This window comes from Streptomyces griseoflavus, assembly GCF_014649995.1.
In the GTDB taxonomy this organism is placed as follows: Bacteria; Actinomycetota; Actinomycetes; order Streptomycetales; family Streptomycetaceae; genus Streptomyces; species Streptomyces griseoflavus.
This window is the reverse complement of record NZ_BMUC01000004.1, coordinates 42,831-98,885: the sequence shown is the minus strand read 5'-3', so window position 1 is coordinate 98,885 and position 56,055 is coordinate 42,831. Positions and strand designations below refer to the sequence as shown.

Annotated in this window: 55 protein-coding genes, 1 tRNA gene and 1 pseudogene (1 of these 57 cut by a window edge); 38 read left to right on the top strand and 19 right to left on the bottom strand. The window is 70.2% G+C overall.

From position 1 onward, the window contains the following. Positions 1 to 1,420: the 3' portion of a DUF262 domain-containing protein gene (locus IE172_RS11365; protein ID WP_190097049.1), read on the top strand. It extends 437 nt beyond the left edge of the window; 1,420 of the gene's 1,857 nt are visible here — the last part of the coding sequence; its start codon lies off the left edge, out of view; the stop codon is at positions 1,418 to 1,420. 130 nt (positions 1,421 to 1,550) lie between these two features. Beyond that, positions 1,551 to 2,012: a pyridoxamine 5'-phosphate oxidase family protein gene (locus IE172_RS11360; protein ID WP_190097048.1), complete on the top strand. Its 462-nt coding sequence runs from the start codon at positions 1,551 to 1,553 to the stop codon at positions 2,010 to 2,012. A gap of 92 nt (positions 2,013 to 2,104) precedes the next feature. On the opposite strand, the gene IE172_RS11355 is transcribed toward IE172_RS11360, so the two are convergent. The 3 genes from IE172_RS11355 to IE172_RS11345 all read right to left on the bottom strand — a co-directional run bounded on the left by IE172_RS11355 (position 2,105) and on the right by IE172_RS11345 (position 3,580). Then, complete coding sequence (locus IE172_RS11355; protein WP_190097047.1) at positions 2,105 to 2,353, bottom strand: hypothetical protein; 249 nt, start codon at positions 2,351 to 2,353, stop codon at positions 2,105 to 2,107. Positions 2,354 to 2,530: 177 nt separating this feature from the next. Then, positions 2,531 to 2,722, bottom strand: coding sequence for a hypothetical protein (locus tag IE172_RS11350; protein ID WP_190097046.1), 192 nt, complete (start codon positions 2,720 to 2,722; stop codon positions 2,531 to 2,533). 9 nt (positions 2,723 to 2,731) lie between these two features. Continuing rightward, positions 2,732 to 3,580, bottom strand: coding sequence for a helix-turn-helix domain-containing protein (locus IE172_RS11345; RefSeq protein ID WP_190097045.1), 849 nt, complete (start codon positions 3,578 to 3,580; stop codon positions 2,732 to 2,734). Between the two features lie 252 nt (positions 3,581 to 3,832). Here IE172_RS11345 and IE172_RS11340 point away from each other — a divergent pair, with 252 nt between their 5' ends. The 4 genes from IE172_RS11340 (at position 3,833) to IE172_RS11325 (ending at position 6,232) form a co-directional block, all read left to right on the top strand. Beyond that, positions 3,833 to 4,246, top strand: coding sequence for an ATP-binding protein (locus IE172_RS11340; protein ID WP_190097044.1), 414 nt, complete (start codon positions 3,833 to 3,835; stop codon positions 4,244 to 4,246). A 675-nt stretch (positions 4,247 to 4,921) separates the two neighbouring features. Continuing rightward, a complete protein-coding gene (locus IE172_RS11335; protein ID WP_268253471.1) occupies positions 4,922 to 5,269 on the top strand; it encodes a type II toxin-antitoxin system RelE/ParE family toxin in 348 nt (115 codons plus the stop codon). Between the two features lie 14 nt (positions 5,270 to 5,283). Further along, entirely contained in the window at positions 5,284 to 5,742 is a 459-nt protein-coding gene (locus IE172_RS11330; RefSeq protein ID WP_190097042.1) for a helix-turn-helix domain-containing protein, read from the top strand. Between the two features lies 1 nt (position 5,743). Continuing rightward, positions 5,744 to 6,232 (top strand): protein-export chaperone SecB, encoded by a 489-nt coding sequence (locus tag IE172_RS11325; RefSeq protein ID WP_190097041.1) that lies wholly within the window; start codon positions 5,744 to 5,746, stop codon positions 6,230 to 6,232. Positions 6,233 to 6,335: 103 nt separating this feature from the next. Here IE172_RS11325 and IE172_RS11320 read toward each other — a convergent pair whose 3' ends face one another. Continuing rightward, positions 6,336 to 6,614: a hypothetical protein gene (locus IE172_RS11320; protein WP_190097040.1), complete on the bottom strand. Its 279-nt coding sequence runs from the start codon at positions 6,612 to 6,614 to the stop codon at positions 6,336 to 6,338. A 63-nt stretch (positions 6,615 to 6,677) separates the two neighbouring features. After that, entirely contained in the window at positions 6,678 to 7,874 is a 1,197-nt protein-coding gene (locus IE172_RS11315; RefSeq protein WP_190097039.1) for an IS110 family RNA-guided transposase, read from the bottom strand. Between the two features lie 449 nt (positions 7,875 to 8,323). Between IE172_RS11315 and IE172_RS35420 the strand changes: the two are divergent. Then, a pseudogene (locus IE172_RS35420) lies at positions 8,324 to 8,977 on the top strand (site-specific integrase); the annotation flags it as partial. Positions 8,978 to 9,210: 233 nt separating this feature from the next. On the opposite strand, the gene IE172_RS11305 reads toward IE172_RS35420, so the two are convergent. Next, a tRNA-Arg gene (locus IE172_RS11305) sits at positions 9,211 to 9,282 on the bottom strand. Between the two features lie 109 nt (positions 9,283 to 9,391). Between IE172_RS11305 and IE172_RS11300 the strand changes: the two genes are divergently transcribed. The 25 genes from IE172_RS11300 (at position 9,392) to IE172_RS11180 (ending at position 35,869) form a co-directional block, all read left to right on the top strand. Beyond that, a complete protein-coding gene (locus IE172_RS11300) occupies positions 9,392 to 9,880 on the top strand; it encodes a response regulator (protein WP_403382800.1) in 489 nt (162 codons plus the stop codon). An 87-nt stretch (positions 9,881 to 9,967) separates the two neighbouring features. Then, complete coding sequence (gene nrtL, locus IE172_RS11295; protein WP_190097038.1) at positions 9,968 to 11,077, top strand: ArgS-related anticodon-binding protein NrtL; 1,110 nt, start codon at positions 9,968 to 9,970, stop codon at positions 11,075 to 11,077. Between the two features lie 18 nt (positions 11,078 to 11,095). Further along, positions 11,096 to 12,487, top strand: a complete 1,392-nt coding sequence (gene lysA / locus IE172_RS11290; RefSeq protein WP_190097037.1) for a diaminopimelate decarboxylase — start codon at positions 11,096 to 11,098, stop codon at positions 12,485 to 12,487. 206 nt (positions 12,488 to 12,693) lie between these two features. Next, entirely contained in the window at positions 12,694 to 13,986 is a 1,293-nt protein-coding gene (locus tag IE172_RS11285) for a homoserine dehydrogenase (protein WP_190097036.1), read from the top strand. A 6-nt stretch (positions 13,987 to 13,992) separates the two neighbouring features. Then, the gene (gene thrC, locus IE172_RS11280) at positions 13,993 to 15,051 is read left to right on the top strand and encodes a threonine synthase (RefSeq protein ID WP_190097035.1); all 1,059 of its coding nucleotides are present in this window, start codon (positions 13,993 to 13,995) and stop codon (positions 15,049 to 15,051) included. A 590-nt stretch (positions 15,052 to 15,641) separates the two neighbouring features. Further along, a complete protein-coding gene (thrB, locus tag IE172_RS11275) occupies positions 15,642 to 16,559 on the top strand; it encodes a homoserine kinase (RefSeq protein WP_190097034.1) in 918 nt (305 codons plus the stop codon). A 420-nt stretch (positions 16,560 to 16,979) separates the two neighbouring features. Further along, positions 16,980 to 19,055 carry a transcription termination factor Rho gene (gene rho / locus IE172_RS11270; RefSeq protein ID WP_190097033.1) on the top strand — a complete coding sequence of 692 codons (2,076 nt, stop codon included), beginning with the start codon at positions 16,980 to 16,982 and terminating at the stop codon, positions 19,053 to 19,055. A 342-nt stretch (positions 19,056 to 19,397) separates the two neighbouring features. Continuing rightward, positions 19,398 to 20,504 carry an LCP family protein gene (locus IE172_RS11265; protein WP_190097032.1) on the top strand — a complete coding sequence of 369 codons (1,107 nt, stop codon included), beginning with the start codon at positions 19,398 to 19,400 and terminating at the stop codon, positions 20,502 to 20,504. Between the two features lie 196 nt (positions 20,505 to 20,700). Then, positions 20,701 to 20,922, top strand: coding sequence for a 50S ribosomal protein L31 (rpmE, locus tag IE172_RS11260; protein ID WP_190097031.1), 222 nt, complete (start codon positions 20,701 to 20,703; stop codon positions 20,920 to 20,922). A 105-nt stretch (positions 20,923 to 21,027) separates the two neighbouring features. Further along, positions 21,028 to 22,095, top strand: coding sequence for a peptide chain release factor 1 (prfA, locus tag IE172_RS11255; protein WP_190097030.1), 1,068 nt, complete (start codon positions 21,028 to 21,030; stop codon positions 22,093 to 22,095). Between the two features lie 34 nt (positions 22,096 to 22,129). Beyond that, positions 22,130 to 22,975 (top strand): peptide chain release factor N(5)-glutamine methyltransferase, encoded by an 846-nt coding sequence (gene prmC, locus IE172_RS11250; RefSeq protein WP_190097029.1) that lies wholly within the window; start codon positions 22,130 to 22,132, stop codon positions 22,973 to 22,975. Between the two features lie 53 nt (positions 22,976 to 23,028). After that, the gene (locus IE172_RS11245; protein ID WP_190097028.1) at positions 23,029 to 23,676 is read left to right on the top strand and encodes an L-threonylcarbamoyladenylate synthase; all 648 of its coding nucleotides are present in this window, start codon (positions 23,029 to 23,031) and stop codon (positions 23,674 to 23,676) included. Then, the gene (locus tag IE172_RS11240; RefSeq protein WP_190097027.1) at positions 23,673 to 24,350 is read left to right on the top strand and encodes an arsenate reductase/protein-tyrosine-phosphatase family protein; all 678 of its coding nucleotides are present in this window, start codon (positions 23,673 to 23,675) and stop codon (positions 24,348 to 24,350) included. Before IE172_RS11245 ends, IE172_RS11240 begins: the two co-directional genes overlap by 4 nt. 121 nt (positions 24,351 to 24,471) lie before the next feature. Further along, positions 24,472 to 25,707 carry a serine hydroxymethyltransferase gene (gene glyA, locus IE172_RS11235; protein ID WP_190097026.1) on the top strand — a complete coding sequence of 412 codons (1,236 nt, stop codon included), beginning with the start codon at positions 24,472 to 24,474 and terminating at the stop codon, positions 25,705 to 25,707. A gap of 138 nt (positions 25,708 to 25,845) precedes the next feature. Further along, the gene (locus IE172_RS11230; protein ID WP_190097025.1) at positions 25,846 to 27,177 is read left to right on the top strand and encodes an MraY family glycosyltransferase; all 1,332 of its coding nucleotides are present in this window, start codon (positions 25,846 to 25,848) and stop codon (positions 27,175 to 27,177) included. 311 nt (positions 27,178 to 27,488) lie between these two features. Continuing rightward, positions 27,489 to 27,926, top strand: a complete 438-nt coding sequence (locus IE172_RS11225; RefSeq protein WP_190097024.1) for a Cg1360 family ATP-synthase-associated protein — start codon at positions 27,489 to 27,491, stop codon at positions 27,924 to 27,926. Positions 27,927 to 28,151: 225 nt separating this feature from the next. Then, on the top strand, positions 28,152 to 28,970 hold the full coding sequence (atpB, locus tag IE172_RS11220; RefSeq protein ID WP_488187028.1) for a F0F1 ATP synthase subunit A: 819 nt from the start codon (positions 28,152 to 28,154) through the stop codon (positions 28,968 to 28,970). A gap of 74 nt (positions 28,971 to 29,044) precedes the next feature. Further along, a complete protein-coding gene (gene atpE / locus IE172_RS11215) occupies positions 29,045 to 29,281 on the top strand; it encodes an ATP synthase F0 subunit C (RefSeq protein ID WP_184817785.1) in 237 nt (78 codons plus the stop codon). Positions 29,282 to 29,322: 41 nt separating this feature from the next. Then, positions 29,323 to 29,871 carry a F0F1 ATP synthase subunit B gene (locus tag IE172_RS11210; RefSeq protein ID WP_190097023.1) on the top strand — a complete coding sequence of 183 codons (549 nt, stop codon included), beginning with the start codon at positions 29,323 to 29,325 and terminating at the stop codon, positions 29,869 to 29,871. Continuing rightward, positions 29,868 to 30,683, top strand: coding sequence for a F0F1 ATP synthase subunit delta (locus IE172_RS11205; RefSeq protein ID WP_190097022.1), 816 nt, complete (start codon positions 29,868 to 29,870; stop codon positions 30,681 to 30,683). Before IE172_RS11210 ends, IE172_RS11205 begins: the two co-directional genes overlap by 4 nt. A gap of 134 nt (positions 30,684 to 30,817) precedes the next feature. Beyond that, positions 30,818 to 32,407 carry a F0F1 ATP synthase subunit alpha gene (atpA, locus tag IE172_RS11200; RefSeq protein WP_190097021.1) on the top strand — a complete coding sequence of 530 codons (1,590 nt, stop codon included), beginning with the start codon at positions 30,818 to 30,820 and terminating at the stop codon, positions 32,405 to 32,407. A gap of 21 nt (positions 32,408 to 32,428) precedes the next feature. Then, positions 32,429 to 33,346 carry a F0F1 ATP synthase subunit gamma gene (locus IE172_RS11195; RefSeq protein ID WP_190097020.1) on the top strand — a complete coding sequence of 306 codons (918 nt, stop codon included), beginning with the start codon at positions 32,429 to 32,431 and terminating at the stop codon, positions 33,344 to 33,346. After that, positions 33,346 to 34,782 carry a F0F1 ATP synthase subunit beta gene (gene atpD, locus IE172_RS11190; protein ID WP_190097019.1) on the top strand — a complete coding sequence of 479 codons (1,437 nt, stop codon included), beginning with the start codon at positions 33,346 to 33,348 and terminating at the stop codon, positions 34,780 to 34,782. The genes IE172_RS11195 and atpD overlap by 1 nt, the downstream gene beginning before the upstream one ends. Positions 34,783 to 34,913: 131 nt before the next feature. Next, entirely contained in the window at positions 34,914 to 35,291 is a 378-nt protein-coding gene (locus tag IE172_RS11185) for a F0F1 ATP synthase subunit epsilon (protein ID WP_190097018.1), read from the top strand. A 128-nt stretch (positions 35,292 to 35,419) separates the two neighbouring features. Continuing rightward, positions 35,420 to 35,869 (top strand): DUF2550 domain-containing protein, encoded by a 450-nt coding sequence (locus IE172_RS11180; RefSeq protein ID WP_190097017.1) that lies wholly within the window; start codon positions 35,420 to 35,422, stop codon positions 35,867 to 35,869. Positions 35,870 to 36,015: 146 nt separating this feature from the next. On the opposite strand, the gene IE172_RS11175 is transcribed toward IE172_RS11180, so the two are convergent. From IE172_RS11175 to IE172_RS11165, 3 genes are all read right to left on the bottom strand, one after another. Further along, complete coding sequence (locus IE172_RS11175; protein ID WP_190097016.1) at positions 36,016 to 37,839, bottom strand: glycoside hydrolase family 18 chitinase; 1,824 nt, start codon at positions 37,837 to 37,839, stop codon at positions 36,016 to 36,018. Positions 37,840 to 37,976: 137 nt separating this feature from the next. Continuing rightward, the gene (locus IE172_RS11170; protein ID WP_190097015.1) at positions 37,977 to 38,618 is read right to left on the bottom strand and encodes a response regulator; all 642 of its coding nucleotides are present in this window, start codon (positions 38,616 to 38,618) and stop codon (positions 37,977 to 37,979) included. Continuing rightward, the gene (locus IE172_RS11165; protein WP_190097014.1) at positions 38,618 to 39,796 is read right to left on the bottom strand and encodes a sensor histidine kinase; all 1,179 of its coding nucleotides are present in this window, start codon (positions 39,794 to 39,796) and stop codon (positions 38,618 to 38,620) included. Before IE172_RS11165 ends, IE172_RS11170 begins: the two co-directional genes overlap by 1 nt. A 152-nt stretch (positions 39,797 to 39,948) precedes the next feature. Between IE172_RS11165 and IE172_RS11160 the strand changes: the two genes are divergently transcribed. Further along, positions 39,949 to 40,530 carry a hypothetical protein gene (locus IE172_RS11160; protein WP_190097013.1) on the top strand — a complete coding sequence of 194 codons (582 nt, stop codon included), beginning with the start codon at positions 39,949 to 39,951 and terminating at the stop codon, positions 40,528 to 40,530. 87 nt (positions 40,531 to 40,617) lie between these two features. Here the strand turns inward: IE172_RS11160 and IE172_RS11155 are convergent, their stop codons facing one another. Further along, positions 40,618 to 41,190 (bottom strand): cob(I)yrinic acid a,c-diamide adenosyltransferase, encoded by a 573-nt coding sequence (locus IE172_RS11155; protein ID WP_190097012.1) that lies wholly within the window; start codon positions 41,188 to 41,190, stop codon positions 40,618 to 40,620. Positions 41,191 to 41,328: 138 nt separating this feature from the next. After that, on the bottom strand, positions 41,329 to 42,063 hold the full coding sequence (locus IE172_RS11150) for a D-Ala-D-Ala carboxypeptidase family metallohydrolase (RefSeq protein ID WP_190097011.1): 735 nt from the start codon (positions 42,061 to 42,063) through the stop codon (positions 41,329 to 41,331). A gap of 349 nt (positions 42,064 to 42,412) precedes the next feature. Between IE172_RS11150 and IE172_RS11145 the strand changes: the two genes are divergently transcribed. From IE172_RS11145 to IE172_RS11135, 3 genes are all read left to right on the top strand, one after another. Next, complete coding sequence (locus IE172_RS11145; protein ID WP_190097010.1) at positions 42,413 to 43,261, top strand: 3-hydroxyacyl-CoA dehydrogenase family protein; 849 nt, start codon at positions 42,413 to 42,415, stop codon at positions 43,259 to 43,261. Between the two features lie 156 nt (positions 43,262 to 43,417). After that, positions 43,418 to 43,741 carry an STAS domain-containing protein gene (locus tag IE172_RS11140; RefSeq protein WP_149547680.1) on the top strand — a complete coding sequence of 108 codons (324 nt, stop codon included), beginning with the start codon at positions 43,418 to 43,420 and terminating at the stop codon, positions 43,739 to 43,741. Between the two features lie 259 nt (positions 43,742 to 44,000). Further along, on the top strand, positions 44,001 to 46,547 hold the full coding sequence (locus IE172_RS11135; RefSeq protein ID WP_190097009.1) for an ATP-binding protein: 2,547 nt from the start codon (positions 44,001 to 44,003) through the stop codon (positions 46,545 to 46,547). A 72-nt stretch (positions 46,548 to 46,619) separates the two neighbouring features. On the opposite strand, the gene nucS is transcribed toward IE172_RS11135, so the two are convergent. After that, on the bottom strand, positions 46,620 to 47,291 hold the full coding sequence (gene nucS / locus IE172_RS11130; protein WP_189559168.1) for an endonuclease NucS: 672 nt from the start codon (positions 47,289 to 47,291) through the stop codon (positions 46,620 to 46,622). A 288-nt stretch (positions 47,292 to 47,579) separates the two neighbouring features. Between nucS and IE172_RS11125 the strand changes: the two genes are divergently transcribed. Further along, positions 47,580 to 47,972, top strand: a complete 393-nt coding sequence (locus IE172_RS11125; protein WP_189559167.1) for an SCO5389 family protein — start codon at positions 47,580 to 47,582, stop codon at positions 47,970 to 47,972. Between the two features lie 102 nt (positions 47,973 to 48,074). On the opposite strand, the gene IE172_RS11120 is transcribed toward IE172_RS11125, so the two are convergent. Continuing rightward, entirely contained in the window at positions 48,075 to 49,103 is a 1,029-nt protein-coding gene (locus tag IE172_RS11120; protein ID WP_190097008.1) for an LLM class flavin-dependent oxidoreductase, read from the bottom strand. 238 nt (positions 49,104 to 49,341) lie between these two features. Here IE172_RS11120 and IE172_RS11115 point away from each other — a divergent pair, with 238 nt between their 5' ends. Beyond that, positions 49,342 to 49,674 carry an Rv1322 family protein gene (locus IE172_RS11115; protein WP_190097007.1) on the top strand — a complete coding sequence of 111 codons (333 nt, stop codon included), beginning with the start codon at positions 49,342 to 49,344 and terminating at the stop codon, positions 49,672 to 49,674. A 4-nt stretch (positions 49,675 to 49,678) separates the two neighbouring features. Here the strand turns inward: IE172_RS11115 and IE172_RS11110 are convergent, their stop codons facing one another. The 6 genes from IE172_RS11110 to IE172_RS34425 form a co-directional block, all read right to left on the bottom strand. Then, entirely contained in the window at positions 49,679 to 50,551 is an 873-nt protein-coding gene (locus IE172_RS11110) for an ABC-2 transporter permease family protein (protein WP_190097006.1), read from the bottom strand. After that, complete coding sequence (locus IE172_RS11105) at positions 50,548 to 51,783, bottom strand: ABC transporter ATP-binding protein (RefSeq protein WP_190097005.1); 1,236 nt, start codon at positions 51,781 to 51,783, stop codon at positions 50,548 to 50,550. The genes IE172_RS11110 and IE172_RS11105 overlap by 4 nt, the downstream gene beginning before the upstream one ends. A gap of 125 nt (positions 51,784 to 51,908) precedes the next feature. Next, positions 51,909 to 52,682, bottom strand: a complete 774-nt coding sequence (locus IE172_RS11100; RefSeq protein WP_190097004.1) for an ABC transporter permease — start codon at positions 52,680 to 52,682, stop codon at positions 51,909 to 51,911. Positions 52,683 to 52,684: 2 nt separating this feature from the next. Then, positions 52,685 to 53,638 (bottom strand): ABC transporter ATP-binding protein, encoded by a 954-nt coding sequence (locus tag IE172_RS11095; RefSeq protein WP_190097003.1) that lies wholly within the window; start codon positions 53,636 to 53,638, stop codon positions 52,685 to 52,687. 85 nt (positions 53,639 to 53,723) lie between these two features. Next, on the bottom strand, positions 53,724 to 54,662 hold the full coding sequence (locus IE172_RS11090; RefSeq protein WP_190097002.1) for a coiled-coil domain-containing protein: 939 nt from the start codon (positions 54,660 to 54,662) through the stop codon (positions 53,724 to 53,726). Between the two features lie 184 nt (positions 54,663 to 54,846). Further along, positions 54,847 to 56,055, bottom strand: a 1,209-nt coding sequence (locus IE172_RS34425; RefSeq protein WP_229885949.1) for a polarized growth protein Scy-related protein, incomplete at its 5' end; no start/stop codon positions are given.

Below are 56,055 nucleotides of genomic sequence, written 5' to 3'. Positions count from 1 at the left end.
ACGCCAGGTGGTCAACTTCCGTGGCGAGGTTCTGGAGGATTACTCGACACGGGAGTTCGAGTACCAGCACCGTGTCTTTCCGCTGCGGAGCCTCTTCGACAACTCCTGGGGCGACGGCTTCGCCCGCCACTGGGGATTCGCACAGGACGCGATGGAACTCTGGTACCGCTTCCGCGACGGCTTCATCCGCTCCTTCGACCTCTACCACTTCCCGGTCATCGAACTCGGCAAGGGCACCCCACGCCAGGCGGTGTGCCAGGTCTTCGAGAAGGTCAACACGGGCGGCGTCACCCTCACTGTCTTCGAACTGCTGACTGCGACCTACGCCGCCGACGAGTTCGACCTTCGGCGCCACTGGAACGAATGCCGATCCGCCTGGGAGGCGCCCGAATACGCCATCCTGGAGGACGTCTCCAACACCGACTTCCTCCAGGCGGTCACCCTCCTCGCCACCGCCGAACGGCGGCGCCGGGAGGAAGACGCCGGCACGGACGAGGAGCGCCTGCCGCGCATCGGATGCAAACGCAAGGACATGCTCGCGCTCGACCTGGAGGACTACCGGCGCTACGCCCCCGACGTCGTTGCCGGCTTCAAGGCCGCCGCCAAGTTCCTCCGCCAGCAGTTCGTCTTCGACACGCGCTTCCTCCCCTACGGCACGCAACTCATCCCCCTGGCCGCGATCTTCGCCCTCGCCGGCCAGGACGCGGAGACCGCGGGCGCGCAGGAGAAGCTGGCCCGCTGGTACTGGTGCGGCGTCTTCGGCGAGTTGTACGGCGGCACGACCGAGACCCGGTTCAACCTCGACCTCCCCGACGTCGTCGACTGGATCCGCGGATCCACCCAGGAACCCCGCACGGTCACCCAAGCCCAATTCGCGGCCAGCCGCCTGCTGACCCTCCGCACCCGGCAGAGTGCCGCCTACAAGGGCATCTACGCCCTCCTGCTCAAGGCGGGCGCCGCGGACTGGCGGACGGGGGAGAAGGCGGAGGTCAGCGTCTACTTCGACGAGGCGATGGACATCCACCACATCTTCCCCCAGGCCTGGTGCCAGAAGAACGGCTACGAACGCTCCGTCTACAACTCCGTCGTCAACAAGACACCGCTGACCGCCCGCACCAACCGGATCATCGGCGGCCACGCACCGTCCGAGTACCTGCACCGCCTCGCCAAGGCCGCCGAAACCAGCTCCGAGGGCGTCGAACAGCGCGTCATCACGCACCTCGCGAACCCCGCACTGATGCGGGCCGACGACTTCGACGCCTTCTTCGAGGAACGACGCAAGGTGCTCCAGGACCACATCGCCGCCGTGATGGGCAAGCCGGTCGTCGACGACCACATCCCGGGCCAGCGCCCCGAGGCGGCGGTCCGAGCCGCGGAGAACGGCCTGGACACCGGTATCCCGGCCCCGGCAGAGCCGTAACAACCGCACCCGTGACGAGCGGTGCTGGACCTGCTCCCCGAAGAGCCCCTCACTGAGCTGTTCCTCAGTCGCCGGGAGTAGGTCCAGCGCCTCAGGTGCACACCCGCCCACTCGGCTAGGTTCGGTCGTCATGCAGACCACGGAACCGGCCCGTCGCCCCACGGCGGAGCGCAAGCGCGACGCCCTGGCACGCCTCACCACCGAGCGGGACATCTGGCTGTCCACGGCCCACCCCGATCACGGCCCGCACCAGGTCCCGCTGTGGTTCCTCTGGGACGGCCGAGCCGTATGGATGTGTACCAACGCCACCTCCGCGACCGCACGGAACGTCCGCGCCGAACGCCGCGTACGCCTTGCCCTGCCGGACACCTTCGACGTACTCCTCCTCCAGGGCGAAGCCGCATGCTTCCCGGACAAGGAGGTACCCCGAGACGCCGCGGACGCGTTCACCGACAAGTTCGGGTGGGACCCACGCACGGAAGGGCGTGCCCATCTCTACGTACGCGTGACCCCGAGAACCGTACGAGCGTGGCGCGGGGAACCGGAGCTCCGCGGGAGAGTCATCATGCGCGACGGAACCTGGCAGGAGTGAACGCCTCGCCCCAGGTACCTGTTCGCCAGTCGGGACACCGGACGACAGCTGATGGGCCGTCCGCCGGCGCAACCACTTCCATGACCTGGCCCTCAGCCGTCACCACGACCAGCCTTCCGCCGCACGTACGCGGCCATCCACTGGCCGCCCACCGCACTCACCGTCACGGTCAGCGCGAACGACAACGAGTCGTCCCATGACTTGCCCCTCACCCCATGCCAGAACACCGCAGCCAGCCCAGCCACCGCAAGCGTGTAGGCGAGCACCACCAGCCAGCGCCACACCCGGCGTCGACGCCCCGAAGGCGTCCCCTCATTCCCCGGCCATCGCTGCTCCGTCATGCAGAGCGACTACCCCCGATGTTTCGAGCTGGGCCGGCAACCGGCAGAGTGTAAGCGGGAGCGAAGCTCCCTGTGTCCCGGACCATGCCCTTCGTCACCCCGCCCTCGCGACTGCAGACCGAGCCTGTGGGCCGCATCAAGCAGCCACGAGGGACCAGCAGCATGGCGCGTGGCGAGCTACATCAAATGGTCGGCCTTGCCGGCCTTGATGTCGGTGATGAGCGTGCGCAGGGCGTCGATGGAGTCGGTGAGGTAACGCTCCTCCTGGCCGGCAACGGCTATGTACCCGTTGCCGTCGGCGTCGGTGCCCAGGCGGAAGCAGGAGCTGCCCTCGGCGCAGAACGGGGCTTCCCACGTGATGTCGGGCATGGTTACTCCTCATAGTTGGCGCGAGATGTCACGAATGAAATCCCTGGACTGCTCCGGTGACAGAGCCAGACGTTCCAACAGGTCGAGCTGTGCCCGGTATTTCGCCAACTGGCCGTCGGCGTGCAGGAAGGTGGGGCCGTGGGAACTGTCCACCTGCACCGTATCGAGCTGCGGTACGGGCCCTTCGATGTGGACGACCGTCTGCCCGGCGCCCGGGAAGGCGCCGCGGCTGAAGGGCAGGGCGAGCACGGTGACGTTGTCCCGCTCGGAGACCTCCAGGAGATGCTCCAACTGGTCACGGGCCACTTCGGTACCGCCGAACTGCATGCGCAGTGCAGCCTCGTGGATGACCGCGACGTATGGGACCGCCCTGTCGCCGGTGATCACCTGCTGGCGTTCCGAACGCAGCGCCAGTCGCAGAGCGACCTCGTGCTCGGGCAAGGCGGGAACCGCGGCTCGGAAGATGGCCATCGCCTGTTCCGATGTCTGGAGCACGCCGGGTACATGCACGGTGTTGGCGCCTCGCATGCGCACGGCGTTGCTCTCCGTCTCCGCGATGTCCAGAAGGCCTTGGGGCAGGATGCCTCGGTAGCGTTCCCACCAGCCGGTAGTCGCTTGCGCCATCTCGACGAGCGCCTCGATGTACGCCTCATCGGTCACGTCGCAGTTACAGGCCAAGGTACGCAGTCGGTCGGCGCTGATGCCCCTGACTCCGGATTCGATGTTGGAGATCTTCCCTCGGTCCACGCCCAGTAGCCCTGCAGCGAACTCCGCGGACATCCCTGCCCCGGTGCGGATGCGCCGCAGCTCACTACCCAGTCGCCTCTGCCGTTCTGTGGGGGTCGTCCTCGGGGGCATGGGGTTCCTTCCCTTTGGCAGAGGCCGCTCGGTGAGGCTCCGAGGCCGTCGTACCTCTCTATGGTGAATTCTCTTGAGAGCGTGGCAAATTTGCCACCACCTGCTCTACCGTCAGTATCGCGCAAGTTACACAAAGCGATGCCGGAAGCGCACCGCGCGAGCATGCCCGCCTGCCCTGGAGCGGGTGCGCCCGCGCCCAGGGCGGTAGGCCACCGGCGAGCCCAAATCCCACGCACAACCACGGAGTTCGCCATGTCCGAGATTCCCCTCGTACCCGTCCACTGGCACTTCCCCGCCCATCCCACCTCTGTACGGCGAGCCCGTAACGCCGTCGCTGCCTCCCTGCCTCACGTCTTCCGCCCGCGCCTCGGAGACGACCTCGGTCTCCTGACCTCCGAGTTGGTCACCAACGCCATCCGCCACGGCGCCCGCCGGGACGACGAAGACGTCATCGAACTCGTCCTATGGCCGGCCGACGGGCACTACTGGCTCGCCGTCTCCGACCCCGGCACCGGCAAGCCCCTCCTGGCTTGCCCGGACGCGGAAGCCGAGAACGGCCGGGGCCTGCTCCTCGTCAACCACCTCGCCACCACCTGGACTGTCCGCCCCCGCCCGACGTGCGGAACATCCGTCATCGCAGGCATCGCCGTCGGTCAGGCCGGCTGACACGGCTACCACCGCAACGACGACGGTCGAGGGCCGATGCTTTCGGGGATCGTGGTGAACAAGGTCAGCCGGGAGCCGTCCGACCACTCGGGCCTTGCCCGAAGCCTGCCCTTCTCTCGGCCGGCCACCTGGGACGGACGAGCGGCAGCAGGTGTTCGCTCAGCACCGTTCGGAATGACGTAGGTCCCCGACACGCGCTTTTGGAGTTCGTTCTCTACTCGGTCTGGCCGCGGCCTGCCTCATGCACTGGTGCCGCGCGAGGCTGCTGGGTGTCCCTGCTGTTGATGTCACTTGTGAACGTCAGGACGCTGCGGCCACGCGCAGGGCAGCAGGTTGCGCCGTTGCCCACGGCGCTAACAGGAATGAGTGATTCCGACGGTGTCGACGTACCCATGTGAGTCAAGGCACTGCCTCGAGTGCGCAGATCTAGGCCTGTCGGACATCCGTTCTGACCGGCACCCAGCCAGAGGAGCATCACCTTTAGTGAAGGGAAAACAACAGTACGTAGCTTGCGGTCATCGGTCCTAGCCGATACTCTCGAGATAGTCAACCAAGTCCCTTCCGTGGAGGTAACTCACAGCTACACTCCCCTTACGCAGCCAAGGGGCGGGGAGCCGCGTGTGGTGGTACACAGCGCCTCCGTAGTGCTGGAGTGCATCTACGGGAGGGGGCAGTCTGACCAGTCGGCGATGGCGGTTCTACAAGACCCGTAACGACAAAGATGTTGTTCGAGAGGATCTTAAGAGCCTTGGGGTGGGGGCCCGTGCGGCTATCCTTGAAGCGATGAAGCGTGTCGTAAGGCAAGAGCACATGCCGTACGAACAGGAATCGGTCGGCAATGGCATTTTCGCCGTCCGTGTTTTCTTCGGTGACTGCACTTACCGACTTCTATACTCACCGGTCGGCAGTCATGATCAAGTGCTCCTTGCCCTTCATGTCATCAATAAGAAAGACAGGAAGCTTCCCAAGGCAGCAAAAGATCTGGCGATCGAGAGACTGAAGGACTGGACAGTACGCGACTAGACTCAAGGGGTGTCATGAACCGAGACGAGCTGGATGACCTCGATGAGCTGATCGGGGAGGAACTGGCGCATCCCGAGTTCGAGGCTGCCTTCGAGGATGCGCGCAGCCGCAGTTCACTACTTCGCCGAATGGTTGCCCGGCGTAAGGCGCGAAAGATTAGTCAGGCCGCCGTTGCGGAGCGCATGGAAACTACTCAATCTGCAGTTTCTGAGCTTGAATCGGGTGGCACGGATCCGCGTCTGTCGACCATGCAGCGCTATGCCAGAGCAGTAGGTTGCCGACTTGACGTTCGACTAAAGGATGACGGAGGCGACTGGCGTTTCAGTAATGCGTACGCAGTGGGAGCCGTCCGGCGTGAGCGTAGCAGTGTCCATGCCGCGTGGTCTGTGGATGGAGCAGACGCTACGTTCACCGGAAGTTCTTCTTGGTCTTCTGCGGTGTATGCACTGCGCCGTGAGGGTGTGAATCGCTGAAATGCAGACGCAAGCCGAATATGCGGAATCGCTACGCCTTGCTTCGGTGTTGCATGAATCTGCCTATCTGCAGGGAATCCGGCTCAACTCTCTTGAGGCGAAGGTTTTTGACCGGAAACCCGACCCGCCATACAGCGTAGTCGCGGAACTGCGTCCAACCGTGTCGCTCGGAGCTAAATCCATCACTTTCGCAGTGCAGTATGAAGTGAAGGCTCTAGCGGACGAAGACGAAGTTTTCCGTATCGCGTGTGAGTTCCAGGCCGGATATGAGCACGACTTGGACGACGTAACGGAAGACATGGCGTCTACGTACGGGGATGTAATTGTTCTCGCGACACTCCATCCCTATGTGCGCGAACTTGTGCACAGGGTGAGCTCGGATCTTGGCTTTCCAGGCCTTTTCCTTGACAACCTCGACAGTAAGGATCTGTTTCGGCTGTTGAGCGAGGAAAAGATCAAAAAGCGCAGTGATGAACACGGCGCTGTCTGATCCTTCTCGCTATCGGTTACAACCCCGACCCCTCGCCGTGCGAATGCAAGGTCGGTGGAGTCTTAATGGCTGAGTCAAGAGGCTCCGTCGGCCGGTGGCGCTGTCAGAGATCGGTGTTGGCGGCCTCTTCGAGCAGGTCCATGGCTTGGTTGTGGAAGCGGCGCTCGGCGTCCCGGCATGGAGCGTTGAAGAAGACTCGTTGGGCTTCGGCAAGATCGCAGTTCAGCAGGCCCATGGTCACGAACACGGCTTCCACTCCGTGACACCCGTTGTCCTTGAGGAACTGCTGGAGCGCGTCCCTGTCGCCGGTTGCCTCCCAGACGGGCCGGGCGCGTACCTGCATGGCAGCGATGCGCGCTGAGCGTTCTGCGTCGAAGCCCACTGGACCCACCTTCCTGGTTTGGCCCGGAGGCTATCGCCAGGTAGGCGGGGCGCGCTGCCGCGTTTAAGCGGCCTGGGCGACAGGTGGATGGACGGTGAAAAGTCTGCCGTCACGCAGGAGGGCCCATAGGACGTCAACACGTCGGCGGGCGAGGGCGATGACGGCCTGGACGTGCTTGCAGCCCTCGGCCCGCTTCTTCAGGTAGTAGTCGCGGTTGGGGCCTTCGCGGATGATGCTGGTCTGGGCGGACAGATAGAAGACACGGCGCAGGCGTCGGCTGTAGCGCTTGGGGCGGTGGAGCTTGCCGGTGCGGCGGCCGGAGTCACGTGGAACGGTCACGAGGCCGGCGGCGGTGGCGAGGCGGCCTGCGTCGGCGTAGGTGCTCAGGTCACCGGCTGAGACGATGAACTCGGTTCCCAGGATGGGGCCCATGCCCGGCAGAGACTCGATGATGTGGGCCTGGGGGTGGGTGCGGAAGGTCTGCCAAATCTCCTGGTCGATGTGCCTGAGCCGGTCGCCCAGGGCGAGGAGCTGCGTGGCGATGTCAGCGACGATGCTGGCCGCGACATCTTGGCCCGGCAGCGTGGTGTGCTGAGTCCTGGCGGCCTGCAGAGCGGTGGCGGCGACTGCGTCGGCGTTGCGGACGTTGCGTCCCTTGAGCCAGGCGGTGAGGCGGGCTTGACCGTGCCGCCGTATGGCTGCAGGGCTCTGGTGGCGGGTGAGCAGGATGAGCGCGCCTTTGTGATCGGCGTAGTCGAAGGACCGTTCCAGAGCAGGGAAGATTCCGGTGACGTGGAGCCGGTTGAGCATCCGGACGCGGTCAGCAATCAGGTCGGTGCGGTGGGCGGTCAGCAGAGCCAGATCGGCTGCCAACTGGGCGGGGACGTCGATGGAGGCGAAGTCCCGCCGCAGACGGGCGGTGTCGGCGATCACGTAGGCGTCCCGGGCGTCGGTTTTCGCTTCACCGCGGTAGGACCCGGACATCCGTTTGACCGTCCGGCCGGGAACGTAGACGGCCTGTTGGCCATGGGCAGCGAGTAAGGCCAGCAACAGCGCAGATGCCGTGCCGGCGATGTCAACGGCCCAGTGCACCTGCTCGGCGAGGGCGAGGATCTCACCTAGGGCGGTCAGAATCGCGCCCTCGTCGTTGAGGACCTTCTTGCTCCAGATCGTTGCCCCGGTGTCGTCGACCGCGGCGAGCCAGTGATGGGCTTTACCGGCGTCGATCCCGACCCAGAGGCGGGTCAGCTGCTTGGCCATGGGCGTCTCCTCGGTTCAGACAGCATGCCGTTCGGCCCGAGGAACACCCGCCGTCAGCTCCGTAAACAGCGATCAAGAGCGCAGATCTCAATCAGCGGCCAGGCGTCCCGAAGAGCGGGGCGGCCACTCCACCGGAGCCACCGGGGGCAAGGGACTTCAAAGCCACACCCCACTCTTCCGGACCGCCAACCAACTTACGGAGCGACTTTGGCCGGGAGCTGCTTTGGCGCGAGTGATCATGGCCCCGTAAGCTTCCGGCGAGTCGGGCAGTCTGGGACCTGCCCGGTAAAGCACGACGTTGGGGCCGTGATCTTCGAGGCTCGCCCCAAAGTGGCTCCGTAAAGCCACCGTAAAGCCGTGGAGCCGACCCCCAGCCACGACGGACCCCTTCTCTGGCGTAAGCGCTGATTGCTGTGCGCGCGGCACGGGCGCCGGTCGGGCCACCCAACAACTTACGGAGCCGCCTTGACTCGCTCAAGCTCACCCTTTCCGGCGCCCCGGCGGCTGCTGAGACGGTGCGGCGTAAGCGGGCCGTCCTCTTCAACGCCCTGGCGTACGCGGTCGAGCTGGGGGAGGTCTCGGAGAACCCGGTCACGCTCGTGAAATGGAAGCTGCCGAAGGTGTCCAAGGAAGTTGACCGCCGAGTCGTGGTGAACCCTCGGCAGGCAACCGAACTCCTTGGGGCTGTCTCGTACGTCGGTGGGTACCGGCGGGCCCGTGGGCGCCGGCTTGTCGCACTCTTCGCCTGAATGTACTTCGGAGGGCTGCGGCCGGCGGAAGCCGTGGCCCTGCGTCGTCCCGACTGCACACTGCCGGACACGGGGTGGGGCTCGTTGATCCTGCTGAAGAGCCGTCCTACGGTCGGCACGCGGTGGACCGGAACGGGGGAGGTGCACGACAACCGCGGGCTCAAGAACCGGCCCGCGAATGAGACCCGCATCGTTCCGATTCCGCCCCGCCTCGTTTGTATGCTCCGAGTCGAAGTGCTCCTGAGCCGGTATGCCAAGTGCCTCGACGGCCGCCAGGACGTCGCCAGCCGTCGGATCGCTGCACTCCTCGGCGAGGACGACGACCACGGAGACTCGCACGGCGACGGGACCTGATCCCGACGCACCTCCGACACGTGCACCTACGACATGATGGCCCCTGGACCACAGTCCGAGGGCCTCGTCGTTTTTCGGGGCTGACCTGCGGATTTCTGCTCTGCAGCCAGTCCACGCATAGTCCACAGCGTCTGACATACGGCCACTCCGAGTGGCATACGGCTGCACACACGCGAAGACCCCGTCCTCAGCGAAAGCGCTGATGGCGGGGTCTTTGGGCACCTCATGCGAAGTGCCCCCGGCAGGATTCGAACCTGCGCACACGGCTCCGGAGGCCGTTGCTCTATCCCCTGAGCTACGGGGGCGTGTCTCCCGCGTGGTGATCGCGGCGACGGGTAGAACACTACCAGTTCCCGTGGGGTGGTCAGGAACCGTTTTCGCAGGAGGGCGGGGGCGGGGTGTCGCCCGGTGGGGGTGGAAGTGGGGAAACGCGGGACGCGGTGGCTGGTCCCGACCTACTCTCGATGTGTGCCAGGCGCATCGGGCCGGGTTCTTGTTGTGGACGACAACAAGGTCATCCGGCAGTTGATCAGGGTCAACCTCGAGCTGGAGGGCATCGAGGTCGTGACCGCGGCCGATGGTGCCGAGTGTCTGGAAGTCGTCCATCAGGTGCGGCCCGACCTCGTCACCCTGGATGTCGTCATGCCGCGGCTGGACGGGCTGAGGACTGCCGGACGGCTGCGGTCCGATCCGCGTACGCGTGACATTCCGCTCGTCATCGTCAGCGCGTGCAGTCAGTACGAGGTCGACAGCGGGCTCGATGTCGGGGTGGACGCTTTTCTTGCCAAGCCCTTCGATCCTCAGGAACTTGTCCGGCTGGTTCGCGAGTTGATCGTGGATCCTCTCGGGAGGGTCCGTGGGCCGGGGGACGCCGAGGCCGCGGCGGGGCATGCCGGAGGGTGACGGAAGGGGTGTCCACGGGCGTCCACATGCCGGGATGCGGCCCAACTCGTTCGCCTACCCACCCCCCTCCTCCCCTACGCTTGTCCCGTGACCCCCGCCGAGCTCTCCCGCACCGTGCTGCACGCGGTGCGCCGTGCCGTCGAGGAGGGGGAGCTGGGCGTGGACGTGCCCGAGCGGGTGCGGGTCGCGCCTCCGGGGCCCGGGGGGTACGGGGACTACGCCACCAATGTCGCCCTTCAGCTCGCCCGTCCGGCCGGGCAGCCGGCGCTGCGGGTTGCCGAGCTGCTGCGAGCGCGTCTCGTGGGTGCCGGGGGGATCGGTGAGGTCGTGGTCACCGGGCCCGGGTTCATCAACTTCTCGGTGCGGGGCACCGATGCCGGCGCCCGGCTTGTGAGCGAGGTTCTGCGGGACGGGGTCCGGTACGGGTACCGCGAGCCGTTCGCCGGGCAGGGGGAGGGCGGCGTCGTACGTCTTCGTGCGGCCCGTGAGGTGCGGGCGGTCGTGCATCTCGATGTTGTGGCTCGTCTTCTGCGGTCGCAGGGGGCTGTCGTGCGGATTAGTTGCGCGGGGTCGCTCGACGCGGAGTGGGGGAGTGTGCTGGGAGTGTGTGTCGAGCCGCATGCCCAGGGCGACCCGGGCAGCGAGCGCGGCCAGGACGGCGCCCCCGTCGACATCCGGCCCGTCCCCGCCCCCGCCGATCCGCTGTCCCTGGGGCGTGACGCCGCCCGCTGGGCGCTGCTGCATCCCGCGCCGCACGACCGGCCGCGGATCGGGGACGAGCACCTGGTGCAGCGGGAGAGCAATCCGTTGTTCCGGGTGCGGTACGCGCATGCCCGCAGCCGGGCGCTCCTGCGGAACGCCGCGGATCTCGGGTTCGAGCCCGAGCCGGGGACCGTCGACGTGCAGGGGGCGCAGGAGCCGCAGGATGCGTGGGAGGCGCGGGCGCTGCTCCGGGCCCTCGCCGACCATCCCCGGGTCCTCGAGGCCGCCGCCGCGCACCGCGCGCCCGACCGGCTCGCCCGGCATCTGGTGACCGTCGCCGATGCCGCGCTGCCTCTGTTCCCTGCCGTGCTGCCGTTGGGTGAGGAGAAACCCTCGGCCGCCCACCGTGCCCGGCTCGGCCTCGCCGCGGCCGCCGGGGCGGTGCTGGCCGGTGGCCTGTCCCTGCTCGGCATCGACGCACCCGACCACCTCTGAGAGAGCCCAGAGAACATCATGAGCCGTTCCGCACACCCCGCCGGGCCCCGTCACGCCGACGTCCTCCCCGAGGGGCACTACTCCGCGCCGCCCGCCGATCTCAACGCCGTCGACCCCAAGGTGTGGGCGCAGACCGTCGGACGGGACGAGCACGGTGTGCTCACCGTCGGCGGGATCGACGTCAAGCGGCTGGCCGAGGAGTTCGGCACGCCCGCCTACTTCCTCGACGAGGACGACTTCCGGGCCCGGGCGCGGGCCTGGCGCACCGCGTTCGGGGACGACGCGGACGTGTTCTACGCCGGCAAGGCGTTCCTGTCCCGGGCCGTGGTGCGGTGGCTGCACGACGAGGGCCTGAACCTGGACGTGTGCTCGGGCGGGGAGCTGGCCACCGCGCTGTCGGCGGGGATGCCCGCCGAGCGGATCGCCTTCCACGGCAACAACAAGTCCGTCGGTGAGATCCGGCGGGCCGTCGGGGCCGGGGTCGGGCGGATCGTGCTCGACTCGTTCCAGGAGATCGTGCGGGTCGCGCACATCGCGCAGGAGCTCGGTGTGCGGCAGCGGGTGCAGATCCGCGTCACCGTGGGGGTCGAGGCGCACACGCACGAGTTCATCGCCACCGCCCACGAGGACCAGAAGTTCGGGATCCCGCTGGCGGGCGGGCAGGCCGCCGAGGCCGTGCGGCGCGCGCTGACGCTGGACGGGCTGGAGCTGATCGGGATCCACTCGCACATCGGGTCGCAGATCTTCGACATGTCGGGGTTCGAGGTCGCCGCGCACCGGGTGGTGGGGCTGCTCAGGGACATCCGTGACGAGCACGGGGTGGAGCTGCCCGAGATCGACCTCGGGGGCGGGCTCGGCATCGCGTACACCAGTGACGACGATCCGCGGGAGCCGCACGAGATCGCCAAGGCGCTGACCGAGATCGTGACCCGGGAGTGCGAGTCCGCGCGGCTGCGTACGCCGCGGATCTCCGTGGAGCCCGGGCGTGCCATCGTCGGGCCGACCGCTTTCACGCTGTACGAGGTCGGCACCGTCAAGCCGCTCGACGGGCTGCGGACGTACGTCTCCGTCGACGGCGGGATGTCGGACAACATCCGCACCGCGTTGTACGACGCCGAGTACAGCGTTTCCCTCGCCTCCCGGGTGTCGGACGCCGAGCCGGTGCTGTGCCGGGTCGTGGGCAAGCACTGCGAGAGCGGTGACATCGTGGTGAAGGACGCCTTCCTGCCGGGGGACCTGGCGCCGGGCGACCTCCTCGCCGTGCCGGCGACCGGGGCGTACTGCCGGTCCATGGCCAGCAACTACAACCATGTGCTGCGTCCGCCCGTGGTCGCGGTCCGGGACGGCGAGGCGCGGGTGATCGTCCGGCGGGAGACCGAGGAGGACCTGCTCAGGCTCGACGTCGGGTGAGCGGTGCCGGGGCCCGGGGCATGGGGCCCGGGGCCTGGCGCCCGGTCGGCGCCGGCGACCGGGGACATGATCGGCCGAAGGAAGATCTTCGGCATTTACGGTCATGGAAATGAAATAGATGTCTCACGATCCGGACATAACGCAGAAAGTTGCGTCCGGTGAGTGAGACTGGTGCAACCGAGACGGTTATCAGGAAACGAGGTCGGATGATGCGTACGCGTCCGCTGAAGGTGGCGCTGCTGGGCTGTGGTGTGGTCGGCTCAGAGGTGGCGCGCATCATGACGACGCACGCCGACGACCTCGCCGCCCGCATCGGGGCTCCGGTGGAGCTGGCGGGCGTGGCCGTGCGGCGGCCCGACAAGGTGCGCGAGGGCATCGACCCCGCCCTGGTGACGACCGACGCCACCGCCCTCGTCAAACGCGGCGACCTCGACATCGTCGTGGAGGTCATCGGCGGGATCGAGCCCGCCCGGGCGCTCATCACCACCGCCTTCGAGCACGGCGCCTCCGTGGTCTCCGCGAACAAGGCGCTGCTCGCCCAGGACGGCGCCGCGCTGCACGCCGCCGCCGAGGAGCACGGCAGGGACCTCTACTACGAGGCCGCCGTCGCCGGCGCCATCCCGCTGATCCGCCCGCTGCGCGAGTCGCTCGCCGGCGACAAGGTCAACCGGGTGCTGGGCATCGTCAACGGCACCACCAACTTCATCCTCGACAAGATGGACACCACGGGCGCCGGCTACCAGGAGGCCCTCGACGAGGCCACCGCGCTCGGCTATGCCGAGGCCGACCCCACCGCCGACGTCGAGGGCTTCGACGCCGCCGCGAAGGCCGCCATCCTCGCCGGGATCGCCTTCCACACGCGGGTGCGCCTGGACGACGTGCACCGTGAGGGCATGACCGAGGTCACCGCCGCCGACTTCGCCTCCGCCAAGGAGATGGGCTGCACCATCAAGCTGCTCGCCATCTGCGAGCGGGCCGGCGACGGTGCGTCGGTCACCGCGCGGGTGCATCCGGCGATGATTCCGCTCAGCCACCCGCTGGCCTCGGTGCGGGGCGCCTACAACGCGGTGTTCGTGGAGTCCGACGCCGCCGGGCAGCTGATGTTCTACGGGCCCGGCGCGGGTGGCGCGCCGACCGCCTCCGCCGTGCTGGGCGACCTGGTCGCCGTGGGGCGCAACCGGATCAGCGGGGCCACCGGGCCCGGCGAGTCGGCGTACGCGGCGCTGCCCGTCTCGCCGATGGGCGAGGTCGTCACGCGCTACCACATCAGCCTCGACGTGGCCGACAAACCGGGTGTTCTCGCCCAGGTCGCCACCGTGTTCGCGGAGCACGGTGTCTCGATCGATACGGTTCGCCAGCAGGGCAAGGACGGCGAGGCGTCGCTCGTCGTCGTCACGCACCGTGCGTCCGACGCGGCCCTCGGGGGGACCGTCGAGACGTTGCGCAAGCTCGACACCGTGCGTGGTGTCGCCAGCATCATGCGGGTTGAAGGGGAGTAACGAGCAATGACCCACCAGTGGCGCGGAATCATCGAGGAGTACCGGGACCGGCTGCCGGTATCCGACACCACGCCGGTCGTGACGCTCCGGGAGGGCGGCACGCCGCTCGTGCCCGCGCAGGTGCTCTCCGAGCGCACGGGCTGCGAGGTGCACCTGAAGGTCGAGGGTGCGAACCCCACCGGGTCCTTCAAGGACCGCGGCATGACCATGGCCATCAGCAAGGCCAAGGAGGAGGGCGCGAAGGCCGTCATCTGCGCCTCCACCGGCAACACCTCCGCCTCCGCCGCCGCGTACGGCGTCCGCGCCGGCATGGTCTCCGCCGTCCTGGTGCCGCAGGGCAAGATCGCGCTCGGCAAGATGGGCCAGGCGCTGGTCCACGGGGCGAAGATCCTCCAGGTCGACGGGAACTTCGACGACTGCCTCACGCTGGCGCGCGCGCTGAGCGACAACTACCCCGTGGCGCTGGTCAATTCGGTCAACCCGGTGCGTATCGAGGGGCAGAAGACCGCCGCCTTCGAGATCGTGGACATGCTGGGCGACGCACCCGACATCCACGTGCTGCCGGTGGGCAACGCGGGCAACATCACCGCGTACTGGAAGGGGTACAAGGAGTACGCCGCCGACAAGGTCAGCACCAGGACGCCGCGCATGTGGGGCTTCCAGGCCTCCGGCAGCGCGCCGATCGTGCGCGGCGAGGTGGTCAAGGACCCGTCGACGATCGCCACCGCCATCCGCATCGGCAACCCCGCCTCCTGGGACCTCGCGCTCGCCGCGCGGGACGAGTCCGGCGGCGCCATCGACGAGGTGACGGACCGTGAGATCCTGCGCGCCTACCGGCTGTTGGCCTCGCAGGAGGGCGTCTTCGTCGAGCCCGCGTCCGCGGCGTCCGTCGCCGGTCTGCTGAAGGCCGCCGAGCAGGGCAAGGTCGACCCGGGGCAGCGGATCGTGTGCACGGTCACCGGGAACGGCCTGAAGGACCCGGACTGGGCCGTCGCGGGCGCGCCGCAGCCGGTCACCGTCCCCGTCGACGCGGCGACCGCCGCCGAGCGGCTCGGCCTCGTCTGACACCGCGGCGGCCCCCGGCCGCCGTGGCCGTACCCGCCGCCCGTCCCCGGGCACCGCGGCCCGGTCCGGGGCTTCGGTGTCCGGTCCGCGCCGGCGGTGCGGTGACCGTGCCGACGGCGCCATGGTCGTCCGGGATGCCGTGGCCGTCCGGGCGGGCCCGTCGGCGCGTGGCCGTCGTTCCGCACTCCGGGCCCGGGGCCGTCACGCGCGCACGGGACCGGAAACCGGGGCACGATCGCCGGAAACCGGCGTGATCACCGGAAATTCGGCACGACCGGCGTAAGGCGGCACCAGCGGGGAAAGCCAAGGACAGGGGGTGCACGAGGGGCTCTCGACACGCATCGTGCGCCTCCTGTGCGCCCTATGTCGCCAGTCAACCTTCCTTCGATAGGCTGTACTGAACCCGCCCGCCGCATATGCCGCGGCACTGCGTCGTCCCCATGGTCCGGAAAGCGGCCGGGAACGTCCGGGAAGCGGTCGGCCGGCCCGGTCGGCGGCGCCCCCAGGGTTCCAGCACGTCATCGAATGTCCATCGAATGTCCGTCGAGCGTCATTCGGCAGTCACGCAGCTCAAGGAGAGTCTTCGAGCGATGGCCGGTCCCGCCTTCCGCGCCGCCGCCGTCCGGGTGCGCGTCCCCGCCACCAGCGCCAACCTCGGCCCGGGCTTCGACGCCTTCGGCCTGTCGCTGGGGCTGTACGACGACGTGGTCGTCCGGGTGGCCGACTCCGGGCTGCACATCGACATCGCGGGTGAGGGCAGCGAGACCCTCCCGCGGGACGAGCGCCACCTCCTCGTACGTTCCCTGCGCACCGCGTTCGACCTGCTCGGCGGACAGCCGCGCGGCCTCGAGATCGTCTGCGCCAACCGCATCCCGCACGGCCGGGGCCTCGGCTCCTCCTCGGCCGCCATCTGCGCCGGGATCGTCGCCGCCCGCGCCGTGACGATAGGCGCCGACGCCAAACTCGACGACACCGCGCTGCTCGAACTGGCCACCGAGATCGAGGGCCACCCCGACAACGTCGCCGCCTGTCTGCTCGGCGGATTCACCCTGTCCTGGATGGAGCGCGGAGCGGCCCGCGCGATCAGGATGGACCCCGCCGATTCCATCGTTCCGGTGGTTTTCGTGCCCGGGAAGCCGGTCCTCACCGAGACCGCGCGCGGACTGCTCCCGCGCACCGTGCCGCACGTCGACGCCGCCACCAACGCGGGCCGTGCCGCCCTGCTCGTCGAGGCCCTGACCAGGCGCCCCGAGCTGCTGCTGCCCGCCACCGAGGACCGACTGCACCAGGAGTACCGCGCCCCGGCCATGCCCGAGAGCGCGGCCCTGGTGGAGCGGCTGCGCGGGGACGGCGTCCCCGCGGTGATCTCCGGCGCCGGACCCACGGTGATGGCGCTGGCGGACGCGGAGACCGCCGACAAGGTCGAAGCGCTGGCCGGCAACGACTGGGCCGCCAATCGGCTCAGCCTCGACGTGCAGGGAGCGAGCGTGCTGCCGCTCGCCACCTGACACACGGTTGCCGGATTTCGAGAGGGGGAATGTTTGTTGGATCCGGTAGTGTTAACCTCAAGTCTGCACCCGACCCCACCATGGCGAGGTGCCTCGTGTCCCCGTCCGGGACAGACATTCTTCCGGGAGCTCCCCAAGCCGCACTGTGTTCACTGCTACGTACGCGGGCAGTACGTCGTACGCGGACGCTGAACGGCCCGACGGTGGGGATACCCCCTCTGGGGGAGCTCCGGAACCGGTGCGACCACGCCACGTGACACACGGTGTCACGGCTCGGGGAAGCGCCATCACCAGATATTTCTTCCGCCGCTCAGGCGGACAACCGCCCCGGCACCGTTCACACAACGCGGACCGATGCCGGACAGCACAACCGGTCGCCGAGCCAGACAGGCCGACGCCCGCTCCAGGGAAGGACCCTTCGTGAGCGACACCACCGATCTGATGGGCGCACGTGTCGAGGAGACCGCTGCCGCGCCCGCCACGGACGCTTCCGCGCCTGCCACCGGTGCCGGCTCCCGGCGGCGCCGCGGTACCGGCCTCGAGGGCATGGTGCTGGCCGAGCTGCAACAGGTCGCATCCGGCCTCGGAATCAGGGGCACCGCGCGCATGCGCAAGAGCCAGCTGATCGAGGTCATCAAGGAGGCGCAGGCCGCCGGTGGGGGCGCCCCCGCCGCCGCGGCCCCGGCCAAGGCAGAGTCCGACACCGAGACCAAGCCCAAGCGCCGCGCCACTTCCCGGACCCGCACGGGTGAGGCCGCCGAGAAGAAGGCCGACGCCAAGGCCGAGCAGGCCCCCGCCGACACGTCCGCTGCCCAGCAGCAGATCGACATCCCCGGCCAGCCCTCGCCGAAGGTCTCCGCCGAGCCGGCCGAGGAGGCCGCTCCCGCCGAGCGCCGCCGCCGTCGCGCCACCGCCGACGCCGGTGCCCCCGCCGCCGCGGCCGAGACGGTCACCGCCGAGGCGAGGACCGACAGCAAGGCCGAGACGCCCGCCCAGCAGCAGTCGCAGCAGGGTGAGGGCAAGTCCGACCACGACGGCGGCGAGGGCCGCCGCCGCGACCGCCGTGACCGCGGCCGTGAGCGCGGAGACCGCGCTGAGCGCGGAGACCGCGGCGACCGTGGTGAGCGCGGCGACCGTGGTGACCGCGGTGACCGTCGCGGCAAGGGCGACGACCAGCAGAACCAGGGCGGTCAGGGCGGCCAGGGCCGTCAGCAGAACCAGCAGGGTGGCGGCGGCCGTCAGGACGACGGCTACGACGACGACGGAGGCGGCCGCCGAGGCCGTCGCGGCCGCTACCGCGACCGCCGTGGCCGCCGTGGCCGCGACGAGGTGCAGGAGCCGCAGATCAACGAGGACGACGTCCTGATCCCCGTCGCGGGCATCCTGGACATCCTCGACAACTACGCGTTCATCCGGACCTCCGGCTACCTGCCCGGCCCGAACGACGTGTACGTCTCCCTCGCCCAGGTCCGCAAGAACGGCCTGCGCAAGGGCGACCACATCACCGGCGCCGTGCGCCAGCCCAAGGAGGGCGAGCGGCGCGAGAAGTTCAACGCGCTGGTCCGCCTGGACTCCGTCAACGGCATGGCGCCCGAACACGGCCGCGGCCGCCCGGAGTTCAACAAGCTCACCCCGCTCTACCCGCAGGACCGCCTCCGCCTGGAGACCGACCCGGGCGTGCTGACCACGCGGATCATCGACCTCGTGTCGCCGATCGGCAAGGGCCAGCGCGGACTGATCGTGGCCCCGCCGAAGACCGGCAAGACCATGATCATGCAGGCGATCGCCAACGCGATCACCCACAACAACCCCGAGTGCCACCTGATGGTCGTCCTGGTCGACGAGCGTCCGGAAGAGGTCACCGACATGCAGCGGTCGGTCAAGGGCGAGGTCATCTCCTCGACCTTCGACCGCCCGGCCGAGGACCACACCACGGTCGCCGAGCTCGCCATCGAGCGCGCCAAGCGCCTGGTGGAGCTGGGTCACGACGTCGTCGTGCTGCTCGACTCGATCACGCGTCTGGGCCGTGCGTACAACCTCGCCGCCCCGGCCTCCGGCCGCATCCTGTCCGGTGGTGTCGACTCGACAGCCCTGTACCCGCCGAAGCGCTTCTTCGGTGCGGCCCGCAACATCGAGGACGGCGGTTCGCTGACCATCCTCGCCACCGCCCTGGTGGACACCGGGTCCCGCATGGACGAGGTCATCTTCGAGGAGTTCAAGGGCACCGGCAACGCCGAGCTCAAGCTCGACCGGAAGCTCGCCGACAAGCGGATCTTCCCCGCGGTGGACGTCGACGCGTCCGGCACCCGTAAGGAAGAGATCCTGCTCGCCCCCGACGAGCTCGCCATCGTCTGGAAGCTGCGCCGGGTGCTGCACGCCCTCGACCAGCAGCAGGCGGTCGAGCTGCTCCTCGACAAGATGAAGCAGACCAAGTCGAACGCCGAGTTCCTGATGCAGATCCAGAAGACGACGCCGACGCCGGGCAACGGCGACTGACGTCCCGCCGTCCGCCAGGACCGCTTCCGCGAGAGGCCGCTTCCGTGAAGGAGGCGGCCTCTCGCGTGCGGCGAGACGTTCACCACACGCACCACCGCACGCACCGCGGCCGAACGGTGGCCGCGCGCACACGGAAACCGCAGGTCGGAGCGGTCGGCGCGGGCTTCGGACGCGACGCGGGACGGGACGGCGCTCACCGGCGGGCCACAGAACGCCGTGCAACCCTGCGCCGGGTTCCCCCGTCTGACCCGACGCGGGACGATAGGTGTCGTACGGGCCTTTGAACGGCCATGTCCGGCACCGGTGGCAGGGGCAACCGTCCGTGGATGAGCTGAGGAGCACATGTCCGCCGAGAGCACAGCCGGTACGCGCCAACGGGGCAAGGGGCGCCGCCGCAGAGAACCGGAGAAGGGGCACAGGGGCCTGAAGGCCGCGGCCTGGACCGCGGCCGGCATCGTCCTCCTGGGAGGAACCGGCGCCGGGTTCGTGTACGTCAAGCTAAACGGCAACATCGAGAGCGTCGACATCGACCAGGCGCTCGGCACCGACCGGCCCGAGAAGGCGGACGACGGCTCCGAGAACATCCTCGTCCTCGGCTCCGACACCCGCGCCGACGGCAACCAGGACCTCGGCGGCGGCGCCGACGACGGCAGCGCCCGCTCCGACACCGCGATGATCGTGCACGTCCACGAGGGCCACCGGAAGGCCAGCGTGGTCTCCATACCGCGCGACACCCTCGTCGACCGCCCCGCGTGCACCGACACCGAGGGCGGCACCCACCCGGCGGCCGGCGGCGTGATGTTCAACTCCGCCTACTCCACGGGCGGGGCGGCCTGCGCGGTGAAGACCGTGGAGTCCCTCTCCGACCTGCGCATGGACCACTACCTGGAGGTCGACTTCACCGGTTTCCAGAAGCTCGTCGACGAACTCGGCGGCGTCGAGGTCACCACCACCGAGGACATCGAGGACCCCGACAGCCACCTCGATCTCCCGGCCGGCACCCACCGCCTCGACGGCGAGCGCGCCCTCGGCCTGGTCCGCACCCGCCACGGCGTCGGCGACGGCTCCGACCTCGGCCGCATCCAGCTCCAGCAGGCCTTCATCAAGGCCCTGGTCCGGCAGGTCAAGGAGGTCGGCGTCTTCACCAGCCCGAAGAAGCTGTACGCCCTCGCCGACACCGCCACCAAGGCCGTCACCACCGACTCCGGCCTCGGCTCGGTGAACTCCCTGATGTCGTTCGCGAACGGCATGAAGGGCATCGGCCCCGCCGACATGCACATGATCACCCTGCCGGTCGTCTACGACTCCGCGAACGCCAACCGCGTCCTGCCCCTCAAGGACAAGTCCCGGCTCGTCTGGGACGCCCTGCGCAACGACCAGCCGATCCCCGCGGGCGCCACCCGGGACACGGCCACGGGCGAAGCGCGGGACGTGGTCGACGCCGGATAGGGGCGCGGGGCCGTACCGGCACGGAGCCCCGCCGCGGAGGGCTCCGCCGGCCCCTCGGGGTGCGTGGGGAACAAAAATCTGCGGCCCCCGGTTTTGGGAGAGGACGCCACTCCTGGCAGACTGGTACGTCGGCCCCGGTTCACGCTCCCGCACCGAGCGGAAGCGACCCGGCGCCCTCCCGAACCTAGGAGACACCTTGAAGCGCGACATCCACCCCGAGTACGTCGAGACGCAGGTCAGCTGCACCTGCGGCGCGTCGTTCACCACCCGCAGCACGATCCCCAGCGGCACCGTCCGCGCCGAGGTCTGCTCCGAGTGCCACCCGTTCTACACGGGCAAGCAGAAGATCCTCGACACCGGTGGCCGTGTGGCCCGCTTCGAGGCCCGCTTCGGCAAGGCCGCCGGCTCCAAGAAGTAGCGAGCCACCAACCGCCGGTCCACGGCCGCGCCCCCGCCCGGGGGCAGGCCGGGACCGGCGTTTTTGGTCGCCCGCCCTTCACCCACGTACCAGCAGGAGCCCAAGATGTTCGAGGCCGTCGAGGAACTCGTCGCCGAGCACGCCGACCTGGAGAAGAAGCTCGTTGACCCGTCGGTCCACGCCGACCAGGCAGGCGCGCGCAAGCTGAACAAGCGCTACGCCGAGCTCACCCCGATCGTCGCCACGTACCGCTCCTGGAGGCAGACGGGCGACGACATCGAGACCGCGCGCGAACTGGCCGCCGACGACCCCGACTTCGCCGCCGAGGTCAAGGAACTCGACAAGCAGCGCGAGGAGCTCACCGAGAAGCTCCGCCTGCTCCTCGTCCCCCGCGACCCCAGCGACGACAAGGACGTCATCCTCGAGATCAAGGCGGGCGCGGGCGGCGACGAGTCCGCCCTGTTCGCCGGCGACCTGCTGCGCATGTACCTGCGCTACGCCGAGCGCGTCGGCTGGAAGACCGAGATCATCGACGCCACCGAGTCCGAGCTGGGCGGCTACAAGGACGTCCAGGTCGCGGTGAAGGCCCGCGGGCAGATCGAGCCCGGCCAGGGCGTCTGGGCGCGCCTGAAGTACGAGGGCGGCGTGCACCGCGTGCAGCGCGTGCCGGCCACCGAGTCCCAGGGCCGCATCCACACCTCCGCGGCGGGCGTCCTGGTGACGCCCGAGGCGGAGGAGGTCGACGTGGAGATCAACCCGAACGACCTGCGCATCGACGTCTACCGGTCGTCCGGGCCCGGCGGCCAGTCCGTCAACACCACCGACTCCGCCGTGCGCATCACGCACATCCCGACCGGAGTCGTCGCCTCCTGCCAGAACGAGAAGAGCCAGCTCCAGAACAAGGAGCAGGCACTGCGTATCCTGCGCTCCAGGCTCCTCGCGGCGGCGCAGGAGGAGGCGGAGCGGGAGGCCGCCGACGCCCGCCGCAGCCAGGTCCGCACCGTGGACCGCTCCGAGAAGATCCGTACGTACAACTTCCCGGAGAACCGCATCTCGGACCACCGCGTCGGCTTCAAGGCGTACAACCTGGACCAGGTCCTGGACGGCGACCTCGCCGCGGTGATCCAGGCCTGCGTCGACGCGGACTCGGCCGCCAAGCTCGCCGCCGCGTAACCCCCGAAGACAGCGCCGACAGCACGGAGGACCAGTGAACCTGCTGCTCGCCGAGGTGGCCCAGGCCACCCAGCGGCTCGCCGACGCCGGCGTGCCCTCGCCGCGCACCGACGCGGAGGAACTCGCCGCGTTCGTGCACGGCGTCAAGCGCGGCGAGCTGCACATGGTGAAGGACTCCGACTTCGACGCCCGGTACTGGGAGGTCATCGCCCGCCGCGAGGCCCGCGAACCGCTCCAGCACATCACCGGGCGCGCGTACTTCCGCTACCTGGAGCTCCAGGTCGGCCCCGGGGTGTTCGTCCCCCGGCCCGAGACCGAGTCGGTGGTCGGCTGGGCGATAGACGCCGTCCGCGCGATGGACGTCGTCGAGCCGTGCATCGTCGACCTGTGCACCGGCTCCGGCGCCATCGCGCTGGCGCTCGCCCAGGAGGTGCCGCGCTCGCGCGTGCACGCCGTGGAGCTGTCCGAGGACGCCCTCAGGTGGACGCGCAAGAACATGGAGGGGTCCAGGGTCGAGCTGCGCCAGGGGGACGCCCTGGCGGCCTTCCCGGACCTCGACGGACAGGTCGACCTGGTGGTCTCCAACCCGCCGTACATCCCGCTCACCGAGTGGGAGTACGTGGCGCCCGAGGCCCGCGACTACGACCCCGACCTCGCGCTGTTCTCCGGTGAGGACGGACTCGACCTGATCCGCGGCCTGGAACGCACCGCGCACCGGCTGCTGCGCCCCGGCGGGGTGGTCGTCGTCGAGCACGCCGACACCCAGGGCGGGCAGGTCCCGTGGATCTTCGCCGAGGACCGCGGCTGGACCGACGCGGCCGACCACCCCGACCTGAACAACCGCCCCCGGTTCGCCACCGCCCGCAAGGCACTGCCGTGAGCGTCCCGCATACTTCATCCCCCCAGCAGCACCCGTACGAGGAGGCCCGCTAGATGGCTCGGCGATACGACACCAACGACGCGACCGACCGCGCGACCGGTCTGCGCGAGGCCGCTTCCGCCGTGCGCCGGGGCGAGCTCGTGGTGCTGCCGACGGACACGGTCTACGGCATCGGCGCCGACGCGTTCACCTCGGAGGCCGTCGCCGACCTGCTGGACGCCAAGGGCCGGGGCCGCAACATGCCCACGCCCGTCCTCATCGGCTCCCCGAACACGCTGCACGGCCTCGTCACCGACTTCTCCGAGATGGCCTGGGAACTGGTCGACGCCTTCTGGCCGGGCGCGCTGACGCTCGTCGCCCGGCACCAGCCGTCGCTCCAGTGGGACCTCGGCGACACCCGGGGCACCGTCGCGGTGCGGATGCCGCTGCACCCGGTCGCCATCGAACTGCTCACCGAGGTCGGCCCCATGGCCGTGTCGTCGGCCAATCTGACCGGCCACCCGGCGCCGGAGAACTGCGACGCCGCGCAGCAGATGCTCGGCGACTCCGTCTCCGTGTACCTGGACGGCGGGCCCACCCCGGGCAACGTGCCCTCCTCCATCGTCGACGTCACGCGCCCCGTGCCGGTGCTGCTGCGCGAGGGCGCGATCTCGCCGGACGAGCTGCGCAAGGTGGTACCCGACCTCGAGGTGGCGAATTGACGGCCCCTGAGGCGGGGCGTGGCATAGGCACCGAGGAATCCAGCGCGGAGATGACGACGACCTTCGGGTTTCCGCGTGACACCTTCCGCATCCTCCACGTCAGTACCGGAAACGTGTGCCGTTCGCCCATCACCGAGCGGCTGACCCGGCATTTCGTGAGCCAGCGCCTCGGCATCCTGGGCGGCGGGCTCATCGTGGAGAGCGCGGGCACCTGGGGGCACGAGGGCGCGTCGATGGAGGCGCACGCGGAGACCGTGCTGGCCGAGTTCGGTGCGGACGCCTCCGGCTTCGTGGGGCGGGAGCTGCTCGACGAGCACGTCATCCGGGCGGACCTGGTGCTGACGGCCACGCGGGACCACCGGGCGCAGGTCATCTCCATGGGCCATTCGGCCGGGCTGCGGACGTTCACGTTGAAAGAGTTCACCCGCCTGGTGAACGCGATCGACCCGGCGACGCTGCCTCCCCTGGAGGAGGGTCTGGTCATGCGCGCCCGGGCGCTGGTGCGGGCCGCGGCGGCGCTGCGCGGGTGGCTGCTGGCGCCGACGGCCGAGGCGGACGAGGTGTACGACCCGTACGGGGCGCCGCTGCCGTTCTTCCAGTCGATCGGGGACGAGATACACCAGGCGCTGGACCCCGTGGTGACGGCGTTGACGGGGGTCCCCGCGCGGGCGTAGGCGGGTGCCCGCGCGGGGCGCGGTGGCGCTGCGCCGCGCCCACTCTCCCGTACAGCGTGGGCGTTTTCGGGGGGTCCGGCCTACATTGGGCGTACGTCAGTGTCGACGTTCGGAGCGGATCATGTCGGTCAGTCATGCCCTCGAGGCCGATGTCCTGCGGCGGCAGGATCCCGAGCTCGCCGATGTGCTGCTCGCGGAGCGTGAGCGGCAGTCGACCACGCTCCAGCTGATCGCCGCCGAGAACTTCATGTCGCCGGCCGTGCTGGCCGCCCTCGGCTCGCCCCTCGCCAACAAGTACGCCGAGGGCTATCCCGGCAACCGGCACCACGGCGGCTGCGAGGTGGCCGACGTCGCCGAGCGCCTCGCCGTGCGGCGGGCGCAGGCGCTGTTCGGCGCCGAACACGCCAATGTGCAGGCGCACTCCGGTTCCTCAGCCGTGCTCGCCGCGTACGCGGCCCTGCTGCGGCCCGGCGACACCGTGCTGGCGCTGGGCCTGCCCCACGGCGGCCATCTCACCCACGGCTCGCCCGCCAACTTCTCCGGCCGCTGGTTCGACTTCGTCGGCTACGGCGTGGACCCGGAGAGCGGGCTCATCGACCACGAGCAGGTCCGGATCCTGGCCCGTACGCGCCGTCCCAAGGCCATCGTCTGCGGCTCCATCTCCTATCCGCGCCACATCGACCACGCCTTCTTCCGCGAGGTCGCCGACGAGGCCGGCGCCTACCTCATCGCGGACGCCGCGCACCCCATGGGGCTGGTCGCCGGGGGAGCGGCGCCCAGCCCGGTGCCGTACGCGGACATCGTGTGCGCGACGACGCACAAGGTGCTGCGGGGGCCGCGCGGCGGGATGATCCTGTGCGGCGGCGACCTGGCCGAGCGCGTCGACCGGGCGGTGTTCCCCTTCACCCAGGGGGGCGCGCAGATGCACACCATCGCGGCCAAGGCCGTCGCGTTCGGGGAGGCGGCGACCCCGGCCTTCGCCGCCTACGCGCACCAGGTGGTCGCCAACGCGCGGGCGCTGGCCGCCGCCCTGGGCGTCGAGGGGCTGGCCGTCACCACCGGCGGCACCGACACCCACCTGATCACCGCCGATCCGGCGCCGCTCGGCGTCGACGGCCGCACCGGACGCCGCCTGCTCGCGGCGGCCGGTCTGGTGCTGGACTGCTGCGCGCTCCCGCACGACGCCCGCGGACTGCGGCTGGGCACGGCCGCGGTGACCACGCAGGGCATGGGCGCCCGGGAGATGACGTACATCGGGGGGCTCCTCGCGAGCGTGCTGCGCGGGGGCACGGACCCCGCGCGGGCCCGGGAGGACGTACGGGAACTGGCCGCCGCGTTCCCGCCCCACCCGCGCTGAGGTGCCCCGCCGGCGGGTGTCCGGTCCGGTCGCACAGCCGGACGTGCAACCATCGTCGCTACCCGGAAGTCCCCACTCGTATGCGCCCCTCGCTAGGGTGTGGGGCTGTGATGGCCAGCGAGATCTGTGGGGAAGCCCGTGCGTGAATACCTGCTGACGCTCTGTGTCACGGCCGCGGTGACGTACCTGCTGACCGGGCCGGTACGGAAGTTCGCGATCGTGGCCGGTGCGATGCCGGAGATCCGGGCGCGTGACGTGCACCGGGAACCCACTCCGCGGCTCGGCGGTATCGCGATGTTCTTCGGCCTGTGCGCGGGCCTGCTGGTCGCCGACCACCTCACCAACCTCAACCAGCTCTTCGAGAAGTCCAACGAACCGCGGGCGCTGCTGTCCGGAGCCGCGCTGATCTGGCTGATCGGCGTCCTGGACGACAAGTTCGAGATCGACGCCCTGATCAAGCTCGGCGGCCAGATGATCGCCGCCGGCGTGATGGTCATGCAGGGTCTGACGATCCTGTGGCTGCCGATCCCGGGCGTCGGCTCGGTCGCCCTCACCCAGTGGCAGGGCACGCTGCTCACCGTCGCCCTCGTCGTCATCACCATCAACGCGGTGAACTTCGTGGACGGACTGGACGGTCTCGCGGCCGGCATGGTGTGCATCGCGGCGGCGGCGTTCTTCCTGTACGCCTACCGGATCTGGTACTCGTACGGCATCGAGGCGGCCGCCCCGGCGACGCTGTTCTCGGCGATCCTGATGGGCATGTGCCTGGGTTTCCTGCCGCACAACATGCATCCGGCGCGGATCTTCATGGGCGACTCCGGCTCGATGCTGATCGGCCTGGTGCTGGCCGCCGGCGCGATCTCCGTGACCGGTCAGGTCGACCCGGACGCGCTGAAGCTGTTCGCCGGTTCGGAGAAGGAGGCCGTGCACCAGACGGTGCCGGTCTACATCCCGCTGCTGCTGCCGCTGACCATCATCGCGGTGCCGGCCGCCGACCTGATCCTGGCGATCGTGCGGCGCACCTGGCGCGGGCAGTCGCCGTTCGCGGCGGACCGGGGCCATCTGCACCACCGGCTGCTGGAGATCGGCCACTCGCACAGCCGCGCGGTGCTGATCATGTACTTCTGGTCGGCGCTGATCGCCTTCGGCGCGCTCACGTACTCGGTGAACTCGGCGTCGATGTGGATCGTGCTGAGTGTGGTGATCCTCTCGACGCTCGGCCTCATCCTGCTCCTGCTGCCGCGGTTCACCCCGCGGGCGCCGCGGTGGGCGGAGGCGGTCGTGCCGCCCCGGTACCGCAGGCGGCGGGCGCCGGCGGCCGCGGCGGAGGCATCTGCCCCTGAAGCGGCGGGAGTTGAGGACGAGGACGCCGGGGACCGCACGCCGGTGGCGGCGGGCGTCGCGGGCGTCAACGGGGCGACCGCCGTGGGCTCCCGCGCACGTCTGGGCGACCGGTCGCGGCCAAGGTAAGAATCCGGCTAGAGCATTGCCAAGCCGTGGTGCCCCTATGGGACGGTGTTGGGGGTGCGAATCGCCCAATACCAGACATAGGGGCCGGGGTTCCGCTCAGACGCGCGGTTTCACCCTCATGTGTGATGCCGGGCACACCTGGCAGGTAAAGACTGCCTCAAATAGTTTGTGATAGCGTTCACGAGAACCCCGGAGAGAGCCGAAGGACCGCAGTGCGACGGTTCACCGGTGCGAGGAATGAACACTCGACCCGGGGGTCTACGCTCGTCCATGACGACACCCTGCCCCCTGTGAAATGCGGAGTTGCCGCCATGCCGTCCAATGACGTCCGGAACCTTCTGCAGTGTGCTGTGCCCACAGCCGCTGCCGGTGCGGTCGCCGTTGCCGTCAGCGCTGCGGTGGCCGGTGGCAAGGGTGCCCTCGGAGCGGCCGTCGGTGCCGTGCTCGCCATCCTGTTCATGGGGATCGGCCTGTACGTCCTGCAGTGGACGGCGAAGTCGCTGCCACAGCTGTTCCAGGCCATGGGCCTGATGCTCTACGTCGCACAGCTCCTGCTGCTCATGATCTTCGTCGCGATCTTCAAGGACACCTCGCTCTTCAACCCGAAGACGTTCGCGATCTCGCTCGTCGTGGCGACCCTCGTGTGGATGGCCGCACAGGCCCGTGCGCACATGAAGGCCAAGCTCTTCTACGTCGATCCGGAATCCGCGAAGAGTGAGAAGTCCGAGAAGTCGGGGCCGTCGTCGTGACGGGTAGGGGCGCGATAAAGGCCGGTGGGAACTCCTGCTATCGTCCGGTGCCAACTGCGGCATCGCGGGCGCGGGCATCCGAGCTGACGCCTGAGCGATCGCGAGGCTCAATGCCCCACAGCCGCCCCCACATCCGTAACACCTGTCCGGTGCCGACCCGCGGCCGTGTGCCGCGCCGACACAACGAGGTTGCCGTACCTATGCGTCACGCCGAAGGAGCCCGCGGTGAGTGCTGACCAGACCCAGCTCGCGTTTGACTGGAGCTGTCGGATCATGTCCGACAACGGGTGTGGTTTTCCGGCTCCGGGCCTGCACTCGTTCCTCTTCCAGCCGATCGCCACGGTCGGAGGGTTCGAGTTCAACAAGGTGATGCTGCTCGCGCTCATCACCACCCTCCTCGTCGTCACCTTCTTCTATGCGGCCTTCGGCAAGGCCAAGGTGGTGCCGGGCAAGCTGCAGATGGTCGGTGAGGCCGGCTACGACTTCGTCCGCCGCGGCATCGTCTACGAGACCCTCGGCAAGAAGGAGGGCGAGAAGTACGTCCCCCTGATGGTCTCGCTGTTCTTCTTCATCTGGATCATGAACATCTGGTCCGTGATCCCGCTGGCGCAGTTCCCGGTGTCGTCGATCATCGCCTACCCGGCGGTGCTCGCCGCGGTCGTCTACGTCGTCTGGCTCGGACTCACGTTCAAGAGGCACGGCTTCACGGGCGGCTTCAAGAACCTCACCGGTTACGACAAGTCGCTCGGAGCGGTGCTGCCGCTCGTCGTGGTCATCGAGTTCTTCTCCAACGTCCTCGTCCGGCCCTTCACGCACGCGGTCCGGCTCTTCGCCAACATGTTCGCCGGCCACCTGCTGCTCGTGATGTTCACCGTCGCCAGCTGGTACCTGCTGAACAGCTGGATGATCCCGGCCGCCGGTGTCTCGTTCGTCATGACCATCGTCATGATCCTCTTCGAGCTCTTCGTCCAGGCCGTCCAGGCGTACGTCTTCGTACTGCTGGCCTGCTCCTACGTTCAGGGTGCTCTCGCCGAGCACCACTGAGCCGCCCCACCTCCGCACCCCAATCGTCCGGTGGCCAACCCCCACCGGTCCAGTAAAGAGAAGGAAGATCCAGCATGGCTGCCACTGAGACCCTCGCCGCTGTCTCCGGCTCGGTCGGTTCCATCGGTTACGGCCTCGCCGCCATCGGCCCCGGCATCGGCATCGGCATTATCTTCGGCCAGGGCACCCAGGCCCTCGCCCGCCAGCCCGAGGCTGCCGGTCTGATCCGCGCCAACCAGATCCTCGGCTTCGCCTTCTGTGAGGCGCTCGCCCTCATCGGCATCGTTATGCCGTTCGTGTTCGGCCAGTAAGAACCCTTACTCACCGACACGTTTCGACGAAAGGCACTGATGTGATCGCCAACCTGGTGCAGCTGGCGGCCGGTGAGGAGCAGAACCCGCTCCTCCCTCCGGGCCCCGAGCTGCTCGTCGGCACCATCGCCTTCGCCATCGTGTTCTTCTTCTTCTGGAAGAAGCTGCTCCCGAACATCAACAAGGTTCTGGAGGAGCGCCGAGCGGCGATCGAAGGCGGTATCGAAGAGGCCGAGACCATGAAGGTCGAGGCCCAGAGCGTCCTTGAGCAGTACAAGGCTCAGCTCGCCGAAGCCCGGCACGAGGCCGCGCGTCTGCGCCAGGAGGCGCAGGAGCAGGGTGCCGCGCTCATCGCCGAGATGCGGGCCGAGGGCCAGCGGCAGCGCGAGGAGATCGTCGCCGCCGGTCACACGCAGATCGAGGCCGACCGCAAGGCCGCCGCGTCCGCGCTGCGCCAGGACGTCGGCAAGCTGGCCACCGACCTGGCCGGCAAGCTCGTCGGCGAGTCCCTCGAGGACCACGCCCGGCAGAGCCGCGTGATCGACCGCTTCCTCGACGAGCTCGACCAGAAGGCCGAGGCCGCACGATGAACGGAGCGAGCCGCGAGGCCCTGGCAGCCGCACGTGAGCGTCTCGACGCGCTGACGGACTCCACGTCCGTGGACGCCGGCTCGCTCGCCGGAGAGCTGGCCGCCGTCACCGCGCTGCTCGACCGCGAGGTGTCGCTGCGTCGGGTCCTCACCGACCCGGCGCAGGCCGGTGAGGCCAAGGCCGAACTGGCCCGGCGCCTCCTCGGCTCGCAGGTCAGCGGCCCCGCCGCGGACCTGGTGGCCGGCATGGTGCGCTCCCGCTGGTCGCAGTCCCGCGACCTGGTGGACGCACTCGAGGAACTGGCGGACATCGCCGACCTCACCGCCGCCCAGAAGGCCGGCGCGCTCGACGACGTCGAGGACGAGCTGTTCCGGTTCGGCCGGATCGTCTCCTCCGACACCGAGCTGCGCGCCGCCCTCACCAGCCGGAGCGCCCCCGCCTCCTCCAAGGGCGGGCTGCTGCGCAGTCTGCTCGGGGGCAGGGCCGACGCCGCCACCGAGCGTCTGGTGACGCGTCTGGTGACCGCGCCCCGAGGACGTAGCCTGGAGACGGGACTGGAGTCCCTGTCCAAGCTCGCCGCCGAGCGCCGGGACCGCATGGTGGCCGTCGTCACCTCCGCGGTGCCGCTGAGCGACCAGCAGAAGCAGCGCCTGGGCGACGCCCTCGCGAAGCTCTACGGCCGCCGCATGCACCTCAACCTCGACGTCGACCCCGCGGTCGTCGGCGGGATCCGGGTGCAGGTCGGTGACGAGGTCATCAACGGCTCCATGGCGGACCGGCTCGAGGACGCGAGCCGCCGGCTGTCGAGCTGAGCAGCACACACTGAATAGGCAGTACGTACTTACGGCCCTGGTTGGGCCGTGCAGAGGATTCACCTCTTTCAGGGGGGAGTCCCCATCCCCCCAAAGTGAAACTTCGGGCCCAACAAGGAGAGCAGGGAACTCAGATGGCGGAGCTCACGATCCGGCCGGAGGAGATCCGGGACGCGCTGGAGAACTTTGTCCAGTCGTACAAGCCGGACGCAGCCTCGCGCGAGGAGGTCGGTACGGTCACCCTTGCCGGCGACGGCATCGCGAAGGTCGAGGGCCTGCCCTCGGCCATGGCCAACGAGCTGCTGAAGTTCGAGGACGGCACCCTCGGCCTCGCCCTCAACCTCGAGGAGCGCGAGATCGGTGCCATCGTCCTCGGTGAGTTCAGCGGTATCGAAGAGGGCCAGCCGGTCACCCGCACCGGCGAGGTCCTGTCCGTCGCCGTGGGCGAGGGCTACCTCGGCCGCGTGGTCGACCCGCTCGGCAACCCGATCGACGGCCTCGGCGAGATCGAGACCGAGGGCCGCCGCGCCCTCGAACTGCAGGCCCCCACGGTCATGCAGCGCAAGTCGGTGCACGAGCCGATGGAGACGGGCTACAAGGCCGTCGACGCCATGACCCCGATCGGCCGTGGTCAGCGTCAGCTGATCATCGGCGACCGCCAGACCGGCAAGACCGCCCTGGCCGTCGACACGATCATCAACCAGCGCGACAACTGGCGCACCGGCGACCCGAAGAAGCAGGTCCGCTGCATCTACGTCGCCATCGGCCAGAAGGGCTCCACCATCGCGTCGGTCCGCCGCGCGCTGGAGGAGAACGGCGCGCTGGAGTACACGACCATCGTCGCCGCCCCGGCGTCCGACCCGGCCGGCTTCAAGTACCTGGCGCCGTACACCGGCTCGGCCATCGGCCAGCAGTGGATGTACGAGGGCAAGCACGTCCTGATCATCTTCGACGACCTGTCGAAGCAGGCCGACGCCTACCGCGCCGTGTCCCTGCTGCTGCGCCGCCCGCCGGGCCGTGAGGCCTACCCGGGCGACGTCTTCTACCTGCACTCCCGTCTGCTGGAGCGCTGCGCGAAGCTCTCCGACGAGATGGGTGCCGGCTCGATGACCGGTCTGCCGATCGTCGAGACCAAGGCCAACGACGTCTCGGCGTTCATCCCGACCAACGTCATCTCCATCACCGACGGCCAGTGCTTCCTGGAGTCGGACCTCTTCAACGCCGGTCAGCGCCCCGCGCTGAACGTCGGTATCTCCGTCTCCCGAGTCGGTGGTTCCGCCCAGCACAAGGCGATGAAGCAGGTCTCCGGCCGTCTGCGCGTGGACCTCGCCCAGTTCCGTGAGCTCGAGGCGTTCGCCGCCTTCGGCTCCGACCTGGACGCCGCGTCGAAGGCGCAGCTGGAGCGCGGTCAGCGCATGGTCGAGCTGCTGAAGCAGGACCAGTACCAGCCGATGTCCACCGAGGACCAGGTCGTCTCCGTCTGGGCCGGCACCACCGGCAAGATGGACGAGGTCCCCGTCGCGGACATCCGCCGCTTCGAGAAGGAGCTGCTGGAGTTCCTGCACCGCAAGGAGCAGGGCCTCATGACCTCCATCCGCGAGGGCGGCAAGATGTCCGACGACACCCTGCAGGCCGTGGCCGAGGCGATCGCGGACTTCAAGAAGCAGTTCGAGACCAGCGACGGCAAGCTGCTCGGCGAGGACGCCCCGTCCGCCGCCAAGTGACGTAAGGAAGGGACCTGACTCATGGGAGCCCAGCTCCGGGTCTACAAGCGTCGCATCCGATCCGTCACCGCGACCAAGAAGATCACCAAGGCGATGGAGATGATCGCCGCCTCGCGCGTCGTCAAGGCGCAGCGCAAGGTGGCGGCCTCCACGCCGTACGCGCGGGAGCTCACCCGCGCGGTCACGGCGGTCGGAACCGGGTCGAACACCAAGCACCCGCTGACCACGGAGGCGGAGAACCCGGCCCGTGTCGCGGTCCTGCTCCTCACGAGCGACCGCGGACTGGCCGGCGCCTTCAACTCCAACGCCATCAAGACGGCGGAGCAGCTGACCGAGCGCCTGGAGCGCGAGGGCAAGCAGGTCGACACGTACATCGTCGGCCGGCGCGGTGTGGCGCACTACAACTTCCGCGAGCGCACGATCGCGGAGACGTTCACCGGCTTCACCGACGAGCCCTCGTACGCGGACGCCAAGAAGGTCGCGGCCCCGCTGATCGAGGCACTCGAGACGGAGACGGCGGAGGGCGGCGTGGACGAGCTCCACATCGTCTACACCGAGTTCGTGTCGATGATGACGCAGACGGCGGTCGACTCCCGGATGCTTCCCCTGCGCCTCGACGAGGTCGCCGAGGAGACGTCCACCAAGGGCGAGATCCTGCCGCTGTTCGACTTCGAGCCCTCGGCGGAGGACGTCCTCGACGCCCTGCTGCCGCGGTACGTCGAGAGCCGTATCTACAACGCGCTGCTCCAGTCGGCCGCTTCGAAGCACGCCGCCACGCGGCGCGCGATGAAGTCGGCCACCGACAACGCGGGCGAGCTGATCAACACGCTCTCCCGTCTTGCCAATGCGGCCCGCCAGGCCGAAATCACCCAGGAAATCAGCGAGATCGTCGGTGGCGCCAGTGCCCTGGCCGACGCGAACGCGGGGAGTGACAACTAATGACCACCACTGTTGAGACCGCGACGGCTACGGGCCGCGTCGCCCGGGTCATCGGCCCGGTCGTCGACGTGGAGTTCCCCGTCGACGCGATGCCGGAGATCTACAACGCGCTGCACGTCCAGGTCGCCGACCCGGCCAAGGAGGGTGAGCTCAAGACGCTGACCCTCGAGGTCGCCCAGCACCTCGGTGACGGCCTGGTCCGCACCATCTCCATGCAGCCCACCGACGGTCTGGTCCGCCAGGCCCCGGTGACCGACACGGGTTCCTCCATCTCCGTGCCGGTCGGCGACTTCACCACCGGCAAGGTGTTCAACACCCTCGGTGAGGTGCTGAACGTCGACGAGCAGTACACCGGTGAGCGCTGGCCGATCCACCGCAAGGCGCCCAACTTCGACGAGCTCGAGTCGAAGACCGAGATGTTCGAGACCGGCGTCAAGGTCATCGACCTTCTCACCCCGTACGTCAAGGGTGGAAAGATCGGCCTGTTCGGTGGTGCCGGCGTCGGCAAGACGGTGCTCATCCAGGAGATGATCTACCGCGTCGCCAACAACCACGACGGTGTGTCGGTGTTCGCCGGCGTCGGTGAGCGCACCCGTGAGGGCAACGACCTCATCGACGAGATGAGCGAGTCGGGCGTCATCGACAAGACCGCCCTGGTCTTCGGTCAGATGGACGAGCCCCCGGGCACCCGTCTGCGCGTGGCCCTCGCCGGTCTGACCATGGCGGAGTACTTCCGCGATGTGCAGAAGCAGGACGTGCTGTTCTTCATCGACAACATCTTCCGCTTCACCCAGGCCGGTTCCGAGGTGTCGACCCTGCTCGGCCGTATGCCCTCCGCGGTGGGCTACCAGCCGAACCTGGCCGACGAGATGGGTCTCCTCCAGGAGCGCATCACCTCGACCCGTGGTCACTCGATCACCTCGATGCAGGCGATCTACGTCCCCGCGGACGACCTGACCGACCCGGCCCCGGCCACCACCTTCGCCCACCTCGACGCGACGACGGTTCTTTCCCGTCCGATCTCGGAGAAGGGCATCTACCCGGCCGTGGACCCGCTGGACTCGACGTCCCGGATCCTGGACCCGCGCTACATCGCGCAGGACCACTACAACGCGGCCATGCGCGTGAAGAACATCCTGCAGAAGTACAAGGACCTGCAGGACATCATCGCGATCCTCGGTATCGACGAGCTCGGCGAGGAGGACAAGCTCGTCGTCCACCGTGCCCGTCGCGTGGAGCGCTTCCTGTCCCAGAACACCCACGTCGCCAAGCAGTTCACCGGCGTGGACGGTTCGGACGTGCCGCTGGACGAGTCGATCGCCGCGTTCAACGCGATCTGCGACGGTGAGTACGACCACTTCCCGGAGCAGGCGTTCTTCATGTGCGGTGGCATCGAGGACCTGAAGAAGAACGCGAAGGAGCTGGGCGTCTCCTGACCCCCAGGTTCTGATGTGAGCCGCACGGCTCACCGTTGAGGGGGCGGGCGCGTCCCGCCCCCTCTCTTACGCCCACTAGACTTGTAACCAACACCCGGCACAACCGCCGGGTGGTGACCCGAGGAGCCACCTTGGCTGCTGAGCTGCACGTCGCGCTGGTCGCGGCCGACCGAGAGGTCTGGTCCGGCGAGGCCACCCTGGTCGTCGCGCGCACCACGTCCGGCGACATCGGCGTCATGCCCGGTCACCAGCCGCTGCTCGGTGTGCTGGAGTCGGGCCCGGTGACCATCCGTACGCGCGAGGGCGGGACCGTCGTCGCCGCCGTGCACGGCGGATTCATCTCGTTCGCGGACGACAAGCTGTCGCTGCTGGCCGAGACCGCCGAGCTGTCGGACGAGATCGACGTCAAGAGCGCGGAGCAGGAACTCGCCCGTGCGAAGGCGGAGGACGACCCCGAGGCCGAGCGCCGCGCGGATGTCCGTCTGCGGGCGGCGACGGCGGGGCGCTGACCCCGACGAGGTGCGATGACGTCACTCAGCCGCGGCCGGCACCGGAGAGATCCGGAGCCGGTCGCGGCTGAGGCAGATCTGGATGATTTTTCCGTTCCGTTACCTAGGAGACGAGGAGGTCGGTGCCGATGGTCCTCGCTCTGACTGTGTGCGGAATCGTCGTGGTGCTCGTGGTGGTGGGGCTCTTCGTCTTCGGTCTGCGGCGGCGGCTCATCCAGCGCTCCGGCGGCACCTTCGACTGCAGCCTGCGCTGGGACGCCCCCGAGACCGCCGGTGACTCCGGCGGCAAGGGCTGGGCGTACGGGGTGGCCCGCTACAACGGCGACCGGGTCGAGTGGTTCCGTGTCTTCTCGTACGCGCCCCGGCCGCGCCGGGTCCTGGAGCGGTCCGCGATCGAGGTGGCCGGCCGCCGCGTCCCCGAGGGCGAGGAGGAGCTGGCGCTGCTGTCGGACGCGGTGATCCTCGCCTGCCTGCACCGGGGCACGCGCCTGGAGCTCGCGATGAGCGAGGACGCGCTGACCGGTTTCCTCGCCTGGCTGGAGGCGGCCCCGCCCGGCCAGCGGGTGAACGTCGCGTAGAGCGATGTTCAGGGCCCGCCGGGGGAGGGTGAACGTGGCCCTGGGCTCCGGGCCGGCGGAGCGCGCCGGAGCACATGAGAACCGCCCCCGGACTCGTCGTCCGGGGGCGGTTCCGTGTGCCGGCTGTGGCCCTGGGGCCGTGCGGTCTACTTCAGGCCGCTGTCGATGGCGCTCGCGAGTTCACCGTTCGCGGTGTCACCGCTGAACTCCCAGAAGAACGCGCCGCCGAGGCCCTGCTGCTTGGCCCAGGCCATCTTGGACTTGATGGTGGCCGGGGTGTCGTAGGACCACCAGTTGGTGCCGCAGTGGGCGTACGCCGTGCCTGCGAAGGTACCGGTGGCCGGGCAGGTGTTCTTGAGGACCTTGTAGTCCTCGATGCCGGCCTCGTAGGTGCCGGGCGCCGGGCCGGTGGCGGTGCCGCCGGGCGCGGACTGGGTGACGCCGGTCCAGCCGCGGCCGTAGAAGCCGATGCCGAGCAGCAGCTTGCTCGCCGGAACGCCCTTCGCCTTCAGCTTGGCGATCGCTGCGGCCGAGTTGAAGCCCTCCTTCGGGATGCCGGGGAACGAGGTCAGCGGCGAGTGGGGGTTGGTGGGTCCGGCCTTGTCCCAGGCGCCGAAGTAGTCGTACGTCATCACGTTGTACCAGTCGAGGTACTGGGCGGCGCCGCCGTAGTCGGCCGCGTCGATCTTGCCGCCGTCCGAGCCGTCCGCGGTGATGGCGGCGGTGACCAGGTAGTCCTTGCCGAACTCGGCGCGCAGGGCCTGCGAGAGGGTCCTGAAGGCCGCCGGTCCGCTGGTGTCACAGGTCAGACCGCAGGCGTTGGGGTACTCCCAGTCGATGTCGATGCCGTCGAAGACGTCGGCCCAGCGCGGGTCCTCCACCACGGACTTGCAGGACTTGGCGAACGCGGCCGGGTTCTGCGCGGCCTGGCCGAAGCCGCCGGAGTAGGTCCACCCGCCGAAGGAGTACAGCACCTTGATGTGCGGGTACTTGGCCTTGAGCTGGCGCAGCTGGTTGAAGTTGCCGCGCAGCGGCTGGTCCCACGTGTCGGCCTGGCCGCTGACGGACTGGTCGGCGGTGTAGGCCTTGTCGGTGGCGGCGTAGGAGTCGTCCAGCTTGCACTGGCCGCCCACGACGTTGCCGAACGAGTAGTTGATGTGCGTGATCTTGGCGGCGGTGCCGGACGTGACCAGGTCCTTGACGTGGTAGTTGCGGCCGTAGACGCCCCACTCGGTGAAGTAGCCGAGCTTGACCTTGTCGCCGGTGGGCGGCGGTTCCTCGGTCTGGCCGGTGGTGCGCACCTTCACCGCGCCGCTCACCGGACCGGTCTGGTCGGCGGTGTCACGGGCCTGGACGGTGTAGGAGTAGTCGGTGCCCTTGGCGAGGCCGGTGTCCGTGTGCGTGGTGCCGGTCACCGTGGCGACCTTGGCGCCGTCGCGCAGGACGTCGTAGTTCTTGACGCCCTTGTCGTCGGTCGCCGCCGCCCAGGACAGGCGCACCGAGGTGTCGGTGATGTTCGAGGCGGTCGGTGTGCCGGGCGCGGAGGGGGCCGCGTCGCCGGGGACGGACGTGCCGTCGCAGCTGCCGCCGTTGAGCTTGCAGCCGGCGGGGGCGCCGGATCCGCTGCCGTTGAAACCGAAGCTGATCGACGCCCCGGGGGCGAGGGTGCCGTTCCAGCCGAGGTTCTTGGCACTCCAGTGGTCACCGGAGTTGGTGACGGTGGCGTCCCAGGCGGAGGTGACCTTGGTGCCGGAGGGGAAGTCCCACTCGACGGTCCATGAGTTGATGGTGGTGGTGCCGGTGTTCTTCACCGTCCACTTGCCCTCGAAGCCGGAGCCCCAGTCCTGGGTCTTGGCGTAGGTGGCGGTCGCCGAGGTCGCTGCCTGGGCGGGGCTCGCGAGGCCGACGAGGCCGGCGACGGGGAGCAGCAGGGTCGCGAACCCTGCGGCGGCTCTGTGTCTGAAGCGCATGCTGCGCCTCCTTATGGGGAGAAGCCGTTGTGGACGTGACTGAGCCATCACGCCCGCAGTGCCGCGAGAATAGAAAGGTCTGGACCACGGGTCAATAGGTCTGGACCACCGTCCTCGCGGTTCGTCCCGGACGTCCGCTAGATCCCCAACTCCTGAGCCAGTACAGCCGCTTGCACCCGGCTGCGCAGCTCCAGCTTCCCCAGCAGCCTGCTGACGTGCGTCTTCACCGTGGCCTCGGCCATGCCGAGCCGCACCCCGATGCCGGCGTTGGACAGTCCCTCGCCGAGGCACGACAGCACCTCGCGCTCGCGCCGGGTGAGCGATTCCAGCACCGCCGCGTCCCCCGTCGCCGCACGCGTGGGCTTGGCGGCGAACTCGGCGATCAGCCGCCGGGTGACGGCCGGGGCGACGATGCCCTCGCCGGCCGCCACCGTGCGCACCGCCGTGATGAGGTCCTTCGCCTCCGTGTTCTTCAGCAGGAACCCGGCCGCACCCGCCCGCAGCGCCCCGAACACGTACTCGTCGAGGTCGAAGGTGGTCAGCACGAGGACGTCGGCGAGCCCCTCGCCGACCACCCGCCGGGTTGCCGACACCCCGTCCAGACGCGGCATCTGCACGTCCATCAGCACCACGTCGGGGCGCAGTTCCCGGGCGAGCTCCACCGCCCGCTCGCCGTCCGCCGCCTCGCCCACCACCTCGATGCCGGGCGCGTTGCGCAGGATCAGGACCAGTCCGGCGCGGACGGCTGACTGGTCCTCGGCGACCAGGACGCGGATCATCAGGTGTCTCCTTGCACGATGTCGGTGACGGGGAGGGTGGCGCGCACCACCCACAGCTTGCCCTCGGGGCCGGCCTCGAACGTGCCGTCCAGCAGGGCGGCACGCTCCCGCATGCCGACGAGACCGGCCCCCGATCCCGGCGCGCGCGGGGCGTCCCGGTCGCCGTGCGGACTGGTCACCCGGATGTCGAGGGCGTCGGCCGGCCGGCGCAGGCACACGGTGACCCTCCCCGGAGCGGCGTGCTTCAGCGCGTTCGTCAGTGACTCCTGCACGATCCGGTACGCGGCCAGTTCGACGGGCGCGGGGACGTCGCTGTACGCGGCGTCGAGGATGACGTCGAGACCGTTGGCGCGGGCACCCTCGACGAGGGTGCCCAGGCCGTCGAGCGTGGGGGTCGCCGCCGGTTCCCGGTCGTCCTCGCCGTCGCGCAGGATGCCGATGAGCCGCCGCATCTCGGACAGTCCCTGCACGCTGTTCTCCCGGATCACACCGAGCGCGTCCTTGGAGGTCGCGGGATCGTCCAGGGAGAGGGCGGCCGTGGAGTGGATGGCGATCGCGGAGAGGTGGTTGGCGACCATGTCGTGCAACTCGCGGGCCATCCGGGCGCGTTCCGCGGTCACGGCCTGGACGCGGTCCATCTCCGCGAGCAGCGCGGTCTGTTCGGCCCGCAGCCGGGCGGCCTCGGCGGCGTCGCGGTGGTTGCGCACGATGAGTCCGGTGGACGCGGGCCCGAACGTCACGGCGCCGGCGACGAGCCCGAAGAGCAGCGCGTCCGGCACCTGCCACACGGCGTAGGGCACCAGCGTCGCGGCGATCGTGAGCACGCCGGTGACCCACGGCAGGCGGCGGGCGGTGCCGGGTGTGCCGTACACGACCGCGGCGTACATCAGGTCGGTGTACATCACGATCGAGGCGATGCTGCCCCGGGTCACGACGTCCGCGGCCAGTGCCAGCGTGCCGAGGGCCAGGGCGGTACGCGGGGTGGTGCGGCGCAGCAGCTCGCACCCGGCGAGCACGGTGAGCGGCACCAGGACCGCCCAGCGGCCGTCGAAGAGCACGAGCGGGTCGGTGACGGGCCGGACGCTGAGGCCGAAGCCCCACAGCAGCAGCCCGCCGGCGAGTCCGGCGAGCGCGACCCCCGCGTCGAAGCGGGGCGGGTGGGGCGGTCGCAGGGCCATGGCACCATCCAACACGGTGCGCGCGCCCGGCGCCTTGCCCCCGCGGACGGTCCTGGACTGCATCTTTCGATGTACCGCGAGTTCATCGGCGGTGACGACGCCCCGGGCGGGTCCGCACGGGAGCCTGGGAGGGTGACCGAAAGGAGCGAACCGTGATCGTCGCCTTGATCGCCGCCTGCGAGATCGGCTTCTGGGTGCTGCTGGCCGCCGGACTGGCCTTCCGTTACCTGCTGAGGATGCCGCGCACCGGTCTGGCGCTGCTGCTGTGCGAGCCGCTGCTGGAAGTCGTGCTGCTGGTGGTCACCGCCCTGGACCTGAAGAACGGCGCCGAGCCGAACTGGACGCACGGACTGGCCGCGCTGTACATCGGCTACACGGTGGGCCACGGCCACCGCACGGTGAAGTGGCTCGACGGTCACGCCGCCCACCGCCTGGGCGGCGAACCCCGCCGGGCGGGCCCGCCGCGGTACGGCACGGCCCGCGCCCGGCACGAGACCGGCATCTGGCTGGGCACGCTGGCGGGCGCCGCCGTGGCGACCCTGCTGCTCCAGCTCGCCATCTGGTACGTCGACGACCCGGGGCGCGTCACGTCGCTGGAGGACTGGCGATCCACCGCGTGGCGGATCGCCGGGATCCACGGCCTGGTGGCCCTCGCCTACTGGATCTGGCCGAAGAAGGCCCCGGCGGGCGAGCCCGCGGGCGACGGCGCCGGACGGGAGAAGGCCGGCCGGTGACCCGGGCGTCCCGCGACCTCCTCGCCGGCGGCCTCACCCTGCCCGGCCTCCGCCGGGCCGCGCGGCCCGGCCCGGCCGCGCCAGGGCTCAGCGCTCCCCGCCCGGCACCCACAGCACGTCACCGGTCTCCTTGTTGGCGATGCGGGCCAGGATGAACAGGAGGTCGGAGAGGCGGTTGAGGTAGGTGGCGGTGAGCGGGTTCATGGTCTCGCCGTGCGCCTCCAGGGCCGCCCAGGTGGAGCGCTCGGCCCGGCGTACGACCGTGCAGGCCTGGTGGAGCAGGGCCGCGCCCGCGCTGCCGCCGGGCAGGATGAAGGAGCGCAGCTTCTCCAGCCGCTCGTTGAAGCGGTCGCACTCCGCCTCCAGCCGGTCGACGTAGAACTGCTCGACCCGCAGCGGCGGGTACTCGGGGTTGTCCGTCACCGGCGTCGACAGGTCGGCGCCGACGTCGAACAGGTCGTTCTGGACGCGGGTGAGGACCTCGACGACCTCCTCGTCCAGACCGCCCAGCGCGATCGCGGTGCCGATCACCGCGTTCGCCTCGTTGGAGTCGGCGTAGGCGGAGATCCGCAGATCGGTCTTGGCGACCCGGGACATGTCACCGAGGTTCGTGGTGCCCTTGTCGCCGGTCCGGGTGTAGATACGCGTCAGGTTGACCATGGGGTCAGCCTAGTTCGGCGGCCGGGCCGCCGGACGGGCGCATGCCGGCCGCCGTCGTCGCACGGGGGCACGGCGGGCCCCGCGCCGCCGCGCGGGACCCGCCGTGCCGTCAGGCGGTGCGTGTGCCGAAGGGCCGGGTCACATGCCGCAGGTGGGCGCCGACCAGAACTGCGACGGCCGGAAGGCCACGTGGGTGTGGTCGTTGTGGCCGGGGTAGCCCGGGCCGAGGATCTCCGAGAAGCCGTGCACGCGGGACTGGCGGGCCAGGGTGCAGAAGCTCGGCGAGCCGACGAGGTCGGCCGCGTCGCCGTAGAGGTGACGGCTGGTCGCCGAGCCGCCCACCGCGCTGTTGCACGAGTAGGAGCGGAAGCCGCTGGAGACGGTGATCGGCACGTCGCCGAGGGCGTGCCGCAGCGCCTCCAGCTTCCACATGGTCTTCAGCGCGTTCGCCTTGGCGGTGGCCGCCGGGACCGCGCCGCCCGACCAGTCGGAGTTGCACTTGTTGAGTTCGGCGTAGCTGAAGTGGATCGGCGTGCAGTCGGCGTCCTGGAGCGCGTAGATCTTGCTGAAGGTCGCGGGACCGGCGACGCCGTCGGCGGTCAGCCCGTAGGCCGCCTGGAACTTCTTGACGGCGGCGGTGGTGCGGGCGCCGTAGCTGCCGTCGTAGGAGAGCCGTTCGCCCGAGGTCACCCATCCGGCCACCCGGATCTGCAGCTGCGTCACATCGCTGCCGGAGGAGCCCTGGGACAGGGTGCGGTTCCAGGTGTAGCAGCTGTCGGCGTGGGCGGTTCCGGAGGTGGCTCCCACACCGAGGAGCATTCCGGACATGACCATGACAATGGCGAGAAGGGTGCGTGTCGCACGTCTGAACATTCGGGACTCCCGACCGTCGCGCTGAAGGGGGGCGAGGCTGCCCTCGTGGCAGCCGTGCACCAGCGTGCGCCAGGGTGCTACGCGCGTCAACAACGCCGCCGTGAAAGCCCGTGGTTGGCGGCCGTCGGCGAGGGCGGCCGGAGCCGTCCGGCGCGGGCGTTCCGTCCCCCTCGGGCGGACGGGTGGAGCGGGTCCGCGCCGGGTGTGCCGGGACGTGACCGGTGTCTCACCCCGTGAGACCGTGACACGCATTACTAACCCCTCACACGCCCCCTCGCGGCCGCTAATGTCCGCCAGTGACGTACGGAAACAGTGTGTGAGCGTGTCGAATTCGTAGGGGAGTCGCACAGTGGCTGGGAAGCTCGCCGTCATCGGGGCCGGTCTCATGGGATCCGGCATCGCCCAGGTCTCCGCTCAGGCGGGCTGGGAGGTCGTCCTGCGCGACGTCACCGACGAGGCGCTCACGCGGGGTACCGACGGGATCAAGGCGTCGTACGACAAGTTCGTGAGCAAGGGCAAGCTGGAGGCGCACGACGCCGACGCGGCCCTCGCCCGGATCACCGCGACCACCGACCTGGACGCCTGCGCGGACGCGGACGTCGTCGTCGAGGCCGTGTTCGAGAAGCTCGAGGTCAAGCACGAGATCTTCCGGGCGCTCGACAAGATCGTGCGCGAGGACACCGTACTCGCCTCCAACACCTCCGCCATCCCGATCACCAAGATCGCGGCCGCGACGGAGCACCCCGAGCGGGTCGTCGGCGCCCACTTCTTCTCGCCGGTGCCGATGATGAAGCTGTGCGAGCTGGTCCGCGGCTACAAGACGAGCGACGAAACCCTCGCCAGGGCACGGGAGTTCGCCGAGTCGGTCGGCAAGACCTGCATTGTCGTCAACCGGGACGTCGCCGGCTTCGTCACCACCCGCCTCATCGCCGCCCTCGTCGTCGAGGCCGCCAAGCTGTACGAGTCGGGCGTGGCGAGCGCCGAGGACATCGACCTCGCCTGCAAGCTGGGGTTCGGCCACGCCATGGGACCGCTGGCCACCGCCGACCTCACCGGCGTCGACATCCTGCTGCACGCCACCGACAACATCTACACCGAGTCCCAGGACGAGAAGTTCGCCGCTCCCGAGCTGATGCGCCGGATGGTTGACGCCGGTGACATCGGGCGCAAGAGCGGGCAGGGCTTCTACGGGCACTGACACCGCGCACTCGCCCCGGCGTGCGTCACACGCCGGGGTGAATTCGGTATCGGTTCGCTTACGGGCAGCAACCTCTGCCGCCGCCACGCAGTCAGAGGTTGCATCACCGGCCATTGAAGACCACACGGAGCACGAGACGGATCACGGGGAGCGCATATGCACATCAGGGGCGACCACGTCGAGCTGGTCGTCGGGGGCCGCCTCGACGTCCGCAGCGCGGCGGACGCCCGTACGGTCCTGCACTCGGCCGTCGACGACGGAGCCGGCGACCTGGTACTGGACCTGTCCGAACTGGACTCCTGGGACGCCACCGGACTCGGCGTGATCATGGGAGCCCACCGACGGGCCGGCCGGTGCGGCCGGCGCCTGGTGCTGCGCGACGTGCCGCCGCAGATGCAGCGCCTGTTGGTGGCCACCCGGCTGCACCGCATCCTGGCGATCGAAGGGGGCATCGGGGTGGACACGCTGCCCCGCGTGTGAGCCGTACGGACGCGCGACGGACGACCCGCGAACCCGGGCCCGCCTGGGTGAACCGTGCGACCGGCGCACAATCCTCACGAGACTGTGACGTCCCGGACCCCGCGGCACCCCGGACTGTCGTAGATACTGGACGAAGGTTTAGGGTTCGGCTGCCCGCTGCCTTGCAACCCTCGAGCGGGCCCGGACCAGAAGCGACAGAGCGGTGTGCAGCGAGGCCGGGGAGGGCTTCAGCCACGACGCTTTTGGGGGGCTAGGACCTATGGACCCGAACAACCCGGGACCCGAGGAGTACGGCCATGACGACGAGGGCGCTTCCCGGGGCGCACCGCGTCAGCGTCCTCCCCGGGAATCCCTCACCTCCGACTTCGGACAGCACGCGCCCGCGCTCGCCCGCACGGTGCAACTGGTCTCCGGCGACTTCCTGCTGACCGTCAACCCCGTCGACGGCAGCGAGATCGAACCCTGCCCGCCCGCCGAGCGGCCGGCCCGCCCCGCCAAGCTCACCGAGGCCGAACGCGCCGAGGTCGAGCGTGCCGCCAGGCCGCCCGTCCCGCCGGGGCCCGCACAGCCCACGCTGCCGCTGCTGGCCCGCCAGGACGAGCGCGAGCAGCTGGTCCGGCTGCTCGCCCGCGGCCGGTCCGTACGCCTCACCGGCCCGGGCGGCTCCGGCCGCACCCGGCTGCTCGACATCGTCGCCGAGGACTGCGCCGACCTCGCACCCGACGGCGTGGTCCGGCTCAACGGCCTGCACCGCTCCGCCGACGACCTGCTCCACGACCTCTTCTACGCCGTCCACGACGCCCCCCTGCACCGGCCCGAGCGGGACCGGCTCGCCGAACACGTCCGCGAGATCGGCGCCGTCGTCGTCGTGGACGACCTCGAACTCGGCGGCGCCGCGCTCGACGAACTGCTGGACGCCACCCCCGAGTGCGCCTTCCTGTTCGGCGCCGCCCCCGAGGTGCCCGAGCCGTCCGCCGACGCCGGCATCGAGGAGGTCGTCCTCGCCGGTCTCGACCGCGCGGCCGGACTCGACCTGCTCGAACACGCCGTCGGCCGCGGCCTCACCGAGGACGAGGCCAACTGGGCCGGCGACCTCTGGTTCGAGTCCGAGGGCCTGCCGCTGCGCTTCGTCCAGGCCGGCGCCCTGCTGCGGCAGCGCGACCGGCTGCGGGCCGGCGCCGGCGCCGTCGACGAGTTCGGCGTCTTCGAGGACGTACGGCCCGACGAGGTCCCCTACGACCCCGCCGACGGCGACAGCGAGGACGTGGCGCTGCCCTCGCTCGGCGAGGCCGCCGCACCCGCCCCGCTGCTCGCCTCCCGGCTCAGCGCCTCCGCCCGCGCCACCCTGCGCTTCGCCGTCGCGCTCGGCGGCGAGGTGCCCCACCAGGCGCATCTGCCCGCCCTGGTGGGCGACACCCACGCCGACGCCGCCCTCGGCGAGCTGGCCGCCTGCGGACTGGTCTCCCCGGCCGGCTCCCGCTACCGGCTCGCCGCCGGAGTGCAGGCCCAGCTCGAGGCCGCCGGGTACGCCGACGAGGCCGAGGCCCAGGCCCGCGCCGCCGCCCAGCACTACGCCTGGTGGACCGGGCACCCCTCGGTCACCCCCGAGCGCGTGTGCGCCGAGGCCGACGCGGTCCTCACCGCGCTCGCCGCGCTGTCGCCGCTCACCCCGGCCACCACCGAGGGCGAGCCCGGCACCGCCGTGCAGCTCGCCCGTACCGCCGCCCCCGCGTTCGCCTCCGGGCTGCACTGGAGCGCCTGGGAACGGGCGCTGCGGGCCGGCGCGGAGGCCGCCCGGCTCGCCGGTGACGTCGGCGAGGAGGCCTACTTCCACCACGAGCTGGGCATCCACGCGCTGTGCGCCGGGCAGCTCGACCGGGCGCGCGCCGAACTGGAGGCGTCCATCGGGCTGCGCGGCGCCCTCGCCGACAAGCGCGGCACCGTGGCCGGGCGCCGGGCCCTGGCCCTGGTCGCCGACCGCTCCGGCACTCCGCTGGCGATCGCGCCGACCGCGGGCGACGAGGTGCCCGAGGCCCACTTCGAGGAGTCGGCGCCGCCGCCGCGCGGGGCGCCCACGGCGTTCCCGGAACTCCAGCCGCCCGCCGACACCGGCCTGGTCATCAGCCGCACGGTGCCCTCCCCGGCCGCACCGCCGGCCAAGGCGGGCGTCGGCCTGAAGGGCCTGGCCAAGCGCAATCTGGTCGCGGCCGGCGCGGGCGCGCTGCTCGTCGCCGTGCTGGGCACGGTGGTCACCCTCGGCGCCACGTCCGAGAACGACGCCGGTACGCCGTCGGAGAACGTCGGCGTCAACCCGTCCGCCAGCCAGGGCGTCGACGACGGCAGCCTCGGCGCCGACCCGGCGGCCGGGGGCGACGGCGACACCGGCGACGCCACCAGCCGCCCGACCGACCCGGGCCCGGACGGCCGGCTGGGGACGTCGGACGACCCGACGCCGACGGCGGACGGGTCGGACGAACCCTCGGACGACGCCGGTACGACCACCGAGCCCGGCGATCCGACGCAGTCGGCGTCGACGTCCCCGTCGAAGACGGCGCCGCCCAAGCCGTCCGGCACCACGTCCCCCAAGCCGTCCGACACCAAGACCGAGGAACCGACGGACCCGGGGACCGGGGAGCCCACGGATCCCGGGACGACGACCCCGACCGAGCCCACGACACCCGAGGAGCCGACCACCAGCGACTCCGCCAGCGGACCGGTCTCCTCCGCGCCCGTGGAGACGAGCACCTCCGCCGGCGCCCCGGAGAGCGGCGAGGCGGGCACGCCCGGCACCCAGACGGTGATCTGACCCCTCACGACAGGAGCGAGGGCCGGATTCCGCGACGGAATCCGGCCCTTGATCCGTCGGTGGTCCCGCCGCTCAGAACAGGCGCAGCTTGTCGTCCTCGATGCCGCGCAGCGCGTCGTAGTCCAGGACCTGGCAGCCGATGCCCCGGTCGGTCGCGAGGACCCGGGCCTGCGGCTTGATCTCCTGCGCGGCGAAGACACCGCGCACCGGGGCGAGATGGGGATCGCGGTTCAGCAGCTCCAGGTAGCGCGTGAGCTGCTCCACGCCGTCGATCTCGCCGCGCCGCTTGATCTCCACCGCGACGGTCCGCCCCTCGGCGTCCCGGCACAGGATGTCGACCGGTCCGATCGCCGTCATGTACTCGCGGCGGATGAGGGTGTAGCCCTCGCCGAGGGTCTCGATACGGTCGGCGAGCAGCTCCTGGAGGTGTGCTTCCACGCCGTCCTTGATCAGGCCCGGATCGACGCCCAGTTCGTGCGAGGAGTCGTGGAGGATCTCCTCCATCGTGATGATGAGCTTCTCGCCGGCCTTGTTGACGACGGTCCAGACGCCCTCCTCCTCGCCCGTCCCCTCCTTCAGCGCGCAGGGCGGCGACATCCAGTTCAGGGGCTTGTAGGCCCGGTCGTCGGCGTGGATCGAGACGCTGCCGTCGGCCTTGACGAGGATCAGACGGGGTGCCGACGGCAGGTGCGCGGTGAGCCGACCGGCGTAGTCCACGGAGCAGCGGGCAATGACGAGACGCATGGTCGGCAACGCTACTCGACCGGCCGGGGTGGACGCGATTCGCCCTCACGGCCGCCCCTCGGGCCCCACGGGACGCGTCCTGTATCTCCTGGAAAACGCGTGTTCGACGATGGCCGGATACCGGCCCACAGGAAGTGCCGCATCCGCGCATTCTCCTGGTGCGGCCACGGTCCGGTGCTTACGGTATTGAACGGGAGGTCGCGAACCGTGTACGCAGCGTGCCTGATTTCGCGCGCTCCCGTATCTGTCAGGCAACCCCTGCTCGTTGGGGGTGCGAGAGGAGAACCCATGTCGCTCGACGTCTCACCGGCCCTACTCGAACAGGCCGAGCGAGGCGAGGTCGACGAAGCTGACTTCGTCGACTGCGTCCGGACCTCCCTGCCCTTCGCGTGGGAGATGATCAGCTCCCTGGTGGCCCAGCTGAAGGTGGACGGCGGACCCTTCGCCGACAACCAGACGCCCCCGCCGGACGAGCAGGCACGCGGTCAGCTGCTGCGTGCGCTCGCGAGTGACGCGATACGCGGCGCGCTGCAACGGCACTTCGGTGTACGGCTGGCCTTCCAGAACTGCCACCGGGTGGCCGTGTTCCCGCTTGACTCCTCGGTCGACGAGACGCTGGCCCGCTTCACCTCGGTGCGCAACCAGTTGCTGAACCAGTCGCCGGAACTGCGCGACTGCTGACGCGTCATCGACAGCTTGCCGCTCCGTACGCGGGAGGTGCGGTGGTACCGGGGCGGCAAGCCACCGTGATGCGAACGACGGGACCCCCGGGGGCCCGTGGACCTAGGTGAACTGGGGGAGGACCTCGGTCCCGAGCCGGCGTACGTTCTCCTCCGTGGCCGCCAGATCGCCGGAACCCTCGACGAGCAGGGCGAAGCGGGAGATGCCGGTGCGCTCGCTGGTCGCGGCGAGCCGGTCGGCGCACAGCCGTGGGGTGCCCACCGGGTGCAGCCCGCAGAGCAGTTCGGTGTACGCCAGCGGGTCGCGCATCTGCCGCTGCCGTCCGTCCACCGTGACATGGGCCTCCAGCCCGTGCTTCAGCCAGCCCGGCATCGCCTTCATGAGGGTCTCCGCCGCGTCCGCGCGCCGGTCCGCGATCTGGCACACCCCCGCCGAGACGTGGCCGGCGCGGTGGACCTCCCCGGCCGGGCGGCCGCTCGCGCGCGCGTGAGCGCGCCACAGGGCGACCATCTCGGCCTTCTCCTCGTCCCCGACGTGCATGCCGAGCAGCATCGGCAGCCCGCGCTCGGCGGCCAGCCGCACGCTCGCCGGGGAGGTGCAGGCGACCACGACCTCCGGGCCCTCGGTCTCGGTCAGGGACTCCGACGGACGCGGGACGACGGGCACGTCGCGGAAGCGGTAGCGCTCGCCGTCCGCCCCGACGGAGGCGTCGCGCAGCCAGCGCACCAGCAGATCGAGTGATTCCGGGAACCCCTTCTCGTACGCTTCGAGGCCGGCCCCGAACACCTCCAGGTCCACCCACGGCCCGCCGCGCCCGACCCCCAGCGAGAACCGGCCGCCGCTCGTGACGTGCAGCAGCGCGGCCTGTTCGCCGAGGGCGACGGGGTGGACGGTGGGCAGCACGCTGACCGCCGTGCCGACGCGCAGCCGGCGGGTGCGGCCGAGCAGCAGCGCGGCCAGGGTGACGGCCGACGGGCAGGTGCCGTAGGGCACGAAGTGGTGCTCGGCCAGCCAGACCGTGTCGAGGCCCGCCTCCTCGGCCACCTCGGCCGAGCGGACCGCGCGGTGCAGCGCCTCCCCCTCGCCCTGCCCGGGGAACTGGGCGGCCACCACGAAACTTCCAACGCGCATTGCTTCCTGCTTCCTTGGCTCCGACGCGGAGCTCCCCCGCAGGGCATAACCGCCCGACACGTGCCGAGGACACGGCGGGCGAGCAACTTTGCGGATTGTCTGCAGAATGAGGCGCTGCCGGGGGCCGCCGCTTCGCCACGGAGGGACTTGTGACGATTGGTTCCCTACGCGTACCCCCGCCCGTGCCGCGTAGGCTGGAGGCGGCCCCAGCATCCTGTACAGCCCCGTGAGGTGTCCCGTGTCCCCGCGTCGCAACCGACCGAAGGCAGCCGGCCCGTCCGGCCCGAGCGCCGAGGACGACGGTTCCGGCCGCTACGGCGGCTGGCAGGCCACGGAGAGCTGGCAGGGCGAGGAGTGGAGCGTACGGCACGTGGCGGGGGCCAGCGCCCAGGGCAAGTCCTACCGCTGCCCGGGCTGCGACCAGTTGATCCCCGACGGGGTGCCGCACGTGGTGGCCTGGCCGGAGCACGCGGGAGTCGACGACCGCCGGCACTGGCACAAGGCGTGCTGGAACGCGAAGGACCGCCGCACCACGCGGGTGCGGCGGTCCCGTAACGCGCCGAGGTTCTGAACGCTCAGACGTCCCGGCTCTCCAGCAGCGCGAAGGCGCCGCCGATCGCGGCACCGGTGACGACCAGCATGATCCAGAGCGGGTCCCAGCCGGACGGGCCCGACTCGCTCAGGGAGTTGGCGTAGAAGATGCTCATCTGGTTCGGGATGGAGTACTCGAACAGCGCCTGCTGCACGTCCCGCAGCGAGGACGAGAACATGAACAGCGCGATCACCAGCGGGGCGAGCACGGCGCCGATCATGATGGTGATGGCGCCCGCGGAGTGCCGGATGACCGACCCGATCGCCAGCGACAGCGTGCCGAGCAGCGCCACGTAGAGCGAGACGCCGACCGTGCCCTTCAGCCACTCCTCACCGGAGGGCTCCTTGGCGTTGTACCCCTCCAGCAGCGACACGTGCAGGAAGCCGATCAGCGAGGCGCACACCAGGGTGACGACGAAGGCGAGCAGGAAGAACACCAGGGCCTTCGCCAGCAGTACCCGTCCGCGGGAGGGGCAGGCGACCATCGTGGTGCGGATCATGCCGGTGCCGTACTCCGAGGCGGTGGTCAGCACACCCAGCGTGATGATGCACATGCCGCCCAGCAGCAGCCCGAAGAAGCCGAGGGACAGCGGGCTCTCACCGCCCAGGTCGGGATCGGCGCTCGAGACGATCAGGCCGGTCATCAGGCCGATGCCGATCACCAGCAGGACGAACACGCCCAGCGTCCACATCGTGGAGCGTACGGACTTCATCTTCGTCCACTCGGAGGCGATCGCGTGCCCGAGGTGGGTGCGGACCACCGGGATCGGCGAGGTGTAACCGGGATAGGGGTGACCGGGGGCCGCCTGCCATTCGGGTGCGGCGCTCTGCGGCATCGGGGGCGGGGGCGTGCTCATCGGGCGTCCTCGGGCTTGGTCAGGTCGGCGGCGGGGGCGGACGGGGGAGCGGCGGCCGGCGGCGCGGCCGGCGCCTGGGGCGCCTGCGGGGCGGGCTGCGCGTACGGGTTGGCGGCAGGGGCGCCCGGGGCCGCCCCGGGGACGCCGTAGGGGCCCGCGGGGGCCTGTCCCGGAGGGCCCTGCGGCGGCGCGAAGGGCTGCCCGCCCTGCTGCGGCGGCGGAGGCGCGTACCAGCCGGGCTGGCCCTGGCCCGGAACCGGCATCGGCGGCTGCGCGCCGGGCGGAAGCTGCTGCTGGAGGCCTGCCTTCTGGTCGATGGTCGAGCGGTAGTCGACGGCGCCCTGCGTCATCCGCATGTAGGCCTCCTCCAGCGAGGCCTGGTGCGGCGACAGTTCCCACAGCCGTACGTCGCTGTCGTGGGCGATGTCGCTGATGCGCGGCAGCGGCAGTCCCGTCACCCGCAGCCCGCCGTCCTGCTCGGGCAGCACGTGACCGCCGGCCTCGGTGATCGCGGCGGACAGCTTCTCCCGCTGCTGCGGCTCGGTGTCCGGGGTGCGCACGCGCGCGAAGTCGGCGGAGTTGGTGGAGATGAAGTCCTTCACGCTCATGTCGGCCATCAGCTGCCCGCGGCCGATCACGATGAGGTGGTCGGCGGTCAGCGCCATCTCGCTCATCAGGTGGGAGGAGACGAAGACCGTGCGGCCCTCCGCGGCGAGCGACTTCATCAGGTTGCGGACCCACAGGATGCCCTCGGGGTCCAGGCCGTTGACGGGCTCGTCGAAGAGCAGCACCTGCGGGTCGCCGAGCAGCGCGGCGGCGATGCCGAGCCGCTGGCCCATGCCGAGGGAGAAGCCCTTGGACCGCCTGCGCGCCACCTCGTGCAGACCCACCACGCCCAGCACCTCGTCCACCCGCCGGGCCGGGATGCCCGAGAGCTGGGCCAGGCTCAGCAGGTGGTTGCGGGCGCTGCGGCCGCCGTGCACCGCCTTGGCGTCCAGCAGCGCGCCGACCTGACGGGGCGCGTTGGGCAGCTTGCGGTACGGGTAGCCGCCGATGGTGACCTGGCCGGCGCTCGGGTTGTCCAGACCGAGGATCATCCGCATGGTCGTCGACTTGCCCGAGCCGTTCGGGCCCAGGAACCCGGTGACGGCGCCGGGGCGCACCTGGAAGGAGAGGTTGTACACAGCGGTCTTGTCGCCGTACCGCTTGGTCAGGCCGACTGCCTCGATCATGCTCCGCACCCATCGAAAGGTTCAGGACAGCGGGGCACACGCCCCCGTAAGGGTTAGGAGGATATCGGGGCGCTGACGGTTCCGCCCAAGGCAGGGTAAAAACCGGCCCCGGGGGAGAGGGCGGCTCACTGGGCGTCGCGCCGCTTCAGCAGCACGTAGCCGCCGATCAGCGCGGCGACCACCCACAGCGCCATGATGCCCAGGCCGCCCCAGGGCCCGTAGGGGGTGTCGTCGTCGACGGGCGTGACCACCTGCATGATCTTGCTGCCGGCCTGGTCGGGCAGGAACCGGCCGACCTTCTTGGTGGCGTCCACGTTGCCGAGGATGTTGGAGATCAGGAAGAAGAACGGCATCAGGATGCCCAGCGACAGCATCGGCGAGCGCAGCATGGCGGCGACGCCCATCGAGAACAGCGCGATCAGCGTCATGTAGAGGCCGCCGCCGATGACCGCGCGCAGCACCCCGGGGTCGCCGATGGACGCCTTGTGCTCGCCGAGCATCGCCTGCCCCAGGAAGAAGGTGGCGAAGCTGGTGGCCATGGCGACGACCAGGGCGAGCGCGGTGGCCACCGCGAGCTTGCTGAAGAGGAAGGTGCCGCGCTGCGGCACGGCGGCCAGCGAGGCGCGGATCATGCCGGTGCTGTACTCGTTCGACACCACGAGCACCCCGAACACGATCATGGCGAGCTGACCGAGGCTCATCCCGGCGAAGCTGATGAAGGTCGGGTCGAAGGAGAGCCGGTCCCGTTCGCTCAGCGAGTCGAACTCGGCCTCCGACAGCGCCGAGATCAGCATGCCGAGCGCGATGGTGACGACCACGGCCAGGGACAGCGTCCACACCGTGGACGCCACCGACCGGATCTTGGTCCACTCCGACCGTACGACCTGCGTCACCGCCATGCTCAGCCCTTCTTCCAGCCCTCGCCCCACGTCTGCGGGGGCAGGGGGGTGCCGGAGTGGGCGTGGTACTCCACCGACTCCGCGGTCAACCGCATGAACGCCTCCTCCAGGGAGGCCTGCTGCGGGCTCAGCTCGTGCAGCACGATCCGGCTGCGGGCCGCCAGTTCCCCGATCTGCTCGGCCTTGGAACCGTCCACCTCCAGCGCCCCGTCGCCGCTCTCGACGGCGGTGACACCGGCCCCGTGCAGCATCTCCAGCAGCTGCTCGCGCTGCGGGCTGCGCACCCGGACGAAGGAGCGGGAGTTGCGCTCGATGAACTCGGCCATCGAGGTGTCGGCGAGCAGCCTGCCCTGGCCGATGACGACCAGGTGGTCCGCGGTCAGCGCCATCTCGCTCATCAGGTGGGAGGAGACGAAGACCGTACGGCCCTGGGCGGCGAGCGACTTCATCAGCGTGCGGATCCAGTGGATGCCCTCGGGGTCGAGCCCGTTGACCGGCTCGTCGAACATCAGGATCCGCGGGTCACCGAGCAGCGCGGCCGCGATGCCGAGCCGCTGCCCCATGCCGAGCGAGAACCCCTTGGCCTTCTTCCGCGCCACCGCCGTCAGCCCGACCGCGTCCAGCACCTCGTGGACCCGCCGCGGCGGGATGCCGTTGCTCTGGGCGAGGCACAGCAGGTGGTTGTGGGCGCTGCGGCCCGGGTGCATCGCCTTCGCCTCGAGCAGGGCGCCGATACGGGTCAGCGGCTGCCTGAGACGGTCGTAGTGCGTGCCGTCGATCCGCACGTCGCCGGCGGTCGGATGGTCCAGGCCCAGGATCATCCGCATGGTCGTCGACTTGCCGGCGCCGTTCGGACCGAGGAAGCCGGTGACGATGCCCGGCCTGACGGTGAAGGTCAGGGAGTCGACCGCCACCTTCTCGCCGTACCGCTTCGTCAGCCCCTCGAGCTCGATCATGCGGCCACGCTAGAACGGGACGAAGCCCTCTGCCACCTCAGGGGCAGAGGGCTTCGCCGGTGTGCGGTCGCCGTGCGGCGGGGTGTTACCGGGACTGCTGGGCCGGAACCCCGCGGGAGATCGGCTCGTCGTCGGCGGCCGGCGCGCCGGTCGCCGCCACCGCCGCGCCCGTGAGCGTCGCCAGCATCTCGCGGACGTTCGTGAGCTGGGCGTTGATGGAGTCGCGGCGGTTGGTCAGCGCCGCGAGCTCGCGCTCGGATTCCGAACGGATCCGGTCCGCCTTGGCGTTGGCGTCGGCGACGATGTCCTCGGCCTGGCGCTGAGCGGTCTCCACCGTCTGGCGGGCGCGGCGCTCGGCGTCGGTGCGCAGCTTCTCGGCCTCCAGGCGCAGCTGCTCCGCGCGGTGCTCGATCTCCGCGAGACGCTTCTCGGCCTTGGCCTGACGCGACGCCAGGTCACGCTCGGACTGCTCGCGCCGCTTGGCGAGGTTCGTCTCGAAGTCGGCGGCGGCCTGCGCGGCCTTGGCGCGGGTCTCCTCGAAGAGGGCGTCCGCCTCCTCGCGCTTGGACTGCGCGTCCTTCTGCGCCTCGGAACGCAGCTGGGACGCCTCGCCCTTGGCCTTCTCGACGATCCGGACGCCCTCGTCCTCCGCCTTCGCCTTGCGCTCGGAGGCGTACGACTCGGCGTCGTTGCGCACCTGCTGGGCGGCCGACTCGGCCAGCTCGCGGTGCTGCTCCGCCGCGCGACGGGCCTCCTCGCGCAGGTCCTTCGCCTCCTCCTCGGCGAGACGGAGGATCTTCTCCACGCGGGCGCCGAGGCCCGCGTACGACGGCTCGGCGTCGTTGACCTGGGCCTGGGCGTTCTGCGTCTCGAGGTGGAGCTCTTCGATGCGCTTTTCCAGAGCGTTGATGCGGGCGAGAGCGCTGTCACGGTCGGAGAGGACCTTGGAAATGTACTCGTCCACCTGAGCGCGGTCGTACCCACGCCGCACATGCTCGAAGCCGTAGGGGGAAGTGTCGCTCATGGGGTTCCTGTCGAAAGAGACCGGGTGAGGTGATAGAGGGAATCCTAGGCGCCAACGCGGTGTGTCATCGAGCGGATGCACGTTTGATATGCAGAATGACACCCCTTTTGGGTGGCGCGCCGCTGGAAGGCTTGCCAAAGCCGTGGTCAAAGCCCTCACCGTACAAGGGATTTCGCCCGCTTTGCTAGCTGTCGTTCGACTTGCCACCCGTACGGGTAGCCCCGGCCGAGGCTCCCGCCTTGACCCCGTTGTCCTTGCCGCCCGCCGGTGCCTCCAGGGACCCCAGCGCCTCCAGGACGTCCTGCACGCGGGAGATCTCCGCGTTGATGTCCTCCCGGCGCCGCACGAGCACCTCCAGCTCGCGCTTGCCCTCCTCGACCGTGCGCCGCGCCTCGCGGACCGCCTCGGCCTTCAGCTCCTCGGCCTCCTTCACGAGCGTGGCCTTCTTCTGCTCCGCCTCCTTCAGCAGACCCTCGGCCTTCTTCACGGCGGCGATGCGCACCTTGCCCGCCTCGGAGTTGGCCTCGGAGACGATCTCCTTGGCCTTCGCCTCCGCCTTGGCCAGCTGCTCCTCGGCCGCCTTGATGAGCGCGTCGCAGCGGTCGCCGGTGGACTTCATCGTCTCCGCCGCCTCACGGCGGGCCCGCTCGTGCAGCTCCTCGATCTCACCGGTGAGCCGGTCGCGCAGCTCCTCGGCGCGCTCCCTGATCTGCGTCGCGTCCCGGCGCGCACCGATCAGCAGCTCGTCCGCGTCCGCACGGGCCCGCTCCACCAGCGAGTTGCCGTCGACCCGCGCCTCGGACGTCAGCCGCTCGGCCTCGGTGCGGGCCGCGCCGACCATCGTGTCCGCCTGCGCCTCCGCGTCCGCCGTCGTCTGCTGCGCCTGCTGCTGCGCCTCGGTGAGCAGCTTGTCCGCCTCGGCGGTGGTCTCGGTGATGAGCGTGTCGACCTGCTCCGCCGCCTCCGAGCGCCGCTTGTTGGCCTCCTTGCGGGCCTCGTCCAGCGTCCGCTCGGCCTCCTCGCGGGCGGTGGACACCATCCGCTCGGCCTGCGACTCCGCGTCCGACCTGACCCGCTCGGCCTCCTGCCGGACCCGCTCCGCGTGCTGCTGCGCCGCCCCGACCGTCTCCGCGGCCTCGGCCCGCAGCCGCTCCGCGTCACCGGTGGCGTCCGCGATCAGCTTCTCGGCCTTGGCGACCGACTCCGACCGCACCCGCTCGGCCTCGGCGACCGTCTCGGTGCGCAGCCGGTCGGTCTCCGTGATGGTGTCCTCGGTGAGCCGCTCGGCCTCGCCGCGCGCCTCCGTGATGAGCGTGTCCGCCTGCGTCGCCGCGTCCGACCGGATCCGGTTGGCGTCCTCCCGGGCGTCCGCCCGGGTGCGCGCGGCGGCCTG

What these genes read in the sequence shown, in the direction of transcription:
- IE172_RS11360 (WP_190097048.1), top strand. Translation starts at nt 1,551, where the DNA reads ATGCAGACCACGGAACCGGCCCGTCGCCCCACGGCGGAGCGCAAGCGC.
- IE172_RS11355 (WP_190097047.1), bottom strand. Translation starts at nt 2,353, where the DNA reads ATGACGGAGCAGCGATGGCCGGGGAATGAGGGGACGCCTTCGGGGCGT.
- IE172_RS11350 (WP_190097046.1), bottom strand. Translation starts at nt 2,722, where the DNA reads ATGCCCGACATCACGTGGGAAGCCCCGTTCTGCGCCGAGGGCAGCTCC.
- IE172_RS11345 (WP_190097045.1), bottom strand. Translation starts at nt 3,580, where the DNA reads ATGCCCCCGAGGACGACCCCCACAGAACGGCAGAGGCGACTGGGTAGT.
- IE172_RS11340 (WP_190097044.1), top strand. Translation starts at nt 3,833, where the DNA reads ATGTCCGAGATTCCCCTCGTACCCGTCCACTGGCACTTCCCCGCCCAT.
- IE172_RS11330 (WP_190097042.1), top strand. Translation starts at nt 5,284, where the DNA reads ATGAACCGAGACGAGCTGGATGACCTCGATGAGCTGATCGGGGAGGAA.
- IE172_RS11325 (WP_190097041.1), top strand. Translation starts at nt 5,744, where the DNA reads ATGCAGACGCAAGCCGAATATGCGGAATCGCTACGCCTTGCTTCGGTG.
- IE172_RS11315 (WP_190097039.1), bottom strand. Translation starts at nt 7,874, where the DNA reads ATGGCCAAGCAGCTGACCCGCCTCTGGGTCGGGATCGACGCCGGTAAA.
- lysA (WP_190097037.1), top strand. Translation starts at nt 11,096, where the DNA reads ATGAGCCGTTCCGCACACCCCGCCGGGCCCCGTCACGCCGACGTCCTC.
- IE172_RS11285 (WP_190097036.1), top strand. Translation starts at nt 12,694, where the DNA reads ATGATGCGTACGCGTCCGCTGAAGGTGGCGCTGCTGGGCTGTGGTGTG.
- thrC (WP_190097035.1), top strand. Translation starts at nt 13,993, where the DNA reads ATGACCCACCAGTGGCGCGGAATCATCGAGGAGTACCGGGACCGGCTG.
- thrB (WP_190097034.1), top strand. Translation starts at nt 15,642, where the DNA reads ATGGCCGGTCCCGCCTTCCGCGCCGCCGCCGTCCGGGTGCGCGTCCCC.
- IE172_RS11265 (WP_190097032.1), top strand. Translation starts at nt 19,398, where the DNA reads ATGTCCGCCGAGAGCACAGCCGGTACGCGCCAACGGGGCAAGGGGCGC.
- prfA (WP_190097030.1), top strand. Translation starts at nt 21,028, where the DNA reads ATGTTCGAGGCCGTCGAGGAACTCGTCGCCGAGCACGCCGACCTGGAG.
- IE172_RS11245 (WP_190097028.1), top strand. Translation starts at nt 23,029, where the DNA reads ATGGCTCGGCGATACGACACCAACGACGCGACCGACCGCGCGACCGGT.
- glyA (WP_190097026.1), top strand. Translation starts at nt 24,472, where the DNA reads ATGTCGGTCAGTCATGCCCTCGAGGCCGATGTCCTGCGGCGGCAGGAT.
- IE172_RS11225 (WP_190097024.1), top strand. Translation starts at nt 27,489, where the DNA reads ATGCCGTCCAATGACGTCCGGAACCTTCTGCAGTGTGCTGTGCCCACA.
- atpE (WP_184817785.1), top strand. Translation starts at nt 29,045, where the DNA reads ATGGCTGCCACTGAGACCCTCGCCGCTGTCTCCGGCTCGGTCGGTTCC.
- IE172_RS11205 (WP_190097022.1), top strand. Translation starts at nt 29,868, where the DNA reads ATGAACGGAGCGAGCCGCGAGGCCCTGGCAGCCGCACGTGAGCGTCTC.
- atpA (WP_190097021.1), top strand. Translation starts at nt 30,818, where the DNA reads ATGGCGGAGCTCACGATCCGGCCGGAGGAGATCCGGGACGCGCTGGAG.
- IE172_RS11195 (WP_190097020.1), top strand. Translation starts at nt 32,429, where the DNA reads ATGGGAGCCCAGCTCCGGGTCTACAAGCGTCGCATCCGATCCGTCACC.
- atpD (WP_190097019.1), top strand. Translation starts at nt 33,346, where the DNA reads ATGACCACCACTGTTGAGACCGCGACGGCTACGGGCCGCGTCGCCCGG.
- IE172_RS11180 (WP_190097017.1), top strand. Translation starts at nt 35,420, where the DNA reads ATGGTCCTCGCTCTGACTGTGTGCGGAATCGTCGTGGTGCTCGTGGTG.
- IE172_RS11175 (WP_190097016.1), bottom strand. Translation starts at nt 37,839, where the DNA reads ATGCGCTTCAGACACAGAGCCGCCGCAGGGTTCGCGACCCTGCTGCTC.
- IE172_RS11170 (WP_190097015.1), bottom strand. Translation starts at nt 38,618, where the DNA reads ATGATCCGCGTCCTGGTCGCCGAGGACCAGTCAGCCGTCCGCGCCGGA.
- IE172_RS11165 (WP_190097014.1), bottom strand. Translation starts at nt 39,796, where the DNA reads ATGGCCCTGCGACCGCCCCACCCGCCCCGCTTCGACGCGGGGGTCGCG.
- IE172_RS11155 (WP_190097012.1), bottom strand. Translation starts at nt 41,190, where the DNA reads ATGGTCAACCTGACGCGTATCTACACCCGGACCGGCGACAAGGGCACC.
- IE172_RS11150 (WP_190097011.1), bottom strand. Translation starts at nt 42,063, where the DNA reads ATGTTCAGACGTGCGACACGCACCCTTCTCGCCATTGTCATGGTCATG.
- IE172_RS11140 (WP_149547680.1), top strand. Translation starts at nt 43,418, where the DNA reads ATGCACATCAGGGGCGACCACGTCGAGCTGGTCGTCGGGGGCCGCCTC.
- IE172_RS11135 (WP_190097009.1), top strand. Translation starts at nt 44,001, where the DNA reads ATGGACCCGAACAACCCGGGACCCGAGGAGTACGGCCATGACGACGAG.
- nucS (WP_189559168.1), bottom strand. Translation starts at nt 47,291, where the DNA reads ATGCGTCTCGTCATTGCCCGCTGCTCCGTGGACTACGCCGGTCGGCTC.
- IE172_RS11125 (WP_189559167.1), top strand. Translation starts at nt 47,580, where the DNA reads ATGTCGCTCGACGTCTCACCGGCCCTACTCGAACAGGCCGAGCGAGGC.
- IE172_RS11120 (WP_190097008.1), bottom strand. Translation starts at nt 49,103, where the DNA reads ATGCGCGTTGGAAGTTTCGTGGTGGCCGCCCAGTTCCCCGGGCAGGGC.
- IE172_RS11110 (WP_190097006.1), bottom strand. Translation starts at nt 50,551, where the DNA reads ATGAGCACGCCCCCGCCCCCGATGCCGCAGAGCGCCGCACCCGAATGG.
- IE172_RS11105 (WP_190097005.1), bottom strand. Translation starts at nt 51,783, where the DNA reads ATGATCGAGGCAGTCGGCCTGACCAAGCGGTACGGCGACAAGACCGCT.
- IE172_RS11100 (WP_190097004.1), bottom strand. Translation starts at nt 52,682, where the DNA reads ATGGCGGTGACGCAGGTCGTACGGTCGGAGTGGACCAAGATCCGGTCG.
- IE172_RS11095 (WP_190097003.1), bottom strand. Translation starts at nt 53,638, where the DNA reads ATGATCGAGCTCGAGGGGCTGACGAAGCGGTACGGCGAGAAGGTGGCG.
- IE172_RS11090 (WP_190097002.1), bottom strand. Translation starts at nt 54,662, where the DNA reads ATGAGCGACACTTCCCCCTACGGCTTCGAGCATGTGCGGCGTGGGTAC.